We start from the raw sequence: 56,239 nt of genomic DNA, 5'->3' as shown, positions 1-56,239 counted from the left end.
AGACGGGGCGCGCCGGCCAGCGGCGCGCCCCTCATGCGCGGCAACCGCCCGCAGCAGACGGCGAGACCGGCTCTCGCCCCCTCATTCGGGATCGTTCATGCGACGCTTGTCATTCCTCGCGACCATCCTGGCGACCATCGTGACCCTGGCGGCCCTGGTCGTCGCCGGCCCCAGCACGGCCGCCGCCCAGGACAGCCAGACGCTCGTCCAGCGCTTCGCCACCGAGAATTTCAACGATATCGCCGGCGCCGTCGCAGCCCTTGCCGGCTCCGGTTCGCCGCAGGCCGCGTCCGTCATCGAGGCGCTGCGCGACGGCCGCCTGGTCTATCGCCCGGCCGATCGCAGCGTGTTCATCCGCCAGCCCGACGGCAGCTTCACGGCCGCCGCGACCGGCAATGCCGAACCCGCGCCCGCGGCGGCACGCCCGGTGCGGCTCAACAACAATGTCCGGCGCGCCATCGACGCCGCCATGGGTGCGCTCAGCCTGATGCATCCAGACCCCGCCCGCCGCATGGCGGCCGCCGAAGCCGTATTCAAATCGCGCGACGCGGCCGCCCTCGCAGCGCTCTCCCAGGCCCTGCCCGCCGAGCGCGACGCACGGGTGCGCAAGCTGATGGAGGAAGCGCGCGCGGCGATCCTGGTGGCCGACAGCTCAGCCCGGGATGCCGACCGCATCGAAGCCATCGGCGTCATCCAGCGGCGCGGCGACCAGGATGCGCTGGCGATGCTCGGCTCGCTGCCCGCCGATACCGCGCCGCTGGTCCGGCAAGCCGCCGACGGCGCCATCACCGCGGTGCGCCGCTCGCTGGCCATCTGGGAGGCCGGCCAGAACGTCTGGTACGGCCTCTCCCTCGGCTCGGTGCTGCTGCTGGCGGCCATCGGGCTCGCCATCACCTTCGGCGTCATGGGCATCATCAACATGGCCCATGGCGAGATGGTGATGATCGGTGCCTACACCACCTTCGTGGTGCAGCAGGTGATCCGCACCACGGCTCCCGCCCTGTTCGACGTCTCGCTGTTCATCGCCCTGCCGCTCGCCTTCCTGGTCGCCGGCGCGGTCGGCGTCCTGATCGAGCGGCTGATCATCCGCCACCTCTATGGCCGGCCGCTGGAGACCCTGCTCGCCACCTGGGGCGTCAGCCTGATCCTGCAGCAGGCGGTGCGCTCCTGGTTCGGCCCGACCAATCGCGAGGTCGGCACGCCGTCCTGGATGTCCGGCTCGTTCGAAATCGGCAATCTCGCCATCACCACCAACCGGCTGGCCATCATCATCTTCGCCGGACTGGTGTTCACCGCCCTGCTGCTGGTGCTGAAGCGCACACCCTTCGGCCTGCAGACCCGCGCCGTGACCCAGAACCGGCGCATGGCGGGCGCCATGGGCATCCGCACCAACTGGGTCGACGCCTTCACCTTCGGCCTCGGCTCCGGCATCGCCGGGCTTGCCGGCGTGGCGCTCAGCCAGATCGACAATGTCAGCCCCAATCTCGGCCAGGGTTATATCATCGACAGCTTCATGGTCGTGGTGTTCGGCGGCGTCGGCAATCTCTGGGGCACGCTGGTGGGCGCGCTGACGCTGGGCATCGCCAACAAATTCCTCGAGCCCTATGCCGGCGCGGTGCTCGGCAAGATCCTGCTGCTCGTCTTCATCATCCTGTTCATCCAGAAGCGACCACGAGGCCTGTTCGCCCTCAAGGGACGGGCGGTGGAATGATGTTCACGCGCTTCCTGTTCGAAAAGATCGACCGCGCCGGCTGGATCTTCCTGGGTCTCCTGGCGGTGACCGCCGTGCTGGTGCCGATCCTCAACCTGGCGGTGCCGCCGACATCGATGTTCCACGTGTCGAACACGGCCATGGGGCTGTGGGGCAAATACATGACCTATGCCCTGCTGGCGGTGGCGGTCGACCTGGTCTGGGGTTATTGCGGCATCCTGTCGCTCGGCCACGGCGCCTTCTTCGCGCTCGGCGGCTATGCCATGGGCATGTATCTGATGCGCCAGATCGGCCCGCGCGGCGTCTATGCCAATCCGGTCCTGCCCGACTTCATGGTGTTCCTGAACTGGAAGGAACTGCCGCTCACCTGGTGGGGCTTTTCCTCGCTGCCCTATGCCCTGCTGATGGTCTGCCTGGTGCCGGGCCTGCTCGCCTTCGTGTTCGGCTGGTTCGCCTTCCGCTCACGCGTCACCGGCGTCTATCTGTCGATCATCACGCAGGCGCTGACCTATGCGCTGCTGCTCGCCTTTTTCCGCAACGACATGGGTTTCGGCGGCAATAACGGCCTGACCGATTTCAAGGACATTCTCGGCTTCAACATCCAGGCCCAGCCGACCCGCGCGGTGCTGTTCTCGCTCTCCGTGACGGCGCTGATGCTCGGTTATCTCGCCGCGCGCGCCATCGTCACCTCCAAGGCCGGCAAGATCCTGATCGCGATCCGCGACGCCGAGGCCCGTACCCGCTTCCTCGGCTACCGGGTCGAGCATTTCAAGCTGTTCGTCTGGACCGTCTCGGCGGTCATGGCCGGCATTGCCGGGGCGCTCTACGTGCCGCAGGTCGGCATCATCAACCCGTCTGAATTCCAGCCGGCCAATTCGATCGAGACGATCATCTGGGTGGCGGTCGGCGGGCGCGGCACGCTGGTCGGCGCGGCGCTCGGCGCCGGCATCGTCAATTTCGCCAAGAGCTGGTTCACCGGCGCCTTTCCACAAGGCTGGCTGTTCGCCCTCGGCGGCCTGTTCGTGCTGGTCACCCTGTTCCTGCCCAAGGGCGTGCTCGGCACCTTCACCGAATGGTGGGCCGGCCGCCGGCCGGCGCCCAAACCGCCGGCGAGCGCCGCGCCCCAGGCCGCCGAATGAGGAGGATCGACATGTTGCTGGAGCCCGTGGCCGGCGCGCCGGAACTCGGGCCGGTTCAGGCGATGAACCGGCCACAGATGATCACCCAGTCGCTGCTCTATGTCGACGGCGTCTCGGTGACCTTCGACGGCTTCCGCGCGCTCAACAAGTTGAGCTTCATCATCGCGCCCGGCGAGATGCGTGCGATCATCGGCCCGAACGGCGCCGGCAAGACCACCATGATGGATGTCATCACCGGCAAGACCAGGCCCGACACCGGCGACGTGATCTTCGCCGGCGAGACCGACCTGACCGAACTCGACGAGACCGCCATCGCCAATCTCGGCATCGGCCGCAAGTTCCAAAAACCCACCGTGTTCGAGAGCCATACGGTGGAAGACAACGTGCTGATGGCGGTGAAGGCCGACCGCACCGTGTTCGGCACCCTGTTTTCGCGCCATTCCGGCACGATCATGGGACGCGTCGACGAGATCCTCGGCATCATCCGGCTCGGCGATCATCGCGCCCGCATGGCCTCCGAGCTGTCGCACGGCCAGAAGCAATGGCTGGAGATCGGCATGCTGCTCGCCCAGGACCCCAAGCTCCTGCTGGTCGACGAGCCCGCCGCCGGCATGACCGACGCGGAAACCGCGGCCACCGCCGAACTGCTCAAGGACATTGCCCGCAGCCATTCGGTGGTGGTGGTCGAACACGACATGGGCTTCATCCGCGAACTCGGCGTCAAGGTCACCTGCCTGCACGAAGGCTCGGTGCTGGCCGAAGGCACGCTCGACCAGGTCAGTTCCGACGAACGCGTCATCGAAGTCTATCTCGGACGGTAAGCGCCATGCTGGAAGTCAAGAACGTCGACCTGCATTACGGCGCCGCCCAGGCGCTGCGCGACGTCTCGCTGGAGGTGGTGCCGGGCGCGGTGACCTGCGTGCTCGGCCGCAACGGCGTCGGCAAGAGCTCGCTGATGCGCGCCATTATCGGTCACCAGCCGATCTCGGCCGGCGAGATCCTGTGGGAGGGCCGCGACATCACCCGCATGCCGCCGTTCGAGCGGGCACGGCGCGGCATCGCCTATGTGCCGCAAGGCCGGGAGATCTTCCCGCTGCTGTCGGTGAAGGAAAACCTCGAGACCGGCTTCGCCCCGCTCCGGCGCTCCGACCGAAGCATCCCCGACGACATCTTTTCGCTGTTTCCGGTCCTGAACGACATGCTGGGGCGGCGCGGCGGCGATCTCTCCGGCGGCCAGCAGCAGCAGCTCGCCATCGGCCGGGCGCTGGTCACCCGGCCACGCCTCCTGGTGCTCGACGAACCGACGGAGGGCATCCAGCCCTCGATCATCAAGGATATCGGCCGGGCCATCCTCTATCTCCGCCAGAAAGGCGACATCGCGATCCTGCTGGTCGAGCAATATCTGGACTTCGCCGAAGAGCTCGGCGACCGGTTCGCGGTCATGGAGCGCGGCCGCGTCGTGCTGGCGGGCCTCAAGGGCGAGGTTTCGCGCGAAGCGCTGGGCCGCTCGATGGCGCTTTGAGCCGGCCTGCGCGCGCCGCGCGGCGCACGCTTCGGACCGCGGGATTGCGTAAGGGTTTGCACTGGCGCTACGAGGGTTCGCCGAGGCGGCGTCACTCCGCTATCCTCGGTCAGCATTCGAGGGATCATTCCTGATGTCGCAAGGCCCATTCTCGTGCGGTGTCGTCGCTGCCCCTCATTCGGCGGCGGCCGAGGCCGGCCGCCAGATTCTCGCCGAAGGCGGCAATGCGATCGAAGCGATGATCGCGGCCGCGGCGACCATCGCGGCGGTCTATCCGCACATGACCCATGTCGGCGGCGACGGCTTCTGGCTGATCCACCAGCCCAACGGCCGGGTCCACGGCATCGAGGCCTGCGGCTTTGCCGGCGAAGGCGCGACCATGCGCTCCTACTGGGATCGCGGTCATTACGAGATCCCGACACGCGGCCCGCTGGCGGCGCTCACCGTGCCCGGCGCGATCGGCGGCTGGCGCATGGCCAATGCCATGGCCAAGGCGGCCGGCGGCCGGCTGCCGCGCGCCGTCCTGCTCGAACCGGCGATCCGCGCCGCGCGCGACGGCTACACGGTGACCCGATCGCAGGCGCGGCTGACCGTCGACAAGCTGTTCGAGCTGAAGGACTGCCCGGGCTTTGCCGACACCTTCCTGGTCGACGGCCGCCCGCCGGCCGAAGGCACCGTGATGAAGCAGCAGGCGCTGGCGGCATCCCTCGACCACATGGCGCGCGCCGGCTTCGAAGACACCTATCGCGGCGATATCGCGCGCGAGCTGGCAAGCGACCTGGACAAGATGGGCGCGCCGGTGACCCGCGCGGACCTGCAGGCCTATTACGCCGTCGAACGGACGCCACTGACGCTCGACCACTCGCTCGGCCAGGTCTTCAACATGCCGCCCCCGACCCAGGGGCTGGCCTCGCTGATGATCCTCGGCATCGTCGACCAGCTGGAAGCGATATACGGTCCGGTGACGCCGGAAACGGTCGGCTTCGTGCATCGCCTGGTCGAAGCGACCAAACGCGCCTTCATGGTGCGCGACCGCTTCGTCACCGATTTCGACCGGCTCGCCGGCGACCCGCAGGCCTTCCTGACCAGCGATGCGCTCGGCCGCGAGGCGCAGGCGATCAAGACCGGCCAGGCCTTGCCGTGGCCGCAGCGCGCCGCCCCGGGCGACACCATCTGGATGGGGGCCGCGGATGCCGACGGCCGCGTCGTCTCCTATATCCAGTCGATCTATTGGGAGTTCGGTTCCGGCTGCATCTCGGCCTCGACCGGCTTCCTGATGCAGAACCGTGGCGCCAGCTTCGCGCTCGACCTGAAGGCGCTGAACCCGCTGGAACCCGGTCGCCGGCCGTTCCACACGCTCAACCCGGCGCTGGCGAGGCTGCGCGACGGCCGGGTGTTCTCTTATGGAACCATGGGCGGCGAGGGCCAGCCGCAGACCCAGGCCATGGTGTTCGAGCGCCATGTCCGCCACGGCGTGCCGCTGGACGAGGCGCTCGACCGGCCACGCTGGCTGCTCGGCCGCACCTGGGGCTCGGCGGTCACAGGCCTGCGCCTGGAGAACCGCTTCGACGAAAGCCTGGTCAAGGCGCTGCAGCGCATGGGCCATGCCGCCGAGACCATCCCCGAGGCCTATTCCGACACCATGGGCCATGCCGGCGGCGTCACCTGGTTCCCGGACCGGTCGATGCTGGGCGCCCATGACCCGCGCGCCGACGGAGGAGCCGCGGGCCTGTAGACCGACCAATTTGGCGATATCGCGCGGCCCATGCGAAACGCGTATGGTTCCTGGCCTCGCACGCGACCGTGAGAACCGATGGATCAGACGACCCTCGAAGCCAGCCCGCGACGGCAACCCGCAGACCATGGGCCCCTGGTCGATCCCGCCGCTATCGCGCGGGACATCGGCACGGTGCAGGTCCATGCCGGCAACAGCCGGGAAGCCCGCGCCGAGGTCGTCCAGATCCTCAAGCGCTGGCTGGCCGAAGCCCGCCGGACCGCCGAGCAGCGGCTGATCGCCGACGCCGACGGGCGCAGCTGCGCGGAAGCCCTGTCGCGCTTCCAGGACGATGCGATCCGCGTCGTCTACGACTGGATCGTCACCCGGCTCTACCCCTCCGACAATCCCTCGTCGGGCGAACGCATGACCGTGGTGGCGACCGGCGGCTATGGCCGCGGCATGCTGGCGCCGGGCTCCGACATCGATCTCCTGTTCCTGCTGCCCTACAAGCAGACTGCCTGGGGAGAAAGCGTCGCCGAGGCCATCCTCTACTGCCTGTGGGACATGGGCCTGAAGGTCGGCCATGCCACCCGCTCGGTCGACGAATGCATCCGCCAGGCGCGCGCCGACCAGACCATTCGCACCGCCATCCTGGAAGCCCGCCATATCCTCGGCGACATGGCGCTGTTCCACGAGCTCGAGCAGCGCTTCGACGCGGAGGTGGTGCGCGGCACCGTGCCGCAATTCGTCGCCGCCAAGCTCGCCGAGCGCGACGAGCGGCACCGCAAGACCGGCCAGTCGCGCTATCTGGTCGAGCCCAATGTGAAGGACGGCAAGGGTGGGCTTCGCGACCTGCACACGCTGTTCTGGATCGCGCGCTACGCCTATCGGGTGAAGACCGACGAGGAGCTGGCCAAGAAGGGCGTGTTCACCCGGCGCGAAGCCCAGACCTTCCGGCGCTGCGAGAAGTTCCTCTGGACCGTCCGCTGCCACCTGCATTTCCTGACCGGCCGCGCCGAGGAGCGGCTGTCCTTCGACCTGCAGCGTGAGCTGGCGCCGCGGCTCGGCTATCGCGGCCATTCGGGCCTGGTCGATGTCGAGCGTTTCATGAAGCACTATTTCCTGGTCGCCAAGGATGTCGGCGATCTCACCGCCATCCTGTGCGCCGAGCTGGAAGAGCGCCACGAAAAGCCGGCCCCGGTGCTCGACCGGTTCATCGCCAGGCTCCGCCCCAAGTCGCACCGCGGCTTCAAGGAGAGCCCGGACTTCCAGATCGACCACGACCGCATCACCGTGTCGGACGATCAAGCCTTCGCGCGCGATCCGGTCAACCTGATCCGCATCTTCGCGCTCGCCGACCGCTACAACCTGGCGCTCCATCCCGACGCCATGCGGCTTTTGACACGCTCGTTGAAGCTGGTCGACGAGAAGCTGCGTCACGACCCGACCGCCAACCAGCTGTTCATCGCCATCCTGACCTCGGCCAACACCGCGGAAGTGGTGCTGCGGCGGATGAACGAAGCCGGCCTGCTCGGCCGCTTCGTGCCGGATTTCGGCCGCGTCGTGGCGATGATGCAGTTCAACATGTACCACCACTATACGGTGGACGAGCATCTCCTGCGCTGCATCGGCACGCTGCAGCAGATCGAGCGCGGCGGCGATCCGAACCTCGGGCTTGCCGCCGACCTGATCAAGACGATCCAGCCGCGCAACCGCGACCTGCTCTACATCACGCTGTTCCTGCACGACATCTCGAAAGGCCGGCCGGAGGATCATTCGATCGCCGGCGCCCGGGTGGCACGCCGGCTCGGGCCGCGGTTCGGACTGACCAAGGCCGAGACCGAAACCGTCGCCTGGCTGGTCGAGAACCACCTGGTCATGTCGACGATCGCCCAGTCGCGCGATCTCAGCGACCGCAAGACCATCGAGACCTTCGCCGGCGTGGTGCAGTCGCTCGAGCGCATGAAGATGCTGCTGATCCTGACCACCGCCGACATCATCGCGGTCGGGCCCGGCGTCTGGAACGGCTGGAAGAGCCAGCTCCTGCGCACGCTCTATTACGAAACCGAACCGGTGGTGACCGGCGGCTTCTCGGAGGTGAACCGCACGCGCCGCGTCGAGATCGCCCAGGAGGAGTTCCGCCGGACGGTTCCCGAGGCCTTGCCCGATCTCTCCGGCCCCGGGCTGGAGGCCTATATCGGCCGCCACTACGCGGCCTATTGGCTGAAGGTCGATCTCGCCACCAAGATCGAGCATGCCCGCTTCCTGCTGGCGGCCGAAGCCGCCGGCCAGTCACTGGCGACCCGCGTCGACCTGGTCGCCGGCCAGGGGGTCACCCATCTGACCGTGCTCGCACCCGACCATCCGAGGCTCCTGTCGATCATCGCCGGAGCCTGCGCCGCCGCCGGCGCCAATATCATCGGCGCGCAGATCTATACGACCACCGACGGCCTGGCTCTCGATACCATTTCGATCACCCGCGGCTTCGATCGCGACGAGGACGAGGAACGGCGCGCCAAGCGCATCGCCGACGGCATCGAGAAGGCGTTGCGCGGCGAGATCAAGGTCGGCGAGGCGGTCGCCGCGGCGCATCGCAAGTCGTCGGCCCGGCAGCGCTCGCGCACCTTCCGGATCGCGCCGGAGGTGGCGATCAACAACACCTGGTCGAACCGCTATACGGTGATCGAGGTCTCGGGGCTCGACCGCCCCGGCCTGCTGCACGACCTCACCGCGGCCCTGTCGCGCCACAGCCTGAACATCGGCTCGGCTTATGTCGCGACCTTCGGCGAGAAGGCGGTGGACGTGTTTTACGTCACCGACCTGATGGGCGCGAAGATCCAGACCGCCCAGCGCCAGGCGGCGATCCGCAAGGTGCTGACCAGCGTGCTGGAGGATGACGGCAGCCGCTAGCGGCGTACCGGCCGAGCCGACGCCGGGCGATGTCGATCGATCGACCTCGATTGGTGTCGCCGCGAGGCGATTTCGACCGGCTTCCACGACTTGAATATCGCCATCGGATGAATTCGTGGATGCCCGGGACAAGCCCGGGCAAGACGAGGTGGTGCAAGCGAAAAGGAAGGGGCGCGACGCTGCGGCGCCCCGTGAAGGACGCACCGGAACCACCTCGTCCTGGCCGGGCTTGTCCCGGCCATCCACGACTTCAACCCGATCGCTCATCAAGAACGGCCCACGGCAGGTCGTGGCAAGGAATGTCATGATTGATGGGACGACCATCGATCAAGATCGACAAGCAGGTCCACAGATCGGAACCGATCAGTCGAGATAAACGATGTCCACCGCATCGTCGTCGGGCGGCCGGCGGCGCGCCTCCAGCTCCGCCTCGATCCGTTCCAGCCGGCCATGCAGGAGGGCTGCTTCCGACGACGGGACGAGGCCGCCCTCCTCGGTCTCGAGCAGCACCCGCATGGTGCGCACGCGGGCGAGCAGTGCGGCCGACAATGCTTCCGCGACAATGGTCTCTGACAACCTGTCGCCGGCTTCGGGCGGCTCGCCGGCGGAACGTGACGACATCGACTTCGGGACTCCAGGGGAGACGGTGTAGCCGGGCGAATGTTTCATGTTTCCTGTCAAAGCCCCGGCAAAACGGTAAATCTCCCTTTACCTTGACCAATGATGAAGGCGTGACGCGATATCGCCTTAACGACCCCTTCATTGCGCCCCGATTATTGCGAAGAAGCAGGGAAAGGGTGAGGCCCGCTGGGGGCCCGGGTGGTGATTTCTCAGGCGATGGCAAGGGGACGCGGCGGCAACGATCGGATCGAGCCGAGCTTCGGAACGGCGCGCGGCGGCATGGACCTTCGCGCGATGCCCGAGGACCGTCCCTCCGTGCGCGTCGTCAGCCCGCAGAAACCACAGAAACGCCGCCCCGACCCGGCCGAAATCCAGGAGCCCGAACCGCGCCCCATGCCACGCAAGCAGCCGAAACGCCGGGCCTCCAAGGACGAGCCACCGAAGCGCCGCAAGCGGCGCGGCATTTTCGGCCGGCTGATGGTCTGGGGCCTGACCGCCGCGGTCTGGGGCCTGATCATCTGCGCCGGCGTCGTCGCCTGGTATGCCGCGCGCCTGCCGCCGACCCATACGCTGGAAGTGCCGAGGCGGCCGCCGAATATCGCGATCGTGGCGGCCGACGGCGCCGAACTCGCCAATCGTGGCGACACCGGCGGTGCCGCGGTGCAGCTGAAGAGCCTGCCGCGCCACGTGCCGCAGGCGCTGATCTCGATCGAGGACCGGCGCTTCTACTCGCATTTCGGCCTCGACATGATCGGGCTCGCCCGCGCCATCGTGACCAATATCACCAACCGGGGCGTGTCGCAGGGCGGCTCGACGCTCAGCCAGCAGCTGGCCAAGAACCTGTTCCTGACGCCGGACCGCACCATGGGGCGCAAGATCCAGGAGGCGATCCTGGCGCTCTGGCTGGAGACCAATTATTCCAAGGACCAGATCCTCGAGCTCTACCTGAACCGGGTCTATTTCGGCGCCGGCGCCTATGGCATCGAAGCCGCCGCCCGGCGCTATTACGACAAGCCGGCGACCGCGCTGACCCTGCAGGAGGCCGCCACCATCGCCGGCCTGGTCAAGGCACCCTCGCGGCTGGCGCCGACGCGCAACCCGGAGGCTGCGGAAGCCCGCGCCCAGCTCGTGCTGATGGCCATGGCCGACCAGGGCTACATCACCGAGGCGCAGGCCAAGGCGGCCATCGCCAACCCGGCCGAAACCAGCCGCACCGCCGCCAGTGGTTCGATCAACTATGTCGCCGACTGGGTGATGGACCTGCTCGACGACTATGTCGGCAAGGTCGAGACCGATCTGGTGATCGAGACCACCATCGTCGCGCCGCTGCAACTGGCGGCCGAGACCGCGCTGAACGACGTGCTGGCCCGCAGCGGCGCGCGCTACGACGTGCGCCAGGGCGCGGTGGTGGTGCTCGACACCGATGGCGCGGTGCGTGCGCTGGTCGGTGGCCGCGACTATGCCCAGAGCCAGTTCAACCGCGCCGTCGCGGCCAGGCGTCAGCCGGGTTCGGCGTTCAAGGCCTTCGTCTACCTGACCGCGCTGGAGCGCGGCCTGACGCCCGACACGATTCGCGCCGACGCGCCGGTCGCCATCGCCGGCTGGCGCCCGGAAAACTATACCCGCGATTATCGCGGCGACGTGACGTTGACGACGGCGCTATCCGCCTCGCTCAACACCGTCGCCGTCCGGCTCACCAACGAGGTCGGCCCGCGCGCGGTCGTGCGCACCGCCCAGAAGCTCGGCATCGGCTCGCCGCTGCAAGCCAATCCGTCGATCGCGCTCGGCACCTCGGAAGTGACCCTGCTGGAATTGACCGGCGCCTATGTGCCCTTCGCCAATGGCGGCAACGGCGTGATGCCGCATGTCATCACCCGCATTCGCACCACCAATGGCCGCGTGCTGTTCCGGCGCACCCCGGTCAATCCCGGCCGGGTCATCGAGCCGCAGCAATCGGCGATGATGAACGCGATGATGCACGAGACGACCGTATCGGGCTCGGCGCGCGCGCTGCGGCTGCCCGGCTGGACCGCCGCCGGCAAGACCGGCACAAGCCAGGATTTCCGCGACGCCTGGTTCCTCGGCTATACCGGCCGCTATGTCGCAGGCGTCTGGCTCGGCAATGACGACGGCCAGCCGACCAAGCGGCTGTCCGGCGGCACCCTGCCGGTGGAGATCTGGAACCGGGTCATGGCGGAGGCCCATCGCGGCCAGCAGGTCGTCGACCTGCCCGGCAACTGGCGCGCCTTCGGCGTGCCGGCCCGTGGCCTGCCGGGAGGCGAGGTGATCGACCAGCCGATGACCATGTCGCGCACCGACCAGGGACCGCGACGGGTCGCCGGCCGGCCTGGCGAACCCGACAATCGGGGCGACGTGATCCGGCCGCAGCCCGGCGCCGGCTTCTTCGACCGCTTCTTCCGCTAGGGCTTGCCGGCTCGCGACCTTGCGTCCGCCGGCCGGCGCCCCACATCGTATCTGGCCTGGACGTCTCGTAGGCGCCGGGAGGGCGAACCGGGAGGAAACTCCGCATATGCGCAAATTCATCTGGTGGGGCACCGGCATCGCGGTCGCGCTCTGGTCGATCGTCGCCTTCGTCGCCTATTCGCTGATCGACCTGTTCGGCTCGAGCGCGGCGGGATTGAGCAATGTGCCGGGCTTCACCCCGGACTCCTATTCGGTCGGCTGGTTCGCCGACGCCCTGCATAGCCTCGGCCTGTCGGTGGTGTTCCTGGTCTGGCTGGTCGGCACGCTCGGCCTCCTGGCCGGCGCCGGCATCGGCCATGCCTTGTCGGGTGGCCGGCGCGACAGGCTGCCGGAGCGGCGCAGCTGGGGATCGAGCATCCCCTCGGGCCCGCCGGCCACAGCTGGCCGGCAGGAGCGCGGCCAGCGCCGCTGAACGGTCATTCAGCGTCGGGCTGAGCCTCGGGACGCGCGTCGGCGAAGGCCGGCAGCTTCAGGCAGGCCTCGGTGATCGCGAGCAACCGCGGAAAGTCGTCGAGCGGCACCTTGAAGCGGCGGGCATTGAACACTTGCGGCACGATGCAGAGGTCGGCCACGGTCACCTCGGCGCCGAAGGCATAGGGCCCGGGCCGGACCATCTGCTCCAGCGGAGCGAAGCCGTCGCGCACGAAATGGCTGTACCACCGGCTGATCGCTTCCGGCGACTGGCCCATGACGGTCTTGAGATAGCCGGTCGCGCCCGGATTGTTCAAAGGATGGATGTCGCAGGCGATGAGCTGGGCGGCGGCACGCGTGCGGGCCCGGGCGATCGGATCCTGCGGCAAGAGCGGCGGCTCGGGCGCGATCTCGTCGAGATATTCGATGATGGCGAGCGATTGCGTCAGCACCGCGTCGCCGGACGGCCCGTCGACCACCAGGGCCGGCAGCCGGCCCTGCGGATTGATCGCGCGATAGCCCGGCTTTTTCTGCTCGCCGCCGTCGCGCAGCAGATGGATCGGGATCGATTGATATGTCAGCCCCTTCAGATTCAGGGCGATCCGGACGCGAAACGCGGCCGACGAGCGGAAATAGGTATAGAGTTTAATGGTGGCCTCCCGCCGCCAGCCTAGGCGCAGTCCGGCATTCCGTCACGGCTTGGGGCAAGCCGGCTCAGCCCACGTCGCTCGACCCGGCGGCATTTTCGCCGAGCAATTTCAGCCCGCGCCTGGTCAGCTTGGCGAGCAGGGCTTCCAGTTCGGCGCGTTCCGACCGGGACAGGCCCTCGGTCAGGTCGGCGGCGAAGCCGAGCGCCACCGGCACCAGGTCGTCATAGACGGCGCGGCCGGCGTCGGTCAGCGACAAGAAGGCCTCGCGCAGGTCCTGGCGATTGGCCCGGCGCTGCACCATCTGGCGCTTTTCCAGGATCGCCACGGCGCGCGACACCTTGGTCTTGTGCATGTGGCTGTGGCCGCCGATGTCCTTGGCGGTCATCGCGCCGAACTGGCCGAGCGTCGCCATGACCCGCCATTCCGGAACGCCGATGCCGTAACGCTTGGCATAGATGCCGGCGAGCCCCTGGCTGACAATGCTCGCCAGCACATTCAGCCGGTAGGGCAGGAAGGTCTCCAGCTCCAGCCTGGCGGCCGATCGTCCATCCCCTTCCGTTGCACGACCGTTCATCGGGTCCTTCCCGTCAGGGATTCATCTATCCGGCTCACCAAATCTAGGATGAGGTGGTCGCCTCCGCAACGCAGGCCCGGCTCGCCGCCGCGGTTGCCGGTTTCGATGCGAAGGCCCTGGCCAATCCGGCTCCGACAGGCTTTGATGGCTCCCCGGCCGATGACGTCCGGATCGTGCTTCGATAGCCGCCGAGGTTCGCCTACATGAAACTTGCTTCGCTCAAACACGGACGTGACGGACGCCTCGTGATCGTGTCCAGGGACCTCACCCGCGCGACCGATGCCTTTCCAGTGGTGGCGACGCTGCAGGCAGCCCTCGACGACTGGGCACGGCTGGGGCCGCGGCTGTCGGATCTCGCCGAACAGCTGGAGATCGGCTCGGTGCCGTCGTTCCGCTTCCACGAACATGATTGCGCCAGCCCCCTGCCGCGCGCCTATCAATGGGCCGACGGCTCGGCCTATGTGAATCACGTGGCGCTGGTTCGCCAGGCCCGCGGCGTCGAAATGCCGCCGTCGTTCTGGACCGACCCGCTGATGTATCAGGGCGGATCGGATGCGTTCCTCGGCCCGCGCGACCCGATCACCTTGCCGGACGAGGCCCATGGCATCGATTTCGAGGGCGAGATCGCGGTCATTACCGATGACGTGCCGATGGGCGCGACGCCGGCTGAGGCACGCGGGCTGATCCGGCTGGTGATGATCGTCAACGATGTCAGCTTGCGCAACCTGATCCCCGGCGAACTCGGCAAGGGTTTCGGTTTCTTCCAGTCGAAACCGTCGAGCGCCTTCTCGCCGGTCGCGGTGACGCCCGACGAACTGGGCCCGGCCTGGCAGGACGGCAAGCTGCATCGCCCGCTGCTCGCCTTCTTCAACGGCGAGCCCTTCGGCAAGCCGGATGCCGGCGTCGACATGACCTTCGACTTCGGCACGCTGATCGCCCATGCCGCCAGGACACGGCCGCTCGGCGCCGGCACCATCATCGGCTCCGGCACCGTGTCGAACCGCGATGCCGATGGCGGCCCCGGTAAGACGATCGCCGAGGAGGGGCTCGGTTATGCCTGCATCGCCGAACTGCGCACGGTGGAAACCATCCGCAACGGCGAGCCGAGGACGCCGTTCATGCGCTTCGGCGACGCGGTGCGCATCGAGATGAAGGATGCCAAGGGCCATTCGATCTTCGGCGCCATCGATCAGATCGTCCGGAAGCACCACCCGTGACGACAGGGCAAGCCGGTCCGGCATCGAGCCCGGCCGCCGAGGCCGCGGCGCGCTTCGACCTGCGCGCGCCGCCGGACGGGTTCATCGACGATCCCTTCCCGCTCTACCGGGCGCTGCGCGAACATGAGCCGGTCAAGCGCATGCCCGACGGCTCGATCTTCCTGACCCGCCATGCCGACCTTGAGGCGGTCTACAAGGACACCGCGACGTTCTCGTCCGACAAGCGGGTCGAATTCGCCCCGAAATACGGCGACAGCCCGCTGTTCCGCCATCACACCACCAGCCTGGTGTTCAATGATCCGCCGCTGCACACCCGGGTCCGCAAGATCCTGGCCGGCGCGCTCAACCCGCGCGCCGTCTCGGCGCTGGAGACCGATGTCGAGGCCCTGGTCGGCCGGCTCATCCAGGCCATGGCCGGACGCGGCCAGGTCGACCTGATCGAGGATTTCGCCGCGGCCATCCCGGTCGAGGTGATCGGCAACCTGCTCGCCATTCCCCATGACGAACGCGAACCTCTGCGCGACTGGTCGCTGGCCATCCTGGGCGCGCTGGAGCCGGTTCTCAGCCCCGAGCAGATGCAGCGCGGCAACCAGGCGGTGAGCGATTTCCTGGCTTTTCTGGAAACCCTGGTGGCGCGCCGGCGCCGGGTGCCCGGCGATCCCGACAAGGACGTCCTGACCCGGCTGATCCAGGGCGAAGCCGATGGCGACCGGCTGTCGGAAGCCGAGCTCCTGCAGAACTGCATCTTCATCCTCAATGCCGGCCACGAGACCACCACCAATCTGATCGGCAACGCGCTCTGGCTGATCGACCGCTGGCCGGCCGAGCGCGCCCGGCTGATCGCCGATCCGGGCCTCGCCCGGACGGCGGTGGAGGAGGCGCTGCGGGTCGAAAGCTCCAACCAGCTCGGCAACCGCATCACCACCACGGCGACCAGGATCGGCGATGTCGCGCTCGACCCGGGCACCCGCGTGACCCTGTGCATCGGCGCCGCCAACCGCGACCCGGCGGTGTTCGCCGATCCCGACCGCTTCGACGTCGGGCGCCAGCCGAACCGGCACCTGGGTTATGCCTCGGGGCCGCATCAATGCGTCGGCATGGCTGTCGCGCGCCTGGAAGGCCGCATCGCCTTGAGCCGTTTCCTCGCGCGCTTTCCGTGCTATCGGCTGACCGGAACCGCCATCCGAACCGGGCGCCTGCGCTTTCGCGGGTTCCAGTCGCTGCCCGCCATTCTGGAGTGACCTCTGTGAGCAAGGCCTTCGCCTCCACCGCCGATCTCGGCCCGAAAAAGATCTCGTTCGACCAGCTCGGCGAGGGGCTCTACGCCTATACCGCCGAGGGCGACCCGAATTCCGGCATCATCGTCGGCGACGACGGCTGCATGGTGATCGATGCCCAGGCGACGCCGGCCATGGCGGCGGATGTCATCGCCAAGGTCAGGACCGTCACCGACAAGCCGATCAAATATGTCGTGCTGTCGCATTATCACGCGGTGCGCGTGCTCGGCGCTTCCGCCTATGAGGGCGCCACGATCCTTGCCTCCGACGCGACGCGCGGACTGATCGTCGAGCGCGGCGAACAGGACAAGGCGAGCGAGATCGGCCGGTTTCCGCGGCTGTTTCCAGGTGCCGAATCGATCCCGGACGGGCTGACCTGGCCGCATGCCAGCTTCGCCCGCGAGATGACGGTGTGGCTCGGCAAGCGCGAAGTGAAGCTGATGCATCTCGGCCGCGGCCATACCGCCGGCGACATCGTCGCGCTGGTGCCCGATGCCCAGGTCGCCTTCACCGGCGACCTCGTCGAATATCACTCGGCCTGTTATTGCGGCGACGCGCATTTCAAGGATTGGCCTGCGACGCTCGATGCGATCTCGGCCCTGAACGCCAAGGCGGTCGTGCCCGGCCGTGGCGCAGCGCTGACCAACACCACCATGGTCAAGGACGGCATCGCGCTGACCCGCGACTTCCTGTCGACGCTTTATGCCTCGGTTGCCGACAGCGTCGCCCGGAAGCGCTCGCTGAAGGAGGCCTTCGACGCGGCACGCGTGTCGATGGATCCGAAATTCGCGTCCTTCGCGATCTACGAACATTGCCTGCCGTTCAACGTCTCGCGCGCCTATGACGAGGCGAGCGGCATCGACTGGCCGGTGATCTGGACCGATATCCGCGACCGCGAGCTCTGGGCCAAGCTGCAGGGCTGAGCCATCGGGCAGATCCCAGCCATCATGACCCGCTTCCGATGATTTCAGGCATTCTCGCGGGCCTGGCCGCCGGCGCCCTCTGGGGCGTGACTTTCGTCGCGCCGCTGATGGTGGCGCCGTTCAAGCCGATGGATCTGGTGATTCTGCGCACGCTGGTGTTCGGCCTGGTGTCCCTGGCGATCCTGGCCTGGCGCGGCTTTCGCGACTGGCGCGACCTGCCGGCCGGCATGGGCTGGACCCTGGTCCTGCTGGGTGCGGCCGGCTTCAACGTCTATTTCGGCCTGATCGCGCTCGCGGTTCCGCTGGTCGGCACGGCGATCGTCGCCCTGATCATCGGCGCCCTGCCGGTGGCCATGGCGCTCGGCGGCAATCGCGGGGCCGACCGGCTGCCGCTCGGACGCCTGCTGCCGCCACTCGGCGCCATCGGCCTCGGGCTGGTCATCGTCAACGGCGCGGCGCTCGGCGACGCACCCGAAGCCGGTAGGCTCGGCATTGTCGCGGGCATCGCGCTCACCGTCGGCGGCTTCGCCAGCTGGTACTGGTACGGCATGCGCAATGCCCAGGTGCTGCGCCGCGGCGGCATCAAGAGCGATGCCGTCGGCTGGACCGCGCTGACCGGCGTCGCGACGCTGGCCAGCCTGCCTCTGCTCGCGGCGCTCGCTTGGGCCGCCGGCCTTTCCGCCGTGCCGGCCATCGGCCTGCCCGCGGCCGAGCTCGGACCGCTCGCCGCCTGGGGCCTGGTGGTCGGGCTCGCCTCGTCCTTCGTCGCGACCTGGCTCTGGTCGATCGCCTCGAAGCGGCTGCCTGTGTCGCTGGCCGCCCAGTTGATCGTCTCGGAGACGCTGTTCGGCCTGGCCTATGGCTTCATCCATGCCGGGCGCTGGCCGAGCCTTGCCGAGGCCATCGCCACGATCTTCATGATCGGCGGCGTGGTTGGGGCGATCCGCGCGTTTACGCGCTGATTCGGCTCAGCGCGCGGCCCGTTCCCACAGGTTGCGGGTGACCTGGACGAAGGCGGTGGAGCGCAGCCCCGGATCCTTCATTTCCGCCGCGATCCGAGTCATCAGCACCGGATCGCCCGAAGCGATGGCGACATCCAGCATGATCGCCCATTCGTCGTCGGCCGGCTCCTCGCCCTTGTTGCCGGCGGCGATCTCGCGCATGCGCGCGGTCAACCGGTCGACGCGGCCGATATAGTCCTTGGCGCCGGCCGAGGTGATGCGTGCGGCCAGGGCGTCGACCGTCGCCTTCGGCCCATGGCCGACAATGGCGCGCCACAGCGTCTCGAACACCACGCCGATGCGCTCCTGGTCGAAGGTGACGCGGTTGAGTTCCTCGAGCCGGCCGGCATTGACGAAGAGGTCGCGGGCTTCGGCAATGGCACCGCGCCCGACCAGCATTTCCACCGCCGTGTCGACCACCGCGCCCCGCGCGGAGCCGGTCGCTTCCGCCGCGGCCGCGACGCCGACCAGCTTGTCGACCGGCAGGCCGCGCATCGGACCGATATCCTCGTCGACCGAGACGGTCTCGCCGGCGGGAAGCTTGAGCGCCGGACCGAGGACCCGGATCCATTCGGCGCGGCCCTCGCGCATCAGCACACGCAAGAGCTTGCTGGCGCCCTCGGCGTCGGCCGCGGTATCGAAAGCCGGCCGGCTGGCGATGCCGAGCCGGAAAGCGTCGAGATTGTTGGCGGCGACGGCGCCGCGCAGAAAGGTGTCCCAGCTCTCGCGGCGCGCCGTATCGGCGTCGTCGAACGGCGCGGTCTGGTTGGCGCGCACGCCGCGGACCCATTCATCGATCGAGCGGCCGATCGCCTGGTCGCCGCGGGCGCCCGCCTGCAAGGCCTGGGCGAGCCGGCGCGAGAACCGGTCCTTGATGCTGGCCGCGACCGCGTCGGCATCGGCCGGCGCCCGGGCAAGCGCGATCTCGAGGATCTCCAGGCGCAAGTCGTCGCGGCTGTCGCTCTCGACCAGCCGGTCGATACGCGACAGCGTGTCGCGGATCCGGCCGGCACGCGCTTCGTCGAGGATCAGCACGGAGGGCTCGGCCAGGGCGTCGGGCTGGGCCCGATCCAGGCCGAGCTCGCGATAGGCGCCGGCGAAATCGCCTTTGCGGGCCAGGTGCTCGGCACGCACCGGAATGATCCGCTCCTTGATGCCGTCGACGGTGGCGACCGCCGCCCAGGCCTCGTAGCGCTGCATCCAGCGATCGCGCGCGGCCAGATCCGGATCGGCCGAAATGAAGGCTTCGAAGGCCGCGGTCACGGCCCAGCCCTCGACCTCGTCGCGGGCCGCCAGCAAAGCCAGTTCGGCGGTGCAGGCCGGCTGCGGCTGGATGAGACAGGCCGCCCGATCGACGGTGACGTTGAGCGTGAGGCCCGGCGCCTGGGCAAGGACCGGCGCGGCCAGACCGAGGGCCGTCGAAGCGACGGCAGCGAACAGGACAGAGCGCAGGGCGCGGGTCATTTCAAAGCCTCGAGATCGTCGCTGGAAGCGCGTACAAGAGAGAACGGAAGAACGCAATGCGTGGTTCCCATGAGGAAACCCGGCATCGATCCCGACCACTCGCCGGAACCGCCGGGCTCGTGTATAAGCCGCGATCCTGATCGTGCCTTGTCCCGCGGGGCAGGGCAGCAATCACATTTTCGCGCCAAAGCGCTAAGGAGGATGTCATGGGCGAGCGTTGGAGCCCGTCGAGCTGGCGGTCGAAGCCGATCCTGCAGGTGCCGGTCTATAAGGACCAGGCAGCCCTCGAGGACGTCGAGAAGCGCCTTGCGGGCTTTCCTCCGCTCGTTTTTGCGGGTGAGGCGCGAAATCTCAAGAAGCACCTCGCGAAAGTCGCAAAAGGCGAGGCCTTCCTGCTCCAGGGTGGTGACTGCGCGGAGAGTTTCGCCGAGCACGGCGCCGACAATATTCGCGATTTCTTCCGCGCCTTCCTGCAGATGGCCGTGGTGCTGACCTATGCCGGCCGCATGCCGGTGGTGAAGGTCGGCCGCGTCGCCGGTCAGTTCGCCAAGCCGCGCTCGACCGATACCGAGACCATCGATGGCCTGACGCTGCCGTCCTATCGCGGCGACATCATCAACGACATCAACTTCACGCCGGAGGCGCGCGAGCCCGATCCGCAGCGCCAGGCCATGGCCTATCGCCAGTCGGCCGCCACCCTCAACCTGATCCGGGCCTTCGCTTATGGCGGCTACGCCAATCTCGACAACGCGATGAAATGGATGCTGGGCTTCGTCAAGGACAGCCCGGCGACCGACAAATACCTGCATCTGGCCGAGCGCATCCAGGAAGCGCTCGACTTCATGCGGGCTTGCGGCATCGATCCGGAAGCCCACCCGGAAATGCGCACGACCGAGGTGTTCACCAGCCACGAGGCATTGCTGCTCGGCTATGAGGAGGCGCTGACCCGCGTCGATTCGACCAGCGGCGACTGGTATGCGACGTCGGGCCACATGCTGTGGATCGGCGACCGCACGCGCCAGCCCGACCATGCCCATGTCGAGTATTTCCGCGGCGTGCAGAACCCGATCGCGTTCAAATGCGGGCCGAGCCTCGAGCCGGACAGCATGCTGCGCCTGCTCGACGTGCTGAACCCCGAGGACAAGGCCGGCCGGATCACGCTGATCTGCCGGTTCGGCGCCGACAAGGTGGAAAAACACCTGCCGGCGCTGATCCGCGCGGTGGCACGGGAAGGCCGCACCGTGGTCTGGTCCTGCGATCCCATGCACGGCAATACCATCAAGTCGGCGAACGGCTACAAGACCCGTCCGTTCGACCTGGTCATGGGTGAGATCGAACGGTTCTTCGCCATTCACGAGGCCGAGGGCACCTATGCCGGCGGCATCCATCTGGAAATGACCGGCAAGAACGTCACCGAATGCACCGGCGGCCGGGCGGCGATCACCGACACCGACCTGTCGGACCGCTACCACACCCATTGCGACCCGCGGCTCAATGCCGAACAGGCGCTGGAAGTGTCGTTCAAGGTGGCCGAGATGCTGAAGCGCCAGCGGATCAGCCGTGGCCCGGGCCTGCGCGAAGCCGCCGAATAATCGGGCGGCATCGACGCGATCAAAAAAAAGGCCCGCGCGGGGTGACCGGCGCGGGCCTTTTCATGTCGGTGGACAGGATCAGTATTTGAGGCCGATGCCGGCCCGGGCCGTCTGGAGCAGGATCGGAACGCCCGCCATGCTCGGAATATTGACGATCTGATATTCGGCGCGGACGAACAGGTTGTTGGTGATCAGCGCCTCGACGCCGATACCGGCGGTATAACCGAAAGCGGTCGTATTCGATCCGCCGCGCGACGTCGGCGCCACACCGCCCACGCAGATCGGAGAGGGATTGGTGGTCGGATCGGTAATGGTGCGCGTGCAGCTCGCCTGGTAGCCGAAGGCTGCAGAACCGCGCGCGAGCACGATGCCGGCCGTCGCATAAGGCATGATGCGGCCATAGGCCCAGCCCGCCCGACCGCGCAGGGTCCAGTAGTCCAGCAATTCGGCGGATGCGCCAACGGTCGGCGTGATCCGATCGACAAATCCGGTACCGTTGATGAGCAACGAAGCAGGCGGAGTGAAGGTGCTGGTGCCCCTGCTGCCGCCTCCGAGGCGGGTATAGTCGGCTTCGACACCGATCACCGCGTCCTCGAACTGCATCTGATAGCCGACAAAGCCGCCGAAGACAGTAGGCGACCGCTTGACCTGGTCCAAGTGCATGAGGCTGGTGATGGTTGACGCCTGTCCCGTACCATCGGCAAAAGCATAACCGCGCAACGCGTCCGTGACGTAGCTCTGAGCACCGCCGTTCAAATTCATGTTCATGGTGCCGACGCCGCCGAAACCGCCGACATAAAACCCGCCCCAGTCATTCGTGGGGGCGACCTCATAGCTCGGCAGGGAGCCCCGCAGCGGCATGTCGGCCGCCTGTGCGCCGCCACTGACGGCCAAGGCCAGCGCCATCGTTCCCAGGGCCGTTTTCATACGCCTCGCCATGACCCATCCCCCGTGCAGCATCGACTCGTGCTGCCGATGTCGAACGCGTCCATTCATGAATCATCAAGGTTACTGCCGCGTTAAGGAGCAATCCCCGGCAACCTCTTGGCATTTCTGTATCTTTACTTTTCGTTCAGAAAGATCGGCCGGTCGTGGAGAGCCGCGGCCAAGCCATGCATCGGCGCAAAGCCGGCCCGACATTGAGAAGCGGCCCGCGGCGCGTTACATCTTGGCCATGTCCCAGCCCCCCTCCTCGCTCCGCATCGCGATCGCCCAGCTCAACCCCGTCATGGGCGATGTCGCGGGCAATCTCGCCAAGGCCCGCGCCGCCCGCGCCGACGCCGCGGCCCGCGAAGCCGACCTCATCGTCTTTTCCGAACTGTTCCTGTCCGGTTATCCGCCCGAGGACCTGGTGCTGAAGCCGGCCTTCCAGGCGGCCTGCCGGCAGGCCGTGGAGGCGCTTGCGCGCGACACCGCCGACGGCGGCCCGGCCATGGTGGTGACCACGCCCTGGGCCGATGGCAGCAAGGTCTACAATGCCGCGGTCTATTGCGACGCGGGCCTGATCCAGGCGGTGCGCTACAAGGTCGACCTGCCGAACTATTCGGTGTTCGACGAGAAGCGGGTCTTCGCGCCCGGCCCGCTGCCCGGCCCGATCAACGTGCGCGGCGTGCGCATCGGCTTTCCCATCTGCGAGGACATCTGGGGCACCGAGGTGGTCGAGACCCTGTCGGAAACGGGCGCCGAATTCCTCCTCGTGCCCAACGGCTCGCCCTACCGGGAGACCGTCTATGACGAGCGCATGAACGCGATCATCGCCCGCATCACCGAAACCGGGCTGCCGATGGTCTATATCAACCAGGTCGGCGGCCAGGACGAACTGGTGTTCGACGGCGCGTCGCTGGCGGTCAATGCCGACCATCGGCTGGCCATGCAGTTGCCGGCCTTCGTCGAGACGCTCGCCTTCATCGAGGCCCGCAAGGCCCAGGGCACCTGGAGCTTCTCCGGCCCGGTCCATGCCCATGCCACCGGAGACGAGGCCGATTACGAGGCCTGCGTGCTGGGCCTGCGCGACTATGTCGAGAAGAACCGCTTTCCCGGCGTCGTCCTGGGGCTGTCCGGCGGCATCGATTCCGCCATCTGCGCCGCCATGGCGGTCGATGCGCTCGGGCCCGAGCGGGTCCATTGCGTCATGCTGCCTTATATCTTCACCTCCGAGGAATCGCTGAAGGACGCCCTCGCCTGCGCCCGCGCCCTCGGCGTGCGTTACGACGTGGTGCCGATCTCGGGTGCGGTGGAGGGGTTGGAATCGTCGCTTGCGCCGCTGTTCAAGGGCAGCAATCGCGATATCACCGAGGAAAACCTGCAGAGCCGGGCGCGCGGCACCATCCTGATGTCGATCTCCAACAAGTTCGGCGCGATGGTGGTGACGACGGGCAACAAGAGCGAGATGTCGGTCGGCTACGCCACGATCTATGGCGACATGAACGGCGGCTACAATCCGATCAAGGATATCTACAAGACCGAGGTGTTCCGCCTGTCGGCCTTGCGCAACCGCTGGAAGCCGCCCGGCGCGCTCGGCCCCGGCGGCGAGGTGATCCCGGCCAATATCATCACCAAGCCGCCTTCGGCGGAGCTGCGCGAGAACCAGAAGGACCAGGATTCGCTGCCGCCTTACGACGTGCTCGACGCCATTCTGGAGCGGCTGGTCGAACGCGAGGCCTCCGTCGCCTCGATCGTCGCCGAAGGTTATGACCGGGATACGGTCAAGAAGATCGAGCGCCTGCTGGCGATCGCCGAATATAAGCGGCGCCAGGCGGCTCCCGGCGTGAAGGTGACCGCGCGCAATTTCGGCCGCGACCGGCGCTATCCGATCGTCAACCGGTTCCGCGACAGCGGCGAGCCGCTGCCGGAGCCCGATCTCGAGGTGATCAGCCCCAGCGCCGTGCCGCGCATGGATGTCGTGGACTTCTAACGAGCGAGGCCGGACACGGTGGTGCCGGCGCAAGGCCGGCCATGGCGGATCGGGCGGCGACGTCGCGCGCGGGGTGGATCCGGCGGAGGTGCGCGAAAATCTCCGCCCCGATGCCTGTCCTGCCCCCGTAAAAATCCCTAAAGCACTGGACCTCGTCGCCCGGCCGCGCTATCCGCCCTCCAGTTTCACGTTGGAACCCTTCGCATGAGCGATCCCGAGGCCCTCAAGCGCGATGCCGCCGCCAAGGCGCTGTCCTTTGTCGAGGACGGCATGCGGCTCGGGCTCGGCACCGGCTCGACCGCCAGGCATTTCGTCGATCTGCTCGCCGAGCGGGTCGCCGGCGGCCTCAAGGTGGTCGGCGTGCCGACCTCCGAGGTGACGCGGGCCCAGGCCGAGCGGCTGAACGTGCCGCTGACCACGCTCGACGAGACGCCGGAGCTGGATCTCACCATCGACGGCGCAGACGAGATCGACCCGGCGCTCAACCTGATCAAGGGCGGCGGCGGCGCGCTGCTCCGGGAAAAGATCGTGGCGGCCGCCTCGGCACGCATGATCGTCATCGCCGACGCCTCCAAACAGGTCCCGGTCCTCGGCCGCTTCCCCCTGCCGATCGAGGTCAACATGTTCGGCCTGGAGGCGACCCGGCGCGCCATCGCCAAGGTGCTCGACGCCGCCGGCTGCCCGGCCGCCCTGACTGTGCGCAACAAGCCGGACGGCCATGTTTTCGTCACGGACGGCGGTCACATGATCCTTGACGCAGCCTGCGAACGGATCCTCGATCCGGCCGCGCTTGCGGCCCGCCTCCACGCCGTGCCCGGTGTCGTTGAGCACGGATTGTTCATTGGCCTAGCCAGTTTCGCGATCATTGCTTCCCCTGGGGGCGCGGAGGTCGTAGGACGTGTTTGATATTGACGCCGCCGCGGGATTCTTCGGCCGCTCGCTGTCTCGAGGAGTTTCTCTGATGCTCGCCCGTTCGTTCGCCGCCGCCGCGCTGGCTGCCGCTGCTTTGGCCGTGCCCTACGCTGCCTTCGCGCAGAATGCACCCGCGCAGCGGCCCGGTTCCTCGCTGGCCCAGGCCGCTCCCGCGCCGCAGCCGGCCGCCCCCGCGGTCGCACCCGAGCAGATCGCGCTGGCCCGCCAGGTGGTCGAGCTGTCGGGCGCCTCCGCCTCGTTCGAAAACGTCATTCCGGCCTTCATCGAACAGGCCAAGGCGATGTTCCTGCCGACCAACCCGGATCTCGGGCGCCAGTTCAACGAGGTCGGCGAACTGCTCAAGACCGAGTTCCAGCCGCGCGTCAACGAGCTGATCCAGTCGATTTCGGTGGCCTATGCCCAGCGCTTCACCATGGACGAGCTGAAGCGCATCCAGGCGTTCTACCAGTCGGCCGAAGGCCAGAAACTGGTGCGCACGGTGCCGTCGATCATGGAAGAGACCTTCGCCCGCTCGCAGCAGTGGAGCCAGGTCGTGACCCGCGACCTCGTCCAGCGGTTCCGCGAAGAGTTCCAGAAGCGCGGCATCCGGCTCTGAACCGATCGCGGCCGGGCGACAAGCCGGCCGCGACCGCCATTGCTTTCCGAGCTTCAGTCCTCATCCGACTTCATCGACCAGCCGAGCCTTGCCCAGAGCATCGGCCCGAACAGCGCGAGCACGGCGACCACCAGCAGCGTCGCCGAAATCGGGCTGGTCAGCAGCACGGTGGCATCGCCGTTGGAAATCTGCAGCGCCCGGCGCAGCTGGGTTTCGGCCATCGGCCCGAGGATCATGCCGACAATGACCGGTGCGATCGGGTAATCGAAGCGGCGCATGCCGAAGGCGAGCAGGCCGAGCAGCAGAACCAGCGTCAGCTCGACCAGCGACGACTTGGCCGCCAGCACGCCGACCGTCGCGAACACCAGGATGCCGCCATAAAGCCAGGGCCTGGGGATCATCAGGAGCCGGACCCAGACGCCGACCAGCGGCAGGTTCAGCACGATCAGCATGAAATTGGCGATGAACAGCGACGCGATCAGGCCCCAGACCACGTCGGCCGAGGTGACGAACAGCAGCGGGCCGGGCTGAAGATTATATTGCTGGAAGCCGGCGAGCATGATGGCGGCCGTCGCCGAGGTCGGGATGCCGAGCGTCAGGAGCGGCACCAGCGTGCCGGCGGCGGAGGCGTTGTTGGCCGCCTCCGGGCCGGCAACCCCCTCGATGGCGCCGTGGCCGAACTCCTCCGGACGCTTGCTGATCCGCTTCTCGGTGGCATAAGACAGGAAGGTCGGAATTTCCGCGCCGCCGGCCGGCAGCGCCCCGATCGGGAAGCCGAAGGCGGTTCCGCGCAGCCACGGCCCCCAGGACCGGCGCCAGTCCTCCCGGGTCATCCAGAGCGAGCCCCTGATCGCCTCGATCACCTCGTCGCCGGCCCTTGCCCGCGCGGCGGCCACCGCCATGGCCTCGCCGACCGCGAACATGGCGACGGCAACCGTGGTCACCTCCAGGCCGTCGAGCAGGTCCGGAATGCCGAAGTCGAGCCGCGACTGGCCGGTGATCTTTTCGATGCCGACCAGGCCGAGCGTCAGGCCGACGGCGAGCGATGTCAGGCCGCGCAGGCGCGACGAGCCGAAGGTCGCCGATACCGTGACGAAAGCGACCAGCATCAGCGCGAAATAGTCTTCCGGCCCGAAGGCGATGGCGAGCTCGGCGAGCGTCGGCGCCAGCACGGTCAGCAATGCCGTGGCGATCGTGCCGGCAACGAAGGAGCCGATCGCGGCGGTGGCGAGCGCCGGGCCGCCGCGGCCGGCACGCGCCATCTTGTTGCCCTCCAGGGCGGTGACGATGGAGGCGCTTTCGCCCGGCGTATTGAGCAGGATCGAGGTGGTCGAGCCGCCATACATGGCGCCGTAATAGATGCCGGCGAACATGATCAGCGAGCCGCCGGGATCCATTTTGAAGGTGATCGGCAGAAGCAGCGCCACCGTCATCGCGGGCCCGATGCCGGGCAGCACGCCGACCGCGGTGCCGAGCGTGACGCCGACCAGCGCGAACAGGAGGTTGCCCGGCTGGATCGCGATGGTCAGGCCGTTCATCAGGGCGGAAAGGGTTTCCATCGGGGCCGCTCAGAACAGGGTTTCGAAAAAGCCCGAAGGCAGCGAGAGGCCGAGGACGCGCACGAAGAACAGATAGACCACCAGGGCGATGACGGCGCCGAGCGCGAGATCGACCAGCGAACGCGTCGAACCGAAGGCCCGCGCGGTGGCTGCGAACAGGATGGCGGTTGCCGGCACGAAACCCGCCCGCGGGATCAGGCAGATCATCACCGCGAGCCCACCGGCGATCCAGGCGATCGCCGACCAATCCTCGCTGTCGCGCGCCGGCGCCGCGCCGCGCAGCCCTTCCCGGATGGTCAGGACACCGAACAGGGCCAGCAGGCCGCTGACCAAGAGCGGCATCATCTGCGGGCCGATCGCCTGGTTGCCGAAGCTCGCCCTCAGGCCCCAGGACTGCCAGAACACGATCGCCGCGACCACCAGCAGGGCGGCGCCGATGGCCATGACCGGGCGATCGGCAACGGCACGGTTTTCCTCCGCCATTACGCCCTCACCAGGCCGAGATCGCGCAGCACGCCGTCGACCCGCTTGATCTCGTCGCTGACGAAACTCGCGAAGGCAGGGCCGTCGAGATAGGTGTCCTGCCAGCCCTTCTGGGCGATCTGCTCGATCCAGGGCTTGGACTTGACCATCTCATTGGCCAGCTTGGTGAGATTGGCGCGCTGCTCGTCGCTGATGCCGGCGGCGGCGAACAGGCCGCGCCAGTTCTGCAGCTCGAGGTCGAAGCCCTGGTCGGCGAGCGTCGGTCCCGGCAGGTCGGGCGTGCCCTTCGGCGCCGTGAAACCAAGCCAGCGCAGCCGTCGTCCCTTGACATGCTGCTCGAACTCGCTGCCGCCGCTGACCCCGACCGTCACGCGGCCCGACAGGATGGCGGCGAGCGCCTCGCCGCCGCCGGCATGGGCGATATAGTTGACCTTGGAACCGTCGGCCCCGGCCTTACCGGCAAACATCGCCGCGGTGATGTGATCGACGCCGCCGGCCGAGCCACCGCCCCAGCTCACCTTGGTGACGTCGGCCTTCAAGGCATTGATCAGGTCCTGCACCGACTTGATCGGTGAATTCTGGGCAACCACCAGCGCCTGCCATTCGCCGGTCAGCCTGGCGATCGGGGTGACCTCGGCGAGCGTCACCGGCGACTTGTTCATCAAGATGGCGCCGACCATGACGAACCCCGAGACCATCAGGCCCGAGGGATCGCCGCGGAAACCGTTGATGAACTGGGCGAGCCCGATCGTGCCGCCGGCGCCGGGCACATTGTTGACCTGCGCCGAGCGGACCAGGCGCTGGGTGGTCAGCACGCCCTGCATCACCCGCGCGGTCTGATCCCAGCCGCCGCCGGGGGCAGCGGGCACCATCAGCTTCAGTTCGGGCAGGGTCTGCGCAAGCGCGGGCGCGCCATAGAGGGTTGCCAGCGCGGCCGCCGTACAGGCGACGGCTTCACGGCGCGTCAAGACGCTCATCATGTCCTCCCCAAATCGTTTGACCGACTTTCGCCGCCCCGGACCATCCCGGCCATAGAGGGGAAATGCGGATTTCGGCAGATCTGCCCTGTGACCAATGTCACCTGTCGCTTCGAGCCGACAATCCTTATCTTGGCAATCGAAATTCGAGAGGAAGCGGGCATGGCCTACGACGTCGATCTGTTCGTCATTGGTGCCGGTTCGGGCGGTGTCAGAGCCGCCCGCATCGCGGCGACCCATGGCGCCAAGGTGAAAGTGGCCGAGGAATATCGGGTCGGCGGCACCTGCGTCATCCGCGGCTGCGTGCCCAAGAAGCTCATGGTCTATGCCTCGCAATATCACGAGCATATCGAGGATGCCCGGGGCTATGGCTGGACCGTCGGGCCGGCCACGTTCGACTGGGCGACGTTGATCGCCAACAAGGACAAGGAGATCGACCGGCTCGAGGCGGCCTATCGGGCCAATCTCGACCGCGCCGGCGTCGAGATCGTCCCCCAGCGCGCGGTCGTGACCGGCCCCAACAGCGTCAGGCTCGCCGACGGCTCGACCGTCACGGCGCGCTATATCCTGGTCGCCACCGGCGCCCACCCCACGACCGACCCGACCCTGCGCGGCGGCGAGCACATGATCTCGTCCAACGAGGTCTTCCATCTGGCCGCCCTGCCCAAGCGCATCGTCATTGCCGGCGGCGGCTATATCGCGGTCGAATTCGCCGGCGTCTTCGCCGGCCTCGGCTCCGAGGTCACCCTGGTCTATCGTGGCGAGAAGATCCTGCGCGGCTTCGACGAGGATCTGCGCGACCACCTGATGGCCGAATATGCCAAAAAGGGCATCAAGCTGGTCATGGGCGACGTGTTTGCCGGCATCGACAAGACGGCGAGCGGCCTGACCGTGCATTTCAAGAACGGCCATGCGCCCGTCGAGGCGGACCAGGTGCTGGCGGCGATCGGCCGCAAGCCGAACACGGCGGGCCTGGGCCTCGAGGCCGTGGGCGTCGCCATCGACGAGGTCGGCGCCGTCAAGGTCGACAGCCGCAGCCGCTCGTCGGTCCCCACCATCTATGCGGTGGGCGACGTCACCAACCGGGTCAACCTGACGCCCGTGGCGATCCGCGAGGGCCATGCCTTCGCCGATACGATCTTCGGCGGCAGGCCCTGGTCGGCCGATCATTCGACCATTCCGACCGCGGTGTTCTCCGAGCCGGAGATCGGCACGGTCGGCCTGACCGAACAGGAGGCCCGGGCGCGCGGCCATGCCGTCGATATTTACCGCGCCGTGTTCAAACCGATGAAGCACACCTTGAGCGGCCGCGACACCCGCACCCTGATGAAGCTGGTTGTCGACGGCGAGACCGACAAGGTGCTCGGCGTCCATATTTGCGGCGCAGATTCCGGCGAGATGATCCAGATGGCCGGGATCGCGGTGAAGATGGGCGCGACCAAGGCGGATTTCGACGCGACCATGGCGGTTCATCCGACCGCCGGGGAAGAGCTGGTGACGATGCGGACGCCGAGCGCGCGCTACGCCAAGGTGGCCTGAACCGGCGGCCTATCCGGCCGCCTTCAACGCCTCGATCATCGCCTTCAGCGCCCGCCCGAGCGGCTTGTCGCGCCGGATCACCACGACCAACTGGCGCGACAGCCTGGGGGCCAGCGAACGCACCACGAGACCGGCCGGCCGGCCGGCTTCGGGCACCGACATGGACGGCAGGATGGCGGCGCCGAGCCCGGCCGCCACCAGTTGCTTGATCGCCTCGACGCTGCCGAGCGACATCACCGGCTTGAGGCGGATATTGGCGCGGGCGAACCATTCATCGGCGATCCGCCGGGTATTGGCCCCGGGCTCGTAGAGCAGCAGCGGCAGGCCCGACAGCGCTTCGGCGCTGACGCGCTCCGGCAAGGCCGGACCATCGCTCGACTGGATCGCGACGAATTCGTCGTCCATGACCGGGATGATCTCGAGCATGCGCCCGGAAACCGGCATGGTGACCAGGCCGATATCCAGCGTGTTGTCCTCGACCGCTTTGACCACGTCGGCGCTGTTGCCGGTGCTGACCGTGATCTCGATCGACGGCAGCCGCTGGCGCAGGCCGCGCAGGATCGGTGGCAGCAAATAGATGCAGGCCGTGGCGCCGGTGCCCAGCCGGACCCGACCGACGGCACCGGAAGCGTGGCGTGCCATGCTGTCGAAAATCGCCGCCACGACATCGTCGAGCTGGGCGATGTGGATCAGCAGCTCGCTGCCCGCCGCGGTCGGCGTCGCACGCCGGCCGACCCGCTCGATCAGACGGCTGCCGAGCCGGTTCTCGAGCTGCCGGATCTGCAGGCTGACGGCGGGCTGGGTGAGGCCTGCCCGCTCGGCCGCAGCCGAAAAGCTGCCGAGCTCGACGACATCGGCAAAGGCCCGCAGATGATCGAGGTTGATGCCGCGCATCTCATAGATTTCCTTATGCTTTGCATAATTTACAGAAGCTTCCATTATGAATGATGCCGCCACAAGATCCAGGGGACCGGTGCATCGGCGCGGGTTCGGATCGGCTGGCAGGTCATGGTTTTGCGGGACATTTCGGCGCTGGCGCTGTTGAAGGAGATCTCGCGCTACCTCGTCGCCTCGCCGCACTCGCGGCTGGTGCAGCGGCGGGCGCTGCGTGAACTCGACGACCGGCTGCTGGCCGATATCGGGCTGACCCGCACGGTGATCGCCGCCGGCCGTCCGCGGGGCATCCGGGATATGATACGGAGCCAGAGCGGCGCGAAGGCCGGAGGAGCTTGGATGGGCAAGGTGGAGATGGCCGGCGGGAGCCGGGCGGCGCACGGCATCGTGGTGCGCGATGCGACCGCCGACGACATGGCGGCGGTGCAGGCGATCTATTCGCACCACGTGCTGCACGGACTGGCGACCTTCGAGGAAACGCCGCCTTCGGTCGACGAGATGCTGGCGCGCCGGGCCGCGGTTCTGGGCGCGGGTCTGCCCTATCTGGCCGCCGAACGGGACGGGTGCATCGTCGGCTACAGCTATGCCACCGCCTATCGGCCTCGCCCGGCCTATCGCCATGCGATCGAGGATTCCGTCTATGTCGCCGACGGCCTCGCCGGCCAGGGCATCGGCACGAGCCTGCTCGCCGACCTGATCGCGCGCTGCGAGCGCGGCCCCTGGCGGCAGATGCTGGCGGTGATCGGCGACAGCGGCAATCAGGGTTCGATCGCGCTGCACCGCAGGCTGGGCTTCGCGCCGGTGGGCACCTTGACATCGGTCGGCTTCAAGCTCGGCCGCTGGGTCGACACGGTGCTGATGCAGCGGCCCCTGGCCACCGGTGCCACGACGCTGCCGGACCTGGCCGAACGCCCGCGCTAAGGGCCGCCGCGGCGGAGACGCATCGGGCCTATCAGCGTGGCGGCAATCGTCACCACCAGCTGACGAAGCTCGCTCCAAACGACACTGAACGTCTTGCCATTTGTTAACACCGGCATGGGATCGTCGCCGCAATGGTCAGCCCATGCTGTTTGCGTCACGCCCTGTCTCGATGTCGATAAAGCGGCACCTGCCCGGCATCGCCGCCGCCTTCGTCGTGCTCGTCTGCGGCGCCATTCTGGCCATGGGGGCGCTGCGTGAATGGTCGGCGCGCGACGAGGATCTCCGATCGGCCGAAACCGATACCACCAATCTGGTGCGCTCGCTGCTGCAGCACGCCGAAGACAGCATCGAGCTGGTCGACAATGCCGCCGTCGGCGTCGTCCATCGCCTGGAGACGGAAGGCACCACGCCGGCCGCGCTGACGCGCCTGCAGAGCTTCCTGCATCTGCGCAAGGCGACCATGCCACGGCTGCGCGGCCTGTTCGTCTACGGTGCCGACGGGGCCTGGCTCGCCACCTCGGAGCCGGTCGATGTCGCCAATTTCAACAACAGCGACCGCGACTATTTCATCCACCATCGGACCTCCCCGGATCGCGGCGTGTTCATCGGCCGGCCGGTGATGAGCCGCTCCGGCGGCCAATGGATCATCCCCGTCTCCCGGCGCTTCCAGACGCCCGAGGGGGATTTCGCCGGCGTCGTGCTGGCGACCATCGACGTCGCCTATTTCGAGAAATTCTACGGCCAGTTCGCCATCGGCGCGCACGGATCGCTGGTGCTCGTCGGCACCAACGGCATCCTGATGGCCCGGTTCCCCGGTGACGAGAGTTTCGTCGGCCGCGATATCTCGACCTCGCCGGTGATCGCCCAGGCCCGTCGCGCGGCCTCGGGCACATTGGCATTCACCTCCGGGCTCGACGGTATCGAGCGGCTGAGCGCCTATCGGCGCAGCGACCGGTTTCCGCTGATCCTGCTCGCCTCCAAGGGACGCGACGACGTCCTGGCGGAGTGGCGCGGCGCCGCCATCGGCCGCATGAGCTTCGTCTCCGGCCTGACGCTGCTGATCGCCATGCTCGGCCTGTTCCTGGTGCGCCAGATGTTCGAGCGGCAGCGCATGGCCCATGTCGTCGAAGCGCGCGAGGCCGATTTTCGCCTGCTCGCGGAGGCCTCCAGCGACCTGGTCTCGCGCATCGGCCTCGACGGGCGCCTGATCTATGTTTCGCCGTCGGCGTCGCGGGTGGTCGGCTGGAGCGCCGCCGAGCTGACGGGAACCCAGGCGCTCAGCGGCATCAACCCCGAGGACAAGCCGACGGTCGACGCGACCGTCGAGGCGCTCAGGCGCGGCGAACGCGCCGAAGCCAAATTGACCTACCGCACGCGGCACCGCACGAAGGGCGAGATCTGGGTGGAGTCTTCGCTCAACGTCACCCGCGACCCCGAAACCGGCGAGATCGACGGCGTGGTCGCGGTATCGCGCGACATGACCGAGCGCAAGGAGCTGGAAACGCAGCTCGCCATGCTCGCGACCCGCGACGGCCTGACCGGCATCGCCAACCGGCGCTGCTTCGACGAGGCCTTCGAGACAGAATGGCTCCGATGCCAGCGCGAGGGGGAGCCGGTGTCCCTGCTCTTGATCGACGTCGATCATTTCAAGAAATTCAACGACGGCTACGGCCACCAGTCCGGGGACGAATGCCTGCGCCGGGTGGCGGCGGCAATCGCCCTGGTGGCGTGCCGCCCCGCCGACATCGCCGCCCGCTACGGCGGCGAGGAATTCGCCCTGCTCATGCCCAAGACCGATCCGGCGGGCTGCGCGCGCATCGGGGAGCGGGCGCGCCTGGCCATTCAGGACCTTGGGCTCGCCCATCGCGGTAATCCGCCGCGCAACGTGGTGACCGTCAGCATCGGCTGCGCGACCGTCTATCCGAGCCCGGCGACGCCGGACCGAAGCACACTGATCGAAGCCGCCGACATGGCGCTCTATGCCGCCAAGGGCGCCGGCCGAAACGCGGTCCGGCCAGCGCCGGTCATCCACCGGCTCCCGACCAGCCGAAGAAGCGCTTGAAGCCCCCTCGGGTCGGACGCCAGGGCGGCCCGGGCCGGGCCCTCGCCGCGCGAGCGCGCCATCGGCGGTTGCAACTTTACCTAGAACAATACTTGAGAAAAACCGTTCAAAGCTGAAGCCTCCTCAACAATATCGAGGAACATCGCGCTGGAATTCGCGCAACCAAGGGATATGGACGCAGTTTGACGCAAAAGGCAACATTCTCGAAAGATTTCAATTCGTATTATTGTACCACCAATTTGACCACGCCAACTCAGCACTACACAACCTTCAGAAGCCTCAATTCACATTCAAGAATGGAAGCAGAGAATGCCGTCGAGATGGGCTTTGTCTTTCGTAGCCAGTGCATTTCTCGGCCTGCCCCTCGGAAATGCCGCGGCCGGTCCGAAAGAGGAAGCCTCCGCGACCCTGCAACGTTGGGCAGCCGCCTTCAATTCGAGCGACATCAATGCCGTGGCACCGCTCTACCTGCCGGACGCGACGGTTCACGGGCTGGTCAGCTCGACCCTGATCGTCGGCGAGGCAGCCTTGCGGACCTACCTCACCGCCCCGCTCATGGCCCGGGCCCAGGTCCGTCTCGGCGATGCGACCGTCCAGCAGCTGTCCGACGAGACGATGCTGCTCACCGGCTATGACGAATATTCCGCCACCTTGCCCGACGGGCGATCGATCTCGATCCCCGGCCGCTACAGCTTCGTGATGGTGCGGCGGGACGGCCAATGGAAGATCGCCCATCAGCACTCGTCGTCGCGCTTCAGGCCGCAGTGAACCGCCGGCGATCCCGTCATCGCCTGTCTCGCCCGGCGTGATACACAACTCCTCCTCGGATCGGATTCGGGAGGAAGAACCACCATGACGAACGATACCATCACGCTGTTCCATTCGCCGCAGACGCGCTCCACGGGCGCGCGCATCCTGCTGGAGGAACTGGGGGCGCCCTACAAGCTGCACGCCATCAACATGAAGGCCGGCGAGCAGCGCGGCAGCGAGTATCTGGCGGTCAATCCGCTCGGCAAGGTGCCGGCCATCCGGCACGGCGAAGCCCTGGTGACCGAACAGGTGGCGATCTATCTCTATCTTGCCGACCTGTTCCCGGAGGCCGGCCTTACGCCCGCCCTCGGCGACCCCCGGCGCGGCCCCTACCTGCGCTGGCTGGCCTATTACGGCTCCTGCTACGAGCCGGCCATCGTCGACCGGGCGATGAAGCGTGATCCCGCACCGCCGGCCATGTCGCCCTATGGCGATTTCGACACGATGTTCGAAGCCCTGGTCGAGCAGTTGTCGCGGAACGCCTATATTCTCGGCCCCGACTTCTCCGCTGCCGACGTCCTGTGGGGCACGGCCCTGAAGTGGACGAGCGGCTTCAAGCTGATCCCCGAGCGGCCCGTGCTCGCCGACTATGTCAAGCGGGTCAACGCCCGGCCGGCCTTCGAAAAGGTCGACAGGCTGGACGCAGAACTCGCGGCCGAACATCAGGCCGCGGCGGAAGCGGCCAAGGCGGCCGCCGGCTGATCCCCGGCTAGCGCGGCCGGATCGTCAAGGTGCCGATGGCGCCGCGCTCGATGTCGGCGCGCCGGGTGCGCATGGGGATATAGTCCACGCGCGCCCAGCGCTCGGCGAAATTGCGGTAGAGCGGCGATGACGGCAGCCCGGACTGGCCGGTCGAGTGAATGAACAGCGAGCGCTCGGGATCGGCGAGATCATAGAGCGCCCTGAGGCTGGCCGCGTGGCGCGAGACGAAGGGCTCGTCCGCGTTGCGGATGGTGTGCCGGTTGACGTTGACCGTATAGGTGTCGCCGGGCACCGGCACCCGGATATCGAAGAAGCGCGCAAGCTGGGCCACCCGGGTGAAAGGCCGATGCTCGGAGCGGGCGTCGTGAGCCACGCCCCAGCGCCAGGCGTTGCGATCCGCACCGTAGCGTTTCTCGAGGTCGTCGAGCGCCAGCACCAGCGCCCGGGTGACGAGGCTCTCGCAGGTGGTCGGCTCGGCCGCGCCGCGCCGGTTGCACCAGGCACCCTGGCCGCCCTGGTCGGACAGCACCGCCAGCATGAAGACCTGCCGCTGGTCCCAGTAATCCTTGAACAGCGCCGGCCCCAGTTCGTCGGCATAAACGAGCCGGGTCAATTCGCGCATCCAGGCGGTGACGACAAGCGGCTCGACGCGATCGATCGCCATGGTGCCGTCGAAACTGCGCAGCCGATCGATCATCTGGCGCTCGCGCTCGCCGGCCGGCGGCGCGGCCAGCAGAAGCGGCAGGATCTCGCGCACCGCATTGGAGCGGTAATCGGCCTGAATCGCCTTGAAGCTGTCCAGCGTGTGCTTGTCGCGCGCCGCCAGCAATTCGCGGATCCGGTCGGCGCGGTACGGGGACGTCCATTCATAGGTGATGAAATGCGGATAGCCGGCATCGACGATCCGCTCGTTGGCGGTCGCCCGATAGCCGCGCGCGGGGTTGAATTCCTGCGGCAATTGCTCGAAGGGAATGAAGCCGGCCCAATCGTAGCGGGCATCCCAGCCAGGGGCCGGGAACAGGCCGCGCAGGTCGTTTTCCGGCTTGCGCACGGGCACCCGGCCGGCGGCGACGAAGCCGATATTGCCGTCGGTATCGGCATAAACGATGTTTTGCTGCGGCGAATGGAAATGCCGCGCGGCCGCCAGGAACTCGTCCCAGTTCTTCGCCGCATTGAGCCGGCGCGCGGCCTGAATGGTCAGATTGTCGGCGCTGAGCGCGGTCCATTGCAACGCCAGCGCATAGCCGCGCGGCGCGCCCGAGGTGGCGCTGCGCGAGGCTCCGTCCGAAATCACCGGCCCGTGCCGGGATATGCGCACGGTCACCACCTGGTCGGCGCCGCCACGGACCCGGATGCGTTCCTCGACCGTCTCGAAGCGGCGCCAGCCGTCGGGTGCCTGATAGACCGCCGGATCGCGCGGGTCGAGCCGCTCGATAAAGAGGTCCTGCACATCGGGCCCGGTATTGGTGAACCCCCAGGCGATACGCTCGTTGCGGCCGAGCACGACACCGGGCGCACCGGGCAAGGTGGCGCCGATCACGGTGCCCGACGGCGAGGTCATCCGCGCGAAATACCAGAGCGCCGGCGCCGACAGGCCAAGATGGGGATCATTGGCGAGCAGCGGCCGGCCTGTTTCGGTGCGGGCGCCCGAGACCACCCAATTGTTCGAGCCGACGCCCTCGAGGCCGAGCTCCAGGCCACGGATCGCTTCCGCCGCGCGCCGGGTCTCCGGGGCAAGGCCCTTGTAGAGCGCGGTATAGTCGGCAAGCTGCGGCCAGGCCTCGCCCGGATAAGGCGGCAGGATCTGGCCGATCCGCTCCATCGACATGCCGGCCTGGGCCAGCCTCAGCCGCATGATCTCGGATGACAGATTGCCGCCGAGATCGAGCGCCATCATCAGGGACCAGCCGATCGAATCGACCGGCGACCAGGGCTCGGGCGCCGGCGCGCGCAGGATGTAGAATTCCGGCGGCAAGGGCGCGCTGCTGGTTTCGATGAAGGCGTTGACGCCGCGCGAATAGGCCAGGAGCTGGGCGCGCGTCTCGGCGTCGACATTGCGATAGATCGCTTCCGCCGTGCGGCGAATGCCGATGGTGCGCAGGAAGCGATCGGTCTCGAGCCCCGGCTGGCCGACGATCTCGGACAGCCGCCCGGCGGCGATGCGACGGTTCATCTCGAGCTGCCACAGGCGATCCTGGGCGTGGACGAAACCGAGGGCTGCCGCGGCATCGGCATCGGTTTCGGCGAAGATGTGGGCGACGCCTTCCTTGTCCCTGACGATCTCGACCGGCTTGTCGAAGCCCGGCAAGGTGATCGTCCCGGCGACACGCGGCTCGACCGCGTACCAATACCAGAGCCCGGTGACGATCCCGGCGAGCAGAGCCAACGCAACGAGGAGCCCGGACCATTTGGCGACCCGAAAGGCGATGCGCATCATCTTGTCTCTCCGCAGGAAGCGGAGTTGATCATTGGCCTCAGGCCGGAGCAAGCCGGGCCGAGCTGCCCCGCCCGATCATTTTTGCATCGTCCGGTGACGTCCGCAGGGTCCAGTCACTTCTGCATCGTCAGCGTGACCCAGCCCTCGATCTCCTGGCGCGAGACGAGGCGCAGGCCGCGGGTGCGATAGGCCGAGATCACCAGATTGGCGTGCGGCGGGATGATGCCCGACAACACCACCGTGCCGCCGGGCGCGATCAGCCGGACCAGGTCGGTGGCAAGCCCGACCAGCGGACGCGGCAGAATATTGGCCAGCACCAGGTCGTAGGGGGCGCCGTTGCGGAAGCGCGCGTCCTTCAGGCCCGCGGCATGGATCGCGTGAACGTAATTGCGCGCCTTGTTGAGCGCGGCATTGTCGCGGGCGGCGACCACCGAGACCTGGTCGATGTCGGAAGCGAGCACGGCGACCCGGTGGCGCAGGCCGGCGGCGATCGCCAGCACGCCGGTGCCGGTGCCGACATCGAGCGGGCGGAAGGCGCGCCGGCGCTTGGCCAGCGCGTCGATGGCGCGCAGGCAGCCGAGCGTCGTGCCGTGATGGCCGGTGCCGAAGGCGAGCGCCGCCTCGATCTCGATCGGAATGGCATTGGCCGCCACCCGGTCGCGGTCATGCGAACCGTAAACGGTGAACCGGCCGGCGACGACGGGCTTCAGCCCGTCGAGCGAGGTGCGCACCCAGTCCTTGCTCTCGATCGCATGGAAGGTCAGGCAGGCAGCGACCGCCTGCCCCGCCGCGACGCGCACCAGTTCGCGCACGTTGGTTTCATCCGGCGGTTCGCGGAAGAACACTTCGACCAGCCAGATCTTGCCGTCGGGCGCCTCGAAGGCGGCAACCGCCGTCTCGGCCGGATCGAAGGTCTCCGAGACGATATCGGCGACGCGACGGGCGGCGCGCTCGGAGGTCTCCAAGCGCATCAGATGGGTGGGCGAGGTCGGGTGCAGGCCTTCGAGCATGGCGCTTATTAATCGCCTACGCCCGGCATGTCACGCCACTAGGGGCAGCGATTGCTCAATCCCTCGCAGCGCAATTGTTCCAGGCCGGCCTTGGAACGGCGGCGGTCGCCGAAGCGCATGTCCTTATGGCGCGCATGCTCCGTTGGCCTTGTGCGGTTTGCAGAACAGGCAGCCGGCAAGGGCATTCTTCGGGCGCTTTCTCTTGTGATGCATCGTCGGTGCTCGCCTCAGAGATCAGCAGCACAGGATACGATGTTCGATTCAGACAGAAAAGCGCCGACTAGAGTCTGATCGTCTCGAATTGAAACGCACGGCACCACGGTTAGCCGTCCTTCGAGGCGAGCGAAGCGAGCCTCGAAGGACGGGCGACCGAACTGCAGCGCTTCGATCTGACACGATCACCCTCTAGGGCCGATCACGCCGCCTCGACGAAGCTGTCGACCACCTTCTTCTCGCCGGCCTTGTCGAACTGGACGGTGAGCTTGTTGCCGTCGGCGGCGACCACTTCGCCATAACCGAACTTCAAGTGGAACACCCGGTCGCCGACCTTGTGGCGCGAGGGTTCGCCGGTCGATTTGGCGACGAGTTCGCCGTCGATGGTCCGCCCGCCGCCGGAGCGTTCGGTGAGCCGCCCCTGGAAACCGCCGCGGCCCTCTGCGAAGGTCGAGCCGAAGGCCTGGCTGCCGGAGCGGCCGGTAAAGCGGCCCTGGGCATCGGCCAGCGACTTCTGCGCCTGGGCACGCTGCCAGCCAGGTGTCGCATAGGTGGAGGAGAAGGCGCCGGCCTTGTCGAAACGGCTCTCGCCGAAACCGCCTCGGCCCATGCCGCCATAGCCCGCCGTGCCGAGGCCCTCGGCGATCGTCACATGGCCCTCCGGCAGCTCGTTGACGAAGCGGCTCGGCACCGTCGATTGCCAGAGGCCGTGAATGCGTCGGTTTCCGGCGAAATAGATGCGGGCATTGCGGCGGGCGCGGGTGATGCCGACATAGGCGAGCCGGCGTTCCTCCTCGAGACCGGCGCGGCCACTCTCGTCCAGGGCCCGCTGATGCGGAAACAGGCCCTCTTCCCAACCGGGCAGGAACACCGTGTCGAATTCCAGGCCTTTGGCCGAATGCAGCGTCATGATCGACACGGCGTCGTCGCTCTCGCCCTCGCCGCGGGCATCGGTGACCAGCGCGATATGTTCGAGGAAACCGGGCAGGTTTTCGAACTCCTCCATCGAGCGGACGAGTTCCTTCAGGTTTTCCAGCCGGCCGGCGGCCTCCGCCGTCCGGTCCTTCTGCCACATCTCGGTATAGCCGCTCTCGTCGAGGATCAGTTCGGCCAGTTCCTGATGCGGCAGCACGTCGAGCTTGGCCGTCCAGCCGTCGAAGGCTTCGATCAGCGTCCTCAGCGTGTTGCGCGCCTTGGGCTTCAGCTCCTCGGTCTCGACCATGATCTTGGCGGCCTGCATCAGCGGCATGTTGCCGGCGCGGGCATGGTCGTGCAGCAGCTGCAGCGTGGCGTCGCCCAGCCCGCGCTTCGGCGTGTTGACGATGCGCTCGAAGGCAAGGTCGTCGGCCGGTTGCGCGACGCAGCGCAAATAGGCCAGCGCGTCGCGGATCTCCAGGCGCTCGTAGAAGCGCGGACCGCCGATGACCCGATAGGGCAGGCCAATGGTGATGAAGCGGTCCTCGAACTCGCGCATCTGGAACGAGGCGCGCACCAGGATGGCCATCTCGTTCAGGCTATGGCCCTGACGCTGCAGCTGCTCGATCTCCTCGCCGACCGAGCGCGCCTCCTCTTCCGAGTCCCAGACCGAGGTCAAAGTCGGCCGGTCGCCGTCCTCGCCGTCGGTGAACAGGGTCTTGCCGAGCCGGCCCTCGTTATGGGCGATCAGATGGGAGGCCGCCGCCAGGATGTGGCCGGTCGAGCGGTAATTGCGCTCCAGCCGGATGACGGTCGCGCCGGGGAAATCCTTGTCGAAGCGCAGGATGTTGTCGACCTCGGCGCCGCGCCAGCCATAGATCGACTGGTCGTCGTCGCCGACGCAGCAGATGTTCTGGGCCCGGCCTTCCTGGCGCTGGGCCAGCAGGCGCAGCCACAGATATTGGGCGACGTTGGTGTCCTGATATTCGTCGACCAGGATGAATTTGAAGCGGTTCTGGTACAGAGCCAGCACGTCGGCATTTTCGCGGAACAGCCGGATGACCTCGAGCAGAAGGTCGCCGAAATCGACGGCGTTCAGCACCTTCAGCCGGTCCTGGTAATCCTTGTAGAGCTTGACGCCGAGACCGTTGGCATAGGCGCCGCCCTCGCCGGCCGGCACCTTGTCCGGGGTCAGGGCCCGGTTCTTCCAGCCGTCGATGGCGCCCGCGAGCACCCGGGCCGGCCAACGCTTTTCGTCGATATTCTCGGCCTGGATCAATTGCCGGAGCAAGCGGATCTGGTCGTCGGTGTCGAGAATGCTGAAGCCAGGCTTGAGCCCGACCAGTTCCGCGTGGCGGCGCAGCATCTTGACGCCGGTGGCATGGAAGGTGCCGAGCCAGGGCATGCCCTCGACCGCTTCGCCGACCAATTGGCCGATGCGTTCCTTCATCTCGCGCGCGGCCTTATTGGTGAAGGTCACCGCCAGGATCTCGCCCGGGAAGGCCCGCCGGCTCGCCAGGATATGGGCGATGCGGGTGGTCAGCACACGGGTCTTGCCGGTACCTGCGCCGGCCAGCACCAGCACCGGGCCGTCAATGGTCTCGACGGCGGCGCGCTGCTCCGGGTTCAGATTGGCGAGATAGCCGATCGCGGCCGTATCCGCGCGTGCGGCCATCGCCCGTTCGGCGAGGCTCGGCTGGCGGTTGGTCACGGGGTCGGCCATGGGACTTGAAGCTTCCGATTCGGTCAGCCCCCAAAATGGGACTTTTGGCGCGGGAATCAAATGCGCGGCCGCAAGGGCCCAAAAAGCAAAGGCCGGCGCTGCCGCCGGCCCTCACCGCAACAGGTTGATCTGGCCGCGTTCAGCGGGTGACGACGACCCGGGTGCCGACCCGGACGCGGGCGTAGAGATCCATCACGTCCTCGTTGGTCATGCGGAAGCAGCCCGAGGACACGGCGGTGCCAATGGTGTGCGGCTCGTTGGAGCCGTGGATGCGGTAGAGCGAGGAGCCCAGATACAGGGCGCGGGCGCCGAGCGGGTTCTGCGGGCCACCGGCCATGAAGCGCGGCAGGTCGGGGCGGCGGCGCAGCATCTGCGCCGGCGGGCGCCAATCCGGCCATTCCGCCTTGCGGCTGATGGTCTTCACACCGGCCCAGGAAAAGCCGGGGCGGCCGACGCCGACGCCATAGCGCAGCGCCGTGCCGCCGGACTGGACGAGATAAAGCCGCCGCTCCTGGGTCGAGATGACGATCGTTCCCGGCGCGTGACCGCCCGAATAGGCCACCGTTTCGCGCGGGATGGCGCTGGCGCCGACACGCGGACCGCCATCGGTACGCGGCAGCTGGCGCATCGGCTGGCCGGTGGCCGGATCGATCATCACCTGCTGGGAGTTCTGATTTCCGAAAAACAGAAACTGCGCCTGCGCGGCGGGCGCCGTCAGCAGCAGCGTCACTGTGGTGGCGAGGATTGGCAGAATGCGCCGCATGGATGCACCTTGACCTGTTGAAACAGCGAAACGGGCGGAGGTGGCCCGACAAGGCCGGATTTATGAACACCGCTGGAGGTATGAAAGCGACAAGCTTCGTTGCATTGCAACGGGGACCAGGCCCTCCCGCGATGCGGAAGGACACTTTTCCGCCATCACTGTGACCGCCCGGCCACGACTTATTATGGTGCGCAAACCGGCGGGCCGACTGAATTCTTCTAATGTAGCCCGGTCTCACGGGAACGTGATTGTGGCACGCGCGCGGCAAGCCTGATCCGAATGGCCGGACGCGGCTGCGCGGCCCGCCGCGAATCAGGTGAGAGCCATGCGTGGCGACCGTGCCGAAGCCTCTCGCAATCGCCGGCCGGCACCGCCATATAGCCGCTCATGTCCACGATCCCCGATCTCACCCACGGCGCAGACGATATCGTTGTGCCCTTTCACGTCGACGAGCTCGACCTGCGCGGCCGCGTCGCGCGGCTCGGCCGGACCGCGACCACCATCATCGACCGCCACGGCTATCCGCCCGAGGTGTCGCGCCTGCTCGCCGAAGCCACCGCGCTGACCGTGCTGCTCGGCTCCGGCCTGAAATTCGATGGCCGGCTGATCCTGCAGACCCAGACCGACGGTCCGGTCCGCATGGTGGTGGTCGACGTCACCACGCCCGACAAGGTGAGGGCGCTCGCCCGGTTCGACGCCGACAAGGTGGCCGAGGCGGCCGCCGCCGGCCGGGCCGATCCGGCAAGCCTGCTCGGCACCGGCCAATTGGTCATGACCATTGACCAGGGTGTCGAAATGCAGCGCTACCAGGGCATCGTCTCGCTCGACGGCCAGGGCCTGGAACAGGCGGCGGACCAGTATTTCCGCCAGTCGGAACAGATCGAGACCCGCGTCCGGCTGGCCGCGGCCGAAGAGCTGGTGCCGGGCGAAAACGGCCCGAGCCGGGCTTGGCGCGCCGGTGGCATGCTGGTCCAGCACGTGCCCAAGGCCGGCGGCACGGCGACGCGCGATCTCGCTCCCGGCGACGCTCCGGAGGGTACGCCCGTGCCCGAGCCGGACGAGGCCTGGGCCGAGGCGCGGGCCTTGACCGACACGATCGGCGACGACGAACTGGTCGACCGGACGCTGTCGCCGGAGCGGCTGTTGTATCGCCTGTTCCACGAGCGCGGCGTGCGTGTCTTCGATGCGCAGGGCGTGTCGGACCACTGCACCTGCTCGCGCGACAAGATCGAGAACATCGTGCGCAGCTTCACGCCGCAGGAGCGTCACGACATGGTCGAGCACGGCGCGATCACGGTGACCTGCGAATATTGTTCGACCAGCTACAAATTCGCGCCGGCCGAGTTCGACCCGGCGGAGTGAGCGAGCCGGGGCGGCATGACGGGCCGCCTCGAGCGGGTCTGCCCCCTCAAACCTTGGGCCGCAGCCGCTTGAATGTGCCGGTGGCCTCAGCGATCAGCCGGCCCGTCGCATCGACCACTTCGGCGCGCGCGAAAACGATGCTCTTGCCGCCGCCGGTGCGCCGGCCGGTCACGGTCAGCGCGCCTTCCCTCGCCGTGCCGAGATAATTGATGGTGAAGGACAGGGTCACCCCGCCCTGCCGCGGTTCGGCAGGATCGGCCGGCGGCGCGCCGAAAGCGGCGTGACCGGCGACCGAATCGAGCAAGGTGGCGATCAGGCCGCCATGCAGAATGCCGTTCCGGTTCATGAAGTCCTGCCGGATCTCGCAGGTGATCACCGCATGCCCCTCCTCCCAGACCTTGACCTTCCATCCGATCAGCTTCTGAAAGTCGCTGATCGGATGGACGCTGCCTGCCGGCCCGGGAAGAGCTGCATCCGTCATCGTCACGCCTCCGGTGTCGCCAGCTTGAGGCCGAGGCTGGCGCGCCGGCGCAGCCAGGGGCTGGCCCGGTAGCGCGGGTCGCCGGAGAGGCCGTTGAGGGCGGCGAGGATGGCGGCGATGCGGTCGGCGCCGATGGCGTCGCCGAAGGCCAGCGGGCCCTGTGGGTAACCGAGGCCGAGGCGCACGGCATCGTCGATATCGGCGGGCGAGGCGATGCGCTGCTGCGCCATGTCGCTGGCTATATTGACAATGGTCGCCACCACCCGCTGGGCGATGAAGCCGGCGCTGTCGCGGATGCGGGTGACCGGCGTGCCGTCGGCGGCGAACAGGGCATGGGCCGCATCGACAAAGGCCGGATCGGCCCCGGGCGCGGCCATGATCACCCGGCGTTTGCCGAGCCCGAACAGGGCATCGATGGCGACCAGCCGGGTCGCCGGCACCTGCAGCCCCTCGGCCGCGGCGGTCGCATCATGGCCGAGCGGCGCGACCACGATCAGGGCGCCGTCGGGCGGCTGGGGGCCGCTCACCACCGGCCAGCCGGCGGCCTTGACGATGGCGACGATCTCGTCGCGCCAGGCCGGTTCCACCGCCGCCACCCAGACCGGCCGCGGCTCTGCCTTCGGCACCGCCTGCTCGGGCGGCTTTTCCTGGCCCTCCGGACCGTGGGCGTAAAAGCCCCGGCCGGTCTTGCGGCCGAGCAGCCCGGCGTCCAGGCGCTGCTTCAACAGCCAGGACGGCCGGAACCGCGGTTCGCCGTAGAATTGCCGGAACATGCTTTCGCCGACCGGCTGCGACACGTCGAGCGCGGTCAGGTCGAGGAGTTCGAACGGCCCGAGCCGGAAACCGGCCTGGTCGCGCAAGGCCCGGTCGACATCGGCATAGCTTGCCGCGCCTTCGGCAACGACGATCTGCAGGGCTTCGGTGCCGAAGCCGCGGCCGGCATGGTTGACCACGAAGCCGGGTGAATCGATGCAGGTGATCGGCCGGTGGCCATAATCACGGGCGAAGGCCGCGAGCCGCTCGGAAATGCCGGGCGCGGTGCGCGCGCCGTCGATCACCTCGACGACTTTCATCAACGGCACCGGATTGAAGAAGTGATAACCGGCGACCCGCTCCGGCCTGGCGCAGGCCGCGGCGATGGCGGTCACCGACAGCGACGAGGTATTGGAAGCGAGCACGCAATCCGGACCGACCACCGCCTCGAGCGCGACGAAAGTCTGGCGCTTGACCTCCAGGTCCTCGACGATCGCCTCGACCACCAGATCGCAGCCGGCGAGATCGGCGAGGGATGCCGCCGGCGTCAGCCGGGCCTTGGCCGCGGCGACCGCGTCGGCGGTCATGCGGCCCTTGGCGGCGAGCCCGTCCCAGGTCGTGCCGAGCCGGTCGACCGCCGCCTGGGCGCCGCCCGGACGGGCGTCGAACAGCACCACGTCGGCACCGGCTTGCGCCGCCATCTGGACGATGCCGCCGCCCATGGCGCCGACACCGACAACTCCGACTTTTGAAAACTGCGGCATCACTTATCGTCCCTTGAAGTCAGGCGAGCGCTTGTCGAGGAAGGCACCCATGCCTTCCTTCTGGTCCTCGGTCGAAAACAGCAGCTGAAACGCCTTGCGCTCCAGCGCCAGCGCGGCGGCGAGCGGCAGGTCCTCACCGGTCAGCGCCACGTCCTTGATCTCGGCGAGCGCCACCGGCGGCAGGCCGGCGATCTCGACGGCGAGCGCCCTGGCCCGTTCCATCAGCTCGGCATCCGGCACCACCTCGGTGACCAGGCCGATGCGGTCGGCCTCGCGCGCATCGATGATGGCGCCGGTCAGCATGAGCTTCATCGCCTTGAACTTGCCGACCGCGCGGATCAGCCGCTGGGTGCCGCCGGCGCCGGGCATGATGCCGATCTTGATCTCCGGCTGGCCGAATTTCGCGCTCTCGGCGGCAATGATGATGTCGGCATGCATGGCCAGTTCGCAGCCGCCGCCGAGCGCGAAACCATTGACCGCCGCGATCAGCGGTTTCGGGAACTGGGCGATCACCTGCCATTGCAGGTGGGTCCGGCGCGCCATCATGTCGGGCGGCGTGCGGCTCGCCATGTCCTTGATGTCGGCGCCGGCGACAAAGGCCTTGCCGGTGCCGGTCAGCACCACGACACGCACTTCGGGATCGGCGCCGAGCCGCAGGAAGGCTTCGACCAGCGCCGCGCGCGTTTCGGCGTTCAGCGCATTGCGGGCCTCGGGGCGGTCGATCCTGACCAGCGCCACATGCGGCGCCAGATCCTCGATGACGACACTCGGCTTGGCGGTCTCGGTCATCCATGGCCTCCCAGGCTCATTCGGGCCCAAGCCCTTGTGGCGGAATTCTTTTCGTGCGCCGGGCAAAGGCCGGCGGCCGGCGCGGAGACACCGGGGAGCATCCCGTCGCGCCGGCTTTTGTTACCCCGCGACGTGGCGAAAGCAACCGGGAATTCGGCCACCGGGGCCGATCCTCCGGACAAGGCTCCCCGCCGGCTTCGACTAGGCTATAAGGGAACCGGCCGATCAGCCGGCCGCATCAGACCCGAGCCGTGCCATGACGCTCAAGGCCGTTCTTGCCCTCGTACTATCCGCGACGCTCGCCGTCGCGGCGGTCCGCGCGCAGCAGGCTCCCGTTCCGGTTCCGCGCCCGTCCGATACGGCGCCGCAGGTGATCATCCCGAACTACTGGGACCCACGCCGGCGCAGCGAGCGGGTCGACATGACCCGCGTGCCGCAGATCCGCTTCCTCACCGAGGACGACTATCCGCCGTTCAATTTCGCCGGGCCCGACGGCCAGCCCGTCGGTTTCAACATCGACCTCGCCCGTGCGCTTTGCGAGGAGCTGAAGGTCCCCTGCACCGTCCAGGTCCGGCGCTGGGACACGCTGCTGGAGAGCCTCGACCGCAACAGCGGCGACGCCATCATCGCCGCCCAGGCGATCACCCCGGAGATCCGCCGGCGCTACGAGGTGTCGGATCGCTATCTCGAGACCCCGGCCCGCTTCGTCATGCAGAAGGATACGACGCTGACGGAAGCGACGCCCGAAGGGCTCGCCGGCCGCTCCATCGCGGTCGTCTCCGGCACGGCGCATGAGGCCTATGTCCAGTCCTTCTTCCGCGGCTCGGCGATCCGCCGCTATCCGACCCTGGCGGAGGCGCGCAAGGCGCTGAGCGGCCGGGAGGTCGACGTGCTGTTCGGCGACGGCGTCAGCCATGCCTTCTGGCTGAACGGCCAGGCTTCGGCCAATTGCTGCCGCTTCCTCGGCCAGGCCTTCACCGAGAACCGCTATTTCGGCGAGGGCCTGGCGATCGTCATGCGCCGCGGCAACGACCCGCTGAGGCTCGCCATCAATTACGCATTGCAGCGGTTGTGGGAGAAGGGCGTCTACACCGACCTCTACCTGAAGGCCTTTCCGGTCGGGATCTATTAGGTCGCGGCACCGTCATGGCGCCACTTTTGACTGGGGCGGCGGGCGATCGTGCGCCCCTGAATCGACCATTCGCCATGAGAGACTGCGCGGAATTCGTGGATGGCCGGGACAAGCCCGGCCAAGACGAGAATTGTCCTTGGAGTAACGGGCGCTGAATCGAGCGCGTGAGGAGGCCGCGCCATGGTCCGGCACACCACGCGGGCAATCCATCGTCTTGCCCGGGCCTGTCCCTGATATCCACGGCTTGTTTGAGCCGAGATCAACTGCTCATGATCGCGGTGCGGCAGGACGACGACCCGGCGCGGCTCGCGGACTCGGTTCCGCCACAGAGATCGGGCTTGGTCCGCGCCGATCGAGGAGCCATGTCATGATCAAGACCCTGTTCGCCGCGCTGCTGGCGCTGATCGCCTGCGGTTCCCTGGAGGCCGGTGCGCAGGCGCCGGGCGCGGATGCGGCCGAGATCATCCGGCGGCACGCCGGCGCCGGGACGCTCGCCCAGGGCGAGGCCGAACTGGCGCGCGGGCCGCAGAACGCCCAGGCCGTCGCGGCGCTCGGCATGATCAAGTTCGCCCGCGCAGTCGAAACCCTCGGCCAGGGACTGCATCGCCACGGCCTCAGAGCGCCGCGCACAGGCAATCTGCCGATCCTGCGGCTGCCGGTGCCGGAAAACCCCAATCCGGAACCGCTCAGCTATGACAAGCTCAGGGCCATCTATGTCCGGTTCCTGGCCGACCTGACCGAGGCCGAGGCCGTGCTGGCGCGCCTGCCCGCCGGACCGGTCCATCTGGAGATCGATCTCAACGCGCTCAGGCTCGACTTCAGGGGCGACGGCAAGGCGGGTCCCGACGAAGCGCTCGGGCGGATCATCGCCCGGGTCGCGACGATCGGCCGGGCGCGCACCGAGCCCGACAGCCCGCCCTGGGATGTCGGCTTCGACCGTGCCGACATGACCTGGCTGCGCGGCTACTCAAGGCTCCTGTCCGGCTTCCTCGAATTCGCGCTCGCCTATGACTGGCACGAAACCTATGACGGCGCGGCCCACCTGTTCTTCCAGGGCGCCGCCGATCCCTCCGGCCAGCGCGCGGCGATAGAGCCCCTGCGCGATCCGATCATCGGCGGCGATGCCGGCCAGCTGGCCGATCTGGTCGCGCTGGTCCACCTCATTCGCTGGCCGCTCGCCGAACCCGAGCGGCTGGTCAAGGCGCGCGAGCACCTGAAAGCCGTCATCGCGCTCAGCCGACAGACCTGGAGGGAGGTGCTGGCGGAGACCGACGACGACCATGAATGGTTGCCGGGGCCCAACCAGCACAGCACCGCCTTCCCGGGTCTCGAGGTGACGAAGGAGCGGCTCGACGGCTGGCATGCGGCACTCGACGAATTCGAGGCCGTGCTGGACGGCAAGCTGCTCGTACCGCACTGGCGCTACCGGCATGGTATCGACCTCAAGGCGTTCTTCGAACAGCCACGTCCTTTCGACCTGCTGCTCTGGGGCACCGGCCACGCCGCCCTGCCTTATCTGAAGGACGGGCCGCAGATCTCCAGGCAGAGCTGGGCGCAGTGGCAGCGCGTGTTTTCCGGCCAGTTCCTGACCTACGCGATCTGGTTCAACTGAGCGGTCAGGCCGCCTGCCGGCCGCTCTGCTCCAGCGTCCGCTTCATGATCGCCATGCCCTCTGTCATGATGGCGCCGATCGACGGCGCCAGGTCGTGCGGCAGGATGTCGGTGATCCAGACCAGACGGCTCATGCCGCCGGCCTCGGCGAAGACCTGCAGCGAGCCGTTGTGGTGGGTCGCCCGGCCCCCGATCGCCGCCCAGACGAGGCGGCGCGCGGGGTCGTCGACATCGACGATCAGCTCGCGCAGCACCATGCCGCTGGCGAAGGTGACGACCCTAAGCTCGCCCTCGAGCGTGGTGTCGGTCACATAACCCGGCACCAGCCTGGTATGGACCTGGCCATAGTCCCGCACCGCCGCCCAGACATGGTCCGGGCGGGCTTCGATCGGGATTTCCTCGCGGATCGACGCCATGGCGCGATCTCCTTGTTCGACCTGGGGTTTCGACAGCAGGCCTATTTGGTGCAGACCGCTTCGACATTGTTGCCGTCGGGGTCGATCAGGAAGGCGGCATAATAGGTCGGGCTGTAGTCGGCCCGGATGCCGGGCGCGCCATTGTCCTTGGCCCCGGCCTTCAGCCCGGCGGCATGGAAACCGTCGACCGACGCACGGCTCGGCGCCTTGAAGGCAATGTGGCAGCCCGAACCCGCGCTGTCCTTCTCCGGATGCAGCCAGAAGGCCGGCGCATCGGCCGGACCGAAGCCGACATAAGTGTCGCCGCGCGGTCCGAGCACATGGCCGAGCGGCGTCAGCACCGCCTCGTAGAAGCGCACGCTCGCGTCGACATCGCGCACGCGCAGGCCGAAATGATCGTACATGGACATGGTGGCCTCCTTGTTTGGGGAAGCCAGGTTGGGGCGAAGACGCCCCTCGGTGGCCTCCTTGTTTGGGGAAGCCAGGTTGGGGCGAAGACGCCCCTCGGTGGCCTCCTTGTTTGGGGAAGGCCAGGTCGGGGCGAAGCCGCCCCTCGCCAGCCTCCTGTGAAGAGGAGGTCAGGCTAGGGCGAAGGTTCCGAGGCGTTCTTGGAATATCTTGCGGTCGCCTTTCGCCGCCCTGCGGAAACCGCGCGGCGAAACGCCGGCGGCGCGGTGAAAGGTCCGCACGAAATTGGACAGGTCGCCGAAGCCGACATCATAGGCGATATCGGTGATCGATCGCTCGTCGTCGGCGAGCAGGCGCGCGGCGTGACGCAACCGGGACTGAACGAGATATTGGTGCGGCGTCACGCCGAGCGTCCGGGTGAACAGCCGGAGGAAATGAAACGGGCTAAGCTCGGCCCGGCTTGCGGCGTCCTCCAGCCCGATCGCGCGATGCGAATAGGCGTCGATCCAGAAGGCGGCCTCGACCGCACGGCGGCGGTCGCGCTCGCCGGTGCCGGCCGGCTTGCGGTTGCCGCCGGACGCGACCTCGATGAAACGCGCGGCGAGCAGGTGGCCGACCTCGTCGAGACCGACATCGCTGCGGCCATCGGCGGCGGCCTGGCCCAGCTCACCGAGCACGGTCAGTGCGGATAGCGGCGGCATGGCACCGACGCGCCAGAGCTCGGCCTTCGGCCCGATGGCGTCGACCAGCTCGGCGGAGAACTGGAACGACAGGCATTCGTCGCCGCAGATATGGTGGTCGTGGCTGCAGACATAGTCGTCGCCGCCGTGGCCGACCAGGATGGAGCCTGCCACCAGATCGAAGGACCGGCCGCGGCTGGTGACGCCGAAACTGCCGCGCCGCACATAGGACAGCGAAAAACGGTCATAAAGTTCGGTGAACGGCTTGTCGTCGGGCCCGGCCGTGCACCGATAGTCCATCACGGTCATCGCGGCGCAATCGCAGAGCGTGACGGCGGTCATGATCAGCCGTTCCGCGATGTCCGGCGCGGCGGCGCCGCGAAGCCGAAGGCGCTGTCGCCGTCGAACAGCGTCGGCTCGGCGCTGGTGCGCGCGCGCTCGATGGTCAGCAGGCGAAACTTTGTCTCGACGCCGCCATTGGCCGAAAAGCCGCCGGTCTTGCCACCCGCGGCCAGCACGCGGTGGCAGGGAATGATGATCGGAAACGGGTTCTTGCCCAGCGCCTGGCCAACCGCCTGGGAGGCTCCCGGCTCGCCGACGCGCTTGGCGACCTCGCCATAGGTCAAGGTTGCGCCCGGCAGGATGGCCCGGGCCACCTGATAGACCTTCTGGTGGAATTCCGGCACGCTGGCCATGTCGAGCTGGATGCCATGGAGGTCGCGCGGCTCACCGTCGATCAACGCGACGATCTCGGCGATCGCCCGTTGCACGACCGGCGGCGGCGGCGCTTCGCGCAGATCCGGAAAGCGCCTGGCAAGGCGCGACCGCGCGCCCGCCGCGTCGCCTTCGGGCAGTTGCGCGCCAATGACCCCGCGCTCGCCCCAGGCGATGGCGCAAAGGCCAATGGCGGTCTCGAACAATGTGTAGCCAGGCTCTGTCATGACTGGCCTGATCATAGCACCGGCGTCCGCGACCGCACTTGGAAAATCTTGCCCGGCCACGATCCCGCCGAGCTCTCCCCCATGCCTGGAGGAGCCCGGCCGGCCGGACTCGACCGACCCGCCGGCGATGCGTCGGCATCACGGCGCGGTGGATCAGCCCCTCGTCGCCAAAGCCTCGAAAATCCTTGCGACCGCCTCCGCGCCGGGATCAACCACACCGGCGAGATCGGAGCTCGCCAGATAACTCGAACGTCCGGCACGGGCGATCGTCAGGCTCGCCGTTGCCTCCGCGGCCGCGCGCGCCGCCTGCGCCGCCGCCACGAGACCGCCACCGCTCTCGATCGCCCGGATCGCCGGCAGGAGCGCGTCGATCATCGTGCGATCGCCCTCGGCCGCGCCGCCATAGTGCTGCATGCGTTCGGCGCCGAAGCGGAGCGCCGGCCCCAGCGCTCCGCCACGGGAAAAGGCGACGCCGGCAGCGGCCGCGAAGATCGACAGGAGCACGCCACTCGATCCGCCCATCACCCGCGACAATCGATCGGCAAGCGCTCCGCCGAGCCGGCCCGGATCGGCCAGGGGCAGGAGATCGAGGTCGGCCAGGACCCGCCGGGCGGCGGCGGCGAAGGTCGAGCCGGTGTCACCATCGCCGACCCGCGCGTCGAGGGCGTCGAGGGCGCGTTCGGAGGCGATGAGTGTCTCGCAAACAAGGGCGAGCGCGGCGCGCACCGCCGGCTCCGTCGATGCGGCCACGGGGGCCGCGGTGATCCCGGCCGGCAGCGGCAGGACAGTCACGCTCGCCTGTTCGCTCAGCCGGCGCGGAACCGGCCAGGCGGCAACGTCTGCGGGCGCCGTCAGCATCGCCACGCGGGCGTCGTCAAGCGGCATCAACGAAATCGAGAAGCCGCGCATGTCGAGCGCGGTGACTGCATGGACCGGCCCGAGGATCCATTCGACCCGGCGGCCGATATCGGTTCGCAGGATGTCCCGGGTCACCAGGGCCAGCTCCAGCGCCGACGCTCCGCCCAGGTTGTTGACCAGCAGCGCCAGGCGATCAGCCGCGCGGATGTCCGGACCGAAGCGATCCATCATCGTGGCGACCAGTTCGGCCACCGGCGGCAGGGCAATGCGCTCGATGCCCGGTTCGCCATGGATGCCGAGCCCCAGTTCGGCCTCGCCGGCCGCCATCCGCTCCTCGCTCGCCCGGCCCGGTATGGAACAGGTCGCGGTGGCGACGCCCAGCGACCGGACGCTGCGCGCGACGCTCTCCGCCGCGGCCCGCACCGCGGCGAGCGGCAGTCCGGCGGTGGCGGCATGGCCGGCGGCCTTGTGCACGAAGAGCGTGCCGGCGATGCCGCGCGGGCGCGCCGCATCGGCGATGGCGATATCGTCGCCGACGATCACCATGTCCACGTCGTGACCCATGGCGCGGGCCCGTTCGGCGGCGAGGCCGAAATTGAGCCGGTCACCGGCATAGTTCTTGACGACGAGCAGGCAGCCGGCCGGGCCGGTGACCGCCAGGATGGCGGCAAGCACGGCGTCGACGCTCGGAGAGGCGAAGATGTCGCCGCAGACCGCGGCGTCGAGCAGGCCCTCGCCGACAAAGCCGGCATGGGCCGGCTCGTGTCCGGAGCCGCCGCCGGAGATCACCGCGACCTTGGCCGGATCGCGGTTCGCCCGGACGACCACCCGGATCGCGGGATAGCCGTCGAGCCGGGCGAGGCAACCTGCGCCCGAGGCCAGGATCATGCCGTCGACGGCTTCGGTGACGATGTCGTCGCGATGATTGATGAAGTGCTTCATGGGCGGCATCCGATGATCGGCCGGGGCGTGGTGCGGGAATGCGTGAGACAGGGTTTGGGGAGCCGAGGCTCCGGCGCGGCGGTCTTCGGTGCGCCGGTACCTCGTCTCCCTGATCGCGCGGCGTGTGCGCATGATCGATCGCGCGGCGCGGCCTGCCCGGCCGACCGGAGCATCCAGGAAAGGCCCGCCGGGGCGAGCCTCCCGCCCTCTCGGGCAAGCTCTCGCCGCGTGAGGCCCTGCGCCATGCACGCCTCTGGCGTCAGGCGTGAACGTGGCCGCCGAGATAGGCCTCGGCGATGCGCGCGTCGCCGGCGAGTTCGGCGGCGGGACCTTCGAGCACGATGCGCCCGCCCTCCATCACCGCCGCCCGATCGGCGATGCGCAGTGCCGCCTTGGCGTTCTGCTCGACGATCAGGATCGACAATCCCTCGTCGCGGATCTTCGAGACCAGATCGAAGATGCCCTTGACGAATTTCGGGGCGAGGCCGAGCGAGGGCTCGTCGAGCAGCAGGATCGAGGGCTTCGCCATCAGCGCCCGGGCGATGCAGAGCATCTGCTGTTCACCGCCCGACAGCGAGCCGGCGACCTGGGTCATGCGTTCGCCAAGCTTGGGGAACAGCGCCAGCACCCGATCGAGTTCGGCGAGCCCGTGCGGACCGCCGCCGATGACCAGGTTCTCCCTGACCGTCATCGGCGAGAAGATCTGCCGTCCCTCCGGGGCCTGCAGCAGGCCGCGGGCGACGATCTCGTGGCTCTTCAGCTTGGAGATATCCTCGCCGCGGAATCGGATGGAGCCCGATTTCGGCCGGTAGATGCCGGAAATCGCCCGCATCAAGGTGGTCTTGCCGACGCCGTTGGAGCCGAGCACGGCGACGATGCCGCGGTCGGGCACGCTGAGATCGACGCCGTGCAGGATTTCCTGGATCCCCATGGTGACGGTGACGCCGCGAACTTCGAGCAGGCTCATTCCTCAACCCCCAGATAGGCTTCCAGCACGACCGGATCGGCCCGCACCACGGCCGGCTCGGCATCGGCGATCTTGCGGCCGGAGGCCAGCACCACGACGCGCGAACAGATGCCCATCACCAGGTTCATGTCGTGCTCCACCAACATGACGGCGAGGCCATCGGCGTTGAGGGAACGAATGAAGCGGGCGAGTTCGGCCGTCTCGGAATCGTTCAGTCCCGCCGCCGGCTCGTCGAGGATGAGAAGATCCGGTTTCATGGCGAGCGCGCGGGCGATCTCCAGATATTTGCGCCGGCCATAGGAGAGATTGGCCGCCAGCTCGTCGGCCTCGGCGGTCAACCCGACCCGGTCGAGCGCCTCCCAGCTGCGTTGCGAGATGGCGTCGGCGCGCGATTTGCCGCCGAGCACCGCCGCGCAGGCTGACTGCCCCATGGCTCCGACGGCGCCGACCGACACGTTGTCGAACACCGACATGTTGGGGAAGACGCGCAGATTCTGGAACGTGCGCGACATGCCGCGCGCGGCGACGCGGTTGGGTTTCAGTCCGTTGATGGGCTCGCCCTTGAAGCGCACCGTGCCGCTCGAAAGCGGGGTGAACCCGGAGATCAGGTTGAACAGCGTGGTCTTGCCGGCACCGTTGGGCCCGATCAGGCCGACCAGCTCGCCTTGCTCCACCCGGGTGCTGACGTCGTCGACGGCGACGAGGCCGCCGAACCGGCGCGTGACGTTGTCGATTTCGATGAGGCTCATCGCCAGCCGACCTCCCGGTTGCCGGGCGCCGCGCCCCATTTCACGCCGAGGTGACGGCGGACCATGGACAGTGCGGAAACCTCGCCGAACAGTCCCTTGGGCAGGAACAGGATCGATACGAACATGACCATGCCGACCATGATGTTGCGGACGTCGCCGAAACCACGCAGCACTTCCGGCAGCAGGATCAGCAGCACCGCGCCGAGAATGGCGCCCGGCAACGATCCGAGCCCGCCGACCACGACCATCGCCAGGATCAGGATCGAATTGGAGAAATTGAAGTCCTGAGGCGAGATGTAACCCGTGGTATAGGCCCACAACCCGCCGGCGATGCCGGCGAAGAAAGCCGAGATGGTGAAGACCTCGACCTTCAGCCTGACGGTGTCGATACCCATGGCGTCGGCGCACTGGTCGTCCTCGCGCAGCGAGCGCAGGGCATTGCCGTAATAGGAATGGCTGAGCCGGTGCAGCACCCAGATGGACAGGGCGACGACCGTGGCGACGACGAAATAGATCGCCACCGGGTTCTTCACCGCGACCCCGAAGAGATCGATGCCGCCGAACAGCAGCACGCCGTTGGGCCCCTTGGTGACGTCGACCCAGTTGAGCAGAACGGTGTTGATCATCTGCCCGATGGCGAGCGTCGCGACCGCGAAATAGATCGACACCAGCCGCATGGTCGGCAGCGCCACCACGAGCGCCAGCGCGGCCGCGGCGAGGCCG

48 protein-coding genes and 1 pseudogene (1 of these 49 cut by a window edge) are annotated in these 56,239 nt (G+C 67.9%); 25 read left to right on the top strand and 24 right to left on the bottom strand.

Annotated features, from left to right (window positions below; all coding sequences use genetic code 11):
- Positions 1-97: 97 nt before the first annotated feature.
- From urtB to AC07WJ_RS14330, 6 genes are all read left to right on the top strand, one after another.
- Complete coding sequence (urtB, locus tag AC07WJ_RS14355) at positions 98-1,711, top strand: urea ABC transporter permease subunit UrtB (RefSeq protein WP_494935261.1); 1,614 nt, start codon at positions 98-100, stop codon at positions 1,709-1,711.
- Positions 1,711-2,850: an urea ABC transporter permease subunit UrtC gene (gene urtC, locus AC07WJ_RS14350; protein ID WP_494935601.1), complete on the top strand. Its 1,140-nt coding sequence runs from the start codon at positions 1,711-1,713 to the stop codon at positions 2,848-2,850. Before urtB ends, urtC begins: the two co-directional genes overlap by 1 nt.
- A 62-nt stretch (positions 2,851-2,912) precedes the next feature.
- A complete protein-coding gene (urtD, locus tag AC07WJ_RS14345; protein WP_494935600.1) occupies positions 2,913-3,671 on the top strand; it encodes an urea ABC transporter ATP-binding protein UrtD in 759 nt (252 codons plus the stop codon).
- A 5-nt stretch (positions 3,672-3,676) separates the two neighbouring features.
- A complete protein-coding gene (gene urtE, locus AC07WJ_RS14340) occupies positions 3,677-4,372 on the top strand; it encodes an urea ABC transporter ATP-binding subunit UrtE (protein ID WP_494935260.1) in 696 nt (231 codons plus the stop codon).
- Between the two features lie 133 nt (positions 4,373-4,505).
- Positions 4,506-6,107, top strand: a complete 1,602-nt coding sequence (locus tag AC07WJ_RS14335) for a gamma-glutamyltransferase family protein (protein ID WP_494935259.1) — start codon at positions 4,506-4,508, stop codon at positions 6,105-6,107.
- Between the two features lie 78 nt (positions 6,108-6,185).
- Positions 6,186-8,999 (top strand): [protein-PII] uridylyltransferase, encoded by a 2,814-nt coding sequence (locus AC07WJ_RS14330; protein WP_494935258.1) that lies wholly within the window; start codon positions 6,186-6,188, stop codon positions 8,997-8,999.
- Between the two features lie 363 nt (positions 9,000-9,362).
- Here AC07WJ_RS14330 and AC07WJ_RS14325 read toward each other — a convergent pair whose 3' ends face one another.
- Positions 9,363-9,620 carry a hypothetical protein gene (locus AC07WJ_RS14325; protein WP_494935257.1) on the bottom strand — a complete coding sequence of 86 codons (258 nt, stop codon included), beginning with the start codon at positions 9,618-9,620 and terminating at the stop codon, positions 9,363-9,365.
- A 216-nt stretch (positions 9,621-9,836) separates the two neighbouring features.
- Between AC07WJ_RS14325 and AC07WJ_RS14320 the strand changes: the two genes are divergently transcribed.
- Entirely contained in the window at positions 9,837-12,044 is a 2,208-nt protein-coding gene (locus AC07WJ_RS14320; protein WP_494935256.1) for a transglycosylase domain-containing protein, read from the top strand.
- Positions 12,045-12,150: 106 nt separating this feature from the next.
- Complete coding sequence (locus tag AC07WJ_RS14315; protein ID WP_494935255.1) at positions 12,151-12,516, top strand: hypothetical protein; 366 nt, start codon at positions 12,151-12,153, stop codon at positions 12,514-12,516.
- A gap of 4 nt (positions 12,517-12,520) precedes the next feature.
- Here the strand turns inward: AC07WJ_RS14315 and maiA are convergent, their stop codons facing one another.
- The gene (maiA, locus tag AC07WJ_RS14310) at positions 12,521-13,165 is read right to left on the bottom strand and encodes a maleylacetoacetate isomerase (protein ID WP_494935599.1); all 645 of its coding nucleotides are present in this window, start codon (positions 13,163-13,165) and stop codon (positions 12,521-12,523) included.
- Positions 13,166-13,229: 64 nt separating this feature from the next.
- Positions 13,230-13,739: a MarR family winged helix-turn-helix transcriptional regulator gene (locus AC07WJ_RS14305; RefSeq protein ID WP_494935254.1), complete on the bottom strand. Its 510-nt coding sequence runs from the start codon at positions 13,737-13,739 to the stop codon at positions 13,230-13,232.
- Between the two features lie 203 nt (positions 13,740-13,942).
- Between AC07WJ_RS14305 and AC07WJ_RS14300 the strand changes: the two genes are divergently transcribed.
- Genes AC07WJ_RS14300 through AC07WJ_RS14285 form a run of 4 tightly spaced genes read left to right on the top strand, consistent with a single transcriptional unit; the run spans position 13,943 to position 18,118 of the window.
- Positions 13,943-14,956: a fumarylacetoacetate hydrolase family protein gene (locus AC07WJ_RS14300; RefSeq protein ID WP_494935253.1), complete on the top strand. Its 1,014-nt coding sequence runs from the start codon at positions 13,943-13,945 to the stop codon at positions 14,954-14,956.
- Positions 14,953-16,197: a cytochrome P450 gene (locus AC07WJ_RS14295; protein WP_494935252.1), complete on the top strand. Its 1,245-nt coding sequence runs from the start codon at positions 14,953-14,955 to the stop codon at positions 16,195-16,197. Before AC07WJ_RS14300 ends, AC07WJ_RS14295 begins: the two co-directional genes overlap by 4 nt.
- A 5-nt stretch (positions 16,198-16,202) precedes the next feature.
- On the top strand, positions 16,203-17,156 hold the full coding sequence (locus AC07WJ_RS14290; protein WP_494935251.1) for an MBL fold metallo-hydrolase: 954 nt from the start codon (positions 16,203-16,205) through the stop codon (positions 17,154-17,156).
- A 38-nt stretch (positions 17,157-17,194) separates the two neighbouring features.
- Complete coding sequence (locus AC07WJ_RS14285; RefSeq protein ID WP_494935250.1) at positions 17,195-18,118, top strand: EamA family transporter; 924 nt, start codon at positions 17,195-17,197, stop codon at positions 18,116-18,118.
- Positions 18,119-18,124: 6 nt separating this feature from the next.
- Here the strand turns inward: AC07WJ_RS14285 and AC07WJ_RS14280 are convergent, their stop codons facing one another.
- Entirely contained in the window at positions 18,125-19,621 is a 1,497-nt protein-coding gene (locus tag AC07WJ_RS14280) for a hypothetical protein (protein ID WP_494935249.1), read from the bottom strand.
- A 206-nt stretch (positions 19,622-19,827) separates the two neighbouring features.
- Between AC07WJ_RS14280 and AC07WJ_RS14275 the strand changes: the two genes are divergently transcribed.
- Positions 19,828-21,213: a class II 3-deoxy-7-phosphoheptulonate synthase gene (locus AC07WJ_RS14275; protein ID WP_494935248.1), complete on the top strand. Its 1,386-nt coding sequence runs from the start codon at positions 19,828-19,830 to the stop codon at positions 21,211-21,213.
- A 78-nt stretch (positions 21,214-21,291) separates the two neighbouring features.
- Here the strand turns inward: AC07WJ_RS14275 and AC07WJ_RS14270 are convergent, their stop codons facing one another.
- Entirely contained in the window at positions 21,292-22,209 is a 918-nt protein-coding gene (locus AC07WJ_RS14270) for an outer membrane protein (protein ID WP_494935247.1), read from the bottom strand.
- 178 nt (positions 22,210-22,387) lie between these two features.
- Here AC07WJ_RS14270 and AC07WJ_RS14265 point away from each other — a divergent pair, with 178 nt between their 5' ends.
- From AC07WJ_RS14265 to AC07WJ_RS14255, 3 genes are all read left to right on the top strand, one after another.
- The gene (locus tag AC07WJ_RS14265) at positions 22,388-24,127 is read left to right on the top strand and encodes an NAD+ synthase (protein ID WP_494935246.1); all 1,740 of its coding nucleotides are present in this window, start codon (positions 22,388-22,390) and stop codon (positions 24,125-24,127) included.
- Between the two features lie 204 nt (positions 24,128-24,331).
- Positions 24,332-25,033, top strand: coding sequence for a ribose-5-phosphate isomerase RpiA (rpiA, locus tag AC07WJ_RS14260; protein ID WP_494935245.1), 702 nt, complete (start codon positions 24,332-24,334; stop codon positions 25,031-25,033).
- A gap of 55 nt (positions 25,034-25,088) precedes the next feature.
- Positions 25,089-25,655 carry a DUF2059 domain-containing protein gene (locus AC07WJ_RS14255; RefSeq protein WP_494935244.1) on the top strand — a complete coding sequence of 189 codons (567 nt, stop codon included), beginning with the start codon at positions 25,089-25,091 and terminating at the stop codon, positions 25,653-25,655.
- Positions 25,656-25,708: 53 nt separating this feature from the next.
- Here AC07WJ_RS14255 and AC07WJ_RS14250 read toward each other — a convergent pair whose 3' ends face one another.
- The 3 genes from AC07WJ_RS14250 to AC07WJ_RS14240 are packed head-to-tail and all read right to left on the bottom strand — an operon-like array spanning position 25,709 to position 28,674.
- Entirely contained in the window at positions 25,709-27,214 is a 1,506-nt protein-coding gene (locus AC07WJ_RS14250; protein WP_494935243.1) for a tripartite tricarboxylate transporter permease, read from the bottom strand.
- A gap of 9 nt (positions 27,215-27,223) precedes the next feature.
- Positions 27,224-27,697, bottom strand: a complete 474-nt coding sequence (locus AC07WJ_RS14245; protein ID WP_494935242.1) for a tripartite tricarboxylate transporter TctB family protein — start codon at positions 27,695-27,697, stop codon at positions 27,224-27,226.
- Positions 27,697-28,674, bottom strand: a complete 978-nt coding sequence (locus AC07WJ_RS14240; RefSeq protein ID WP_494935241.1) for a Bug family tripartite tricarboxylate transporter substrate binding protein — start codon at positions 28,672-28,674, stop codon at positions 27,697-27,699. The genes AC07WJ_RS14245 and AC07WJ_RS14240 overlap by 1 nt, the downstream gene beginning before the upstream one ends.
- Before the next feature lie 162 nt (positions 28,675-28,836).
- On the opposite strand from AC07WJ_RS14240, the gene gor reads away from it, so the two are divergent.
- Positions 28,837-30,213 (top strand): glutathione-disulfide reductase, encoded by a 1,377-nt coding sequence (gor, locus tag AC07WJ_RS14235; protein ID WP_494935240.1) that lies wholly within the window; start codon positions 28,837-28,839, stop codon positions 30,211-30,213.
- A 9-nt stretch (positions 30,214-30,222) separates the two neighbouring features.
- Here gor and AC07WJ_RS14230 read toward each other — a convergent pair whose 3' ends face one another.
- The gene (locus AC07WJ_RS14230; protein WP_494935239.1) at positions 30,223-31,107 is read right to left on the bottom strand and encodes a LysR family transcriptional regulator; all 885 of its coding nucleotides are present in this window, start codon (positions 31,105-31,107) and stop codon (positions 30,223-30,225) included.
- Positions 31,108-31,221: 114 nt separating this feature from the next.
- Here AC07WJ_RS14230 and AC07WJ_RS14225 point away from each other — a divergent pair.
- The 5 genes and pseudogenes from AC07WJ_RS14225 to AC07WJ_RS14205 all read left to right on the top strand — a co-directional run.
- A pseudogene (locus AC07WJ_RS14225) lies at positions 31,222-31,338 on the top strand (hypothetical protein); the annotation flags it as partial.
- 108 nt (positions 31,339-31,446) lie between these two features.
- Positions 31,447-32,028 (top strand): GNAT family N-acetyltransferase, encoded by a 582-nt coding sequence (locus tag AC07WJ_RS14220; protein WP_494935598.1) that lies wholly within the window; start codon positions 31,447-31,449, stop codon positions 32,026-32,028.
- 169 nt (positions 32,029-32,197) lie between these two features.
- The gene (locus AC07WJ_RS14215; RefSeq protein ID WP_494935238.1) at positions 32,198-34,090 is read left to right on the top strand and encodes a diguanylate cyclase; all 1,893 of its coding nucleotides are present in this window, start codon (positions 32,198-32,200) and stop codon (positions 34,088-34,090) included.
- A 327-nt stretch (positions 34,091-34,417) separates the two neighbouring features.
- A complete protein-coding gene (locus AC07WJ_RS14210) occupies positions 34,418-34,858 on the top strand; it encodes an SgcJ/EcaC family oxidoreductase (RefSeq protein ID WP_494935237.1) in 441 nt (146 codons plus the stop codon).
- 84 nt (positions 34,859-34,942) lie between these two features.
- Entirely contained in the window at positions 34,943-35,602 is a 660-nt protein-coding gene (locus AC07WJ_RS14205) for a glutathione S-transferase family protein (protein ID WP_494935236.1), read from the top strand.
- Between the two features lie 7 nt (positions 35,603-35,609).
- Here AC07WJ_RS14205 and AC07WJ_RS14200 read toward each other — a convergent pair whose 3' ends face one another.
- From AC07WJ_RS14200 to AC07WJ_RS14185, 4 genes are all read right to left on the bottom strand, one after another.
- The gene (locus AC07WJ_RS14200; protein WP_494935235.1) at positions 35,610-38,039 is read right to left on the bottom strand and encodes a penicillin acylase family protein; all 2,430 of its coding nucleotides are present in this window, start codon (positions 38,037-38,039) and stop codon (positions 35,610-35,612) included.
- 113 nt (positions 38,040-38,152) lie between these two features.
- Positions 38,153-39,049, bottom strand: a complete 897-nt coding sequence (locus AC07WJ_RS14195; RefSeq protein WP_494935234.1) for a 50S ribosomal protein L11 methyltransferase — start codon at positions 39,047-39,049, stop codon at positions 38,153-38,155.
- Positions 39,050-39,464: 415 nt separating this feature from the next.
- Positions 39,465-41,900 (bottom strand): ATP-dependent helicase, encoded by a 2,436-nt coding sequence (locus tag AC07WJ_RS14190; protein ID WP_494935233.1) that lies wholly within the window; start codon positions 41,898-41,900, stop codon positions 39,465-39,467.
- Positions 41,901-42,039: 139 nt separating this feature from the next.
- On the bottom strand, positions 42,040-42,663 hold the full coding sequence (locus AC07WJ_RS14185; protein ID WP_494935232.1) for a L,D-transpeptidase: 624 nt from the start codon (positions 42,661-42,663) through the stop codon (positions 42,040-42,042).
- Positions 42,664-43,050: 387 nt separating this feature from the next.
- On the opposite strand from AC07WJ_RS14185, the gene AC07WJ_RS14180 reads away from it, so the two are divergent.
- Positions 43,051-44,025, top strand: coding sequence for an Hsp33 family molecular chaperone (locus tag AC07WJ_RS14180; RefSeq protein WP_494935231.1), 975 nt, complete (start codon positions 43,051-43,053; stop codon positions 44,023-44,025).
- A gap of 46 nt (positions 44,026-44,071) precedes the next feature.
- Here the strand turns inward: AC07WJ_RS14180 and AC07WJ_RS14175 are convergent, their stop codons facing one another.
- The 3 genes from AC07WJ_RS14175 to AC07WJ_RS14165 are packed head-to-tail and all read right to left on the bottom strand — an operon-like array spanning position 44,072 to position 46,812.
- Positions 44,072-44,506 (bottom strand): PaaI family thioesterase, encoded by a 435-nt coding sequence (locus AC07WJ_RS14175; RefSeq protein WP_494935230.1) that lies wholly within the window; start codon positions 44,504-44,506, stop codon positions 44,072-44,074.
- Between the two features lie 2 nt (positions 44,507-44,508).
- Positions 44,509-46,023, bottom strand: a complete 1,515-nt coding sequence (locus tag AC07WJ_RS14170; RefSeq protein WP_494935229.1) for a 3-hydroxyacyl-CoA dehydrogenase — start codon at positions 46,021-46,023, stop codon at positions 44,509-44,511.
- 3 nt (positions 46,024-46,026) lie between these two features.
- On the bottom strand, positions 46,027-46,812 hold the full coding sequence (locus tag AC07WJ_RS14165) for an enoyl-CoA hydratase-related protein (protein WP_494935228.1): 786 nt from the start codon (positions 46,810-46,812) through the stop codon (positions 46,027-46,029).
- Between the two features lie 256 nt (positions 46,813-47,068).
- Here AC07WJ_RS14165 and AC07WJ_RS14160 point away from each other — a divergent pair, with 256 nt between their 5' ends.
- Both AC07WJ_RS14160 and AC07WJ_RS14155 read left to right on the top strand, forming a co-directional pair.
- Entirely contained in the window at positions 47,069-47,944 is an 876-nt protein-coding gene (locus tag AC07WJ_RS14160) for a transporter substrate-binding domain-containing protein (RefSeq protein ID WP_494935227.1), read from the top strand.
- A 367-nt stretch (positions 47,945-48,311) separates the two neighbouring features.
- Entirely contained in the window at positions 48,312-49,556 is a 1,245-nt protein-coding gene (locus AC07WJ_RS14155; protein WP_494935226.1) for a hypothetical protein, read from the top strand.
- A 4-nt stretch (positions 49,557-49,560) separates the two neighbouring features.
- Here the strand turns inward: AC07WJ_RS14155 and AC07WJ_RS14150 are convergent, their stop codons facing one another.
- The 8 genes from AC07WJ_RS14150 to AC07WJ_RS14115 form a co-directional block, all read right to left on the bottom strand.
- On the bottom strand, positions 49,561-49,971 hold the full coding sequence (locus AC07WJ_RS14150; protein ID WP_494935225.1) for an SRPBCC family protein: 411 nt from the start codon (positions 49,969-49,971) through the stop codon (positions 49,561-49,563).
- Positions 49,972-50,012: 41 nt separating this feature from the next.
- Complete coding sequence (locus AC07WJ_RS14145) at positions 50,013-50,375, bottom strand: VOC family protein (protein WP_494935597.1); 363 nt, start codon at positions 50,373-50,375, stop codon at positions 50,013-50,015.
- A 174-nt stretch (positions 50,376-50,549) separates the two neighbouring features.
- The gene (locus AC07WJ_RS14140) at positions 50,550-51,401 is read right to left on the bottom strand and encodes a helix-turn-helix transcriptional regulator (RefSeq protein ID WP_494935224.1); all 852 of its coding nucleotides are present in this window, start codon (positions 51,399-51,401) and stop codon (positions 50,550-50,552) included.
- 2 nt (positions 51,402-51,403) lie between these two features.
- Positions 51,404-52,000, bottom strand: a complete 597-nt coding sequence (locus tag AC07WJ_RS14135; protein ID WP_494935223.1) for a methylated-DNA--[protein]-cysteine S-methyltransferase — start codon at positions 51,998-52,000, stop codon at positions 51,404-51,406.
- A 153-nt stretch (positions 52,001-52,153) separates the two neighbouring features.
- Positions 52,154-53,800 carry a dihydroxyacetone kinase subunit DhaK gene (locus AC07WJ_RS14130; RefSeq protein ID WP_494935222.1) on the bottom strand — a complete coding sequence of 549 codons (1,647 nt, stop codon included), beginning with the start codon at positions 53,798-53,800 and terminating at the stop codon, positions 52,154-52,156.
- Positions 53,801-54,059: 259 nt separating this feature from the next.
- Entirely contained in the window at positions 54,060-54,767 is a 708-nt protein-coding gene (locus AC07WJ_RS14125) for an ABC transporter ATP-binding protein (protein ID WP_494935221.1), read from the bottom strand.
- Entirely contained in the window at positions 54,764-55,516 is a 753-nt protein-coding gene (locus tag AC07WJ_RS14120) for an ABC transporter ATP-binding protein (RefSeq protein WP_494935220.1), read from the bottom strand. Before AC07WJ_RS14120 ends, AC07WJ_RS14125 begins: the two co-directional genes overlap by 4 nt.
- Positions 55,513-56,239 carry the 3' portion of a branched-chain amino acid ABC transporter permease gene (locus AC07WJ_RS14115; protein WP_494935219.1) on the bottom strand. It continues 284 nt past the right edge of the window, so only the last 727 of its 1,011 coding nucleotides appear in the window; its start codon lies beyond the right edge, outside the window — the gene reads right to left on this strand; its stop codon occupies positions 55,513-55,515. The genes AC07WJ_RS14120 and AC07WJ_RS14115 overlap by 4 nt, the downstream gene beginning before the upstream one ends.

The sequence above is a fragment of the Phreatobacter sp. GW821-FHT04C01 genome (assembly GCF_059420385.1).
The sequence above is the reverse complement of the archived record's forward strand: the minus strand, read 5'-3'. Positions and strand labels throughout refer to the sequence as shown.

What these genes read in the sequence shown, in the direction of transcription:
- urtB (WP_494935261.1), top strand. Translation starts at nt 98, where the DNA reads ATGCGACGCTTGTCATTCCTCGCGACCATCCTGGCGACCATCGTGACC.
- urtC (WP_494935601.1), top strand. Translation starts at nt 1,711, where the DNA reads ATGTTCACGCGCTTCCTGTTCGAAAAGATCGACCGCGCCGGCTGGATC.
- urtD (WP_494935600.1), top strand. Translation starts at nt 2,913, where the DNA reads ATGAACCGGCCACAGATGATCACCCAGTCGCTGCTCTATGTCGACGGC.
- urtE (WP_494935260.1), top strand. Translation starts at nt 3,677, where the DNA reads ATGCTGGAAGTCAAGAACGTCGACCTGCATTACGGCGCCGCCCAGGCG.
- AC07WJ_RS14335 (WP_494935259.1), top strand. Translation starts at nt 4,506, where the DNA reads ATGTCGCAAGGCCCATTCTCGTGCGGTGTCGTCGCTGCCCCTCATTCG.
- AC07WJ_RS14330 (WP_494935258.1), top strand. Translation starts at nt 6,186, where the DNA reads ATGGATCAGACGACCCTCGAAGCCAGCCCGCGACGGCAACCCGCAGAC.
- AC07WJ_RS14325 (WP_494935257.1), bottom strand. Translation starts at nt 9,620, where the DNA reads ATGTCGTCACGTTCCGCCGGCGAGCCGCCCGAAGCCGGCGACAGGTTG.
- AC07WJ_RS14320 (WP_494935256.1), top strand. Translation starts at nt 9,837, where the DNA reads ATGGCAAGGGGACGCGGCGGCAACGATCGGATCGAGCCGAGCTTCGGA.
- AC07WJ_RS14315 (WP_494935255.1), top strand. Translation starts at nt 12,151, where the DNA reads ATGCGCAAATTCATCTGGTGGGGCACCGGCATCGCGGTCGCGCTCTGG.
- AC07WJ_RS14305 (WP_494935254.1), bottom strand. Translation starts at nt 13,739, where the DNA reads ATGAACGGTCGTGCAACGGAAGGGGATGGACGATCGGCCGCCAGGCTG.
- AC07WJ_RS14300 (WP_494935253.1), top strand. Translation starts at nt 13,943, where the DNA reads ATGAAACTTGCTTCGCTCAAACACGGACGTGACGGACGCCTCGTGATC.
- AC07WJ_RS14285 (WP_494935250.1), top strand. Translation starts at nt 17,195, where the DNA reads ATGATTTCAGGCATTCTCGCGGGCCTGGCCGCCGGCGCCCTCTGGGGC.
- AC07WJ_RS14280 (WP_494935249.1), bottom strand. Translation starts at nt 19,621, where the DNA reads ATGACCCGCGCCCTGCGCTCTGTCCTGTTCGCTGCCGTCGCTTCGACG.
- AC07WJ_RS14275 (WP_494935248.1), top strand. Translation starts at nt 19,828, where the DNA reads ATGGGCGAGCGTTGGAGCCCGTCGAGCTGGCGGTCGAAGCCGATCCTG.
- AC07WJ_RS14270 (WP_494935247.1), bottom strand. Translation starts at nt 22,209, where the DNA reads ATGAATGGACGCGTTCGACATCGGCAGCACGAGTCGATGCTGCACGGG.
- AC07WJ_RS14265 (WP_494935246.1), top strand. Translation starts at nt 22,388, where the DNA reads ATGTCCCAGCCCCCCTCCTCGCTCCGCATCGCGATCGCCCAGCTCAAC.
- rpiA (WP_494935245.1), top strand. Translation starts at nt 24,332, where the DNA reads ATGAGCGATCCCGAGGCCCTCAAGCGCGATGCCGCCGCCAAGGCGCTG.
- AC07WJ_RS14255 (WP_494935244.1), top strand. Translation starts at nt 25,089, where the DNA reads ATGCTCGCCCGTTCGTTCGCCGCCGCCGCGCTGGCTGCCGCTGCTTTG.
- AC07WJ_RS14250 (WP_494935243.1), bottom strand. Translation starts at nt 27,214, where the DNA reads ATGGAAACCCTTTCCGCCCTGATGAACGGCCTGACCATCGCGATCCAG.
- AC07WJ_RS14245 (WP_494935242.1), bottom strand. Translation starts at nt 27,697, where the DNA reads ATGGCGGAGGAAAACCGTGCCGTTGCCGATCGCCCGGTCATGGCCATC.
- AC07WJ_RS14240 (WP_494935241.1), bottom strand. Translation starts at nt 28,674, where the DNA reads ATGAGCGTCTTGACGCGCCGTGAAGCCGTCGCCTGTACGGCGGCCGCG.
- gor (WP_494935240.1), top strand. Translation starts at nt 28,837, where the DNA reads ATGGCCTACGACGTCGATCTGTTCGTCATTGGTGCCGGTTCGGGCGGT.
- AC07WJ_RS14230 (WP_494935239.1), bottom strand. Translation starts at nt 31,107, where the DNA reads ATGCGCGGCATCAACCTCGATCATCTGCGGGCCTTTGCCGATGTCGTC.
- AC07WJ_RS14220 (WP_494935598.1), top strand. Translation starts at nt 31,447, where the DNA reads ATGGGCAAGGTGGAGATGGCCGGCGGGAGCCGGGCGGCGCACGGCATC.
- AC07WJ_RS14215 (WP_494935238.1), top strand. Translation starts at nt 32,198, where the DNA reads ATGTCGATAAAGCGGCACCTGCCCGGCATCGCCGCCGCCTTCGTCGTG.
- AC07WJ_RS14205 (WP_494935236.1), top strand. Translation starts at nt 34,943, where the DNA reads ATGACGAACGATACCATCACGCTGTTCCATTCGCCGCAGACGCGCTCC.
- AC07WJ_RS14200 (WP_494935235.1), bottom strand. Translation starts at nt 38,039, where the DNA reads ATGATGCGCATCGCCTTTCGGGTCGCCAAATGGTCCGGGCTCCTCGTT.
- AC07WJ_RS14195 (WP_494935234.1), bottom strand. Translation starts at nt 39,049, where the DNA reads ATGCTCGAAGGCCTGCACCCGACCTCGCCCACCCATCTGATGCGCTTG.
- AC07WJ_RS14190 (WP_494935233.1), bottom strand. Translation starts at nt 41,900, where the DNA reads ATGGCCGACCCCGTGACCAACCGCCAGCCGAGCCTCGCCGAACGGGCG.
- AC07WJ_RS14185 (WP_494935232.1), bottom strand. Translation starts at nt 42,663, where the DNA reads ATGCGGCGCATTCTGCCAATCCTCGCCACCACAGTGACGCTGCTGCTG.
- AC07WJ_RS14180 (WP_494935231.1), top strand. Translation starts at nt 43,051, where the DNA reads ATGTCCACGATCCCCGATCTCACCCACGGCGCAGACGATATCGTTGTG.
- AC07WJ_RS14175 (WP_494935230.1), bottom strand. Translation starts at nt 44,506, where the DNA reads ATGACGGATGCAGCTCTTCCCGGGCCGGCAGGCAGCGTCCATCCGATC.
- AC07WJ_RS14170 (WP_494935229.1), bottom strand. Translation starts at nt 46,023, where the DNA reads ATGCCGCAGTTTTCAAAAGTCGGAGTTGTCGGTGTCGGCGCCATGGGC.
- AC07WJ_RS14165 (WP_494935228.1), bottom strand. Translation starts at nt 46,812, where the DNA reads ATGACCGAGACCGCCAAGCCGAGTGTCGTCATCGAGGATCTGGCGCCG.
- AC07WJ_RS14160 (WP_494935227.1), top strand. Translation starts at nt 47,069, where the DNA reads ATGACGCTCAAGGCCGTTCTTGCCCTCGTACTATCCGCGACGCTCGCC.
- AC07WJ_RS14155 (WP_494935226.1), top strand. Translation starts at nt 48,312, where the DNA reads ATGATCAAGACCCTGTTCGCCGCGCTGCTGGCGCTGATCGCCTGCGGT.
- AC07WJ_RS14150 (WP_494935225.1), bottom strand. Translation starts at nt 49,971, where the DNA reads ATGGCGTCGATCCGCGAGGAAATCCCGATCGAAGCCCGCCCGGACCAT.
- AC07WJ_RS14145 (WP_494935597.1), bottom strand. Translation starts at nt 50,375, where the DNA reads ATGTACGATCATTTCGGCCTGCGCGTGCGCGATGTCGACGCGAGCGTG.
- AC07WJ_RS14140 (WP_494935224.1), bottom strand. Translation starts at nt 51,401, where the DNA reads ATGACCGCCGTCACGCTCTGCGATTGCGCCGCGATGACCGTGATGGAC.
- AC07WJ_RS14135 (WP_494935223.1), bottom strand. Translation starts at nt 52,000, where the DNA reads ATGACAGAGCCTGGCTACACATTGTTCGAGACCGCCATTGGCCTTTGC.
- AC07WJ_RS14130 (WP_494935222.1), bottom strand. Translation starts at nt 53,800, where the DNA reads ATGAAGCACTTCATCAATCATCGCGACGACATCGTCACCGAAGCCGTC.
- AC07WJ_RS14125 (WP_494935221.1), bottom strand. Translation starts at nt 54,767, where the DNA reads ATGAGCCTGCTCGAAGTTCGCGGCGTCACCGTCACCATGGGGATCCAG.
- AC07WJ_RS14120 (WP_494935220.1), bottom strand. Translation starts at nt 55,516, where the DNA reads ATGAGCCTCATCGAAATCGACAACGTCACGCGCCGGTTCGGCGGCCTC.